A 57150-nucleotide genomic window follows, 5' to 3' on the forward strand; every position below is an offset into this window, starting at 1 on the left:
AATGCGTCCGGCGGCTCTTCTTCGTCATCTTCGCTCCTGATTCGCAGCAAGAATCCTCGCCGCTGTCAGGCAGAAAACCCACTCAAGCTACTGTCCGAATTTGCGGGGCCAGCTCTGTCATCGTTGCGCCTGAAAGATTGGAAATAAATGATCTCTATGTCGCAATGACTAGGGCATCGAAAACGATAACCATCGTGTCGCCTGTTCCCATCCTAAGGGCGAAAGCGAAGAGGAAGGCATCGGGAGTTACGAGTGGGGCTTCGGTTTGAGCGAGTGGGTAAAGTCCGGCCTTTCGTCCCAAGTGCGTGCGCAGATTGAGGGGTATCTCTGTTGGCCGCTGCGGAGCTTTAGCGTAGGGTTCCCTAAAAGGGAGGCTGAATAGATGCTTACGTCGCCGACGGTTGGATTCGTTAGGACTTGGCAGGAGGAGTCTAAGCGCTGGACATACACCCTCACAACTTTACTGGGGGATTGGTTGAATCAGGCAGAGAGGCAATTCGGCACGCGTGATCGGAGCTGGACGATCCTTGGAATTGAGGTGGGAGGCCCTCGCCCTGGTGTTTGGTTTCCGCAGTACTCGCAGGAAAGCAGATGCGTGGTGATTCATCTGAGCGACACTTGTCAGTCGAATGAAGAGCAAGCGCGTTTCGAACTGTCTCAGGAAATAGTGCACCTCCTTACCCCGAACGGGGGTGGCGCCGCCCTTAACATTGAGGAGGGAATTGCCACCCTGTTTGCAAACCTGGTTGGGCCAAGGCACGTGAACGCCCCTTCTTATGTGAAGGTGTTGGGCTATGTGGAGGAACTTCTGAAGATTGACCCTGAGGCGATCATTAAGCTGCGAGCGAATAGCGATAGGTTTCAGGATTTCACTCCGGAGTTTATCCAGAAGCGGGTTACAGGCGTGTCTGATCAGCTAGCCTCCGACCTTTGCACGCCCTATCGGGACTAGACTGGTGAGTATGCTGTTCGAGCAAACCTTGGCCCAGATGGAGGCGTGATCGTGGTCTGGGTCTTTGGCTTCGGGTCTCTCACCTTTGATGGATGGCAGTCCGAGTTCGGCTGCGTGGGGTCTCAGCGCGCAACGCTTCGTGGCTATCGTCGAACCTTCAATAAGAAGTCAGTGGTTAACTGGGGGACCAAAGAGAACCCTGGCATCACGCTGAATCTGGAGCCGTTTGATGGGGCCAGCTGTGAGGGAGCCGCTTTTGAGTTTCCGGACAATGACAAAATACCGGTCCTCTTACGTGCTCTGCGAAAAAGAGAAGCGTGTGATCCGACAGATCTGCAGGTGCTGTTGGCCGACGGGCGCTCGGTAGACGCCAAGGTATACATCTATGAGGGAGTAAACCCGCTCGGTTCGACGATAAGCACTGCCAAGAAGGCAGAGATGATCCTCAAGGCCCGAGGCACTAGTGGCAGTGCACTGGATTATGTGAGGAGGAATTTTGAAGGCCTGCACGATGTGGGTTTAGAAGATCCGGCCGTTACCGAGCTATGGCAAGCAGTGCAGGCTCTCCGGGGCTAGGATTTGCCTTTGAGGGTATGGGAGAGGGTATAGCTCCGGCAGATGAGCTCGGTAGCGAGGCGATAGCAGACCATCCGTCCCGGCTGGGGCCTCGTCAAGAATGCTGCCTCAAAGTGTGACATCTATCACATTCAGGCAGGTCTAAGTCGCTGATTTAGCACAAATGCTAGCACAGAAATATTTCTACGTTGATTTAGTGACGATATCTCAATTGCTTGCGTCGATTACCATCCGTCTCGAATCGTGGTGGCTTGGTCCTTAGAGAACCATGTCTCCCCTCGTCGCGAAAGAAGGCTATCCTATACGCAGATTGTCTGCGGACACTTTGCCGGAGCTGCCGGTCTTGCGCTCGAAGCTGATCCGGGCCCCCTCAGCAAGGGAGGTGTATCCGGCCTTCTCGACTGACCTGATGTGCACGAATACGTCGGCTTCGCCATCATCGGGCTTGATAAATCCATAACCCTTTGTCGCGCTGAACCACTTCACAATACCGGTTGCCACTACAATGTCTCCATCTCAAACAACAGCGATCTAAGTATGGTTTGCGAAGGGCATCAAGCCGGTGCGCGGGGTATGCAATGTTGCTCCGGCACGATATGGAGCAACATCGTCGCCGGGCGTGAGCTTAGGGAGGGGCTAGCTGGAACGCCCATCGCGCGCCCTCAGCGGCTTCCGGCGGAGGTGCCGGCGACTGGCACTGTGGTCTTGTCGGCCCGGCGCAAGCGCGGGAAGCCTACTTGCAAGGGGTTTCTCAACCATGCCTTCGAGCGTTCGCTCCTGAGAGTCAGGTACGCTCTTCTGTTCCAGAAGAGCAAGAAAGGCCCGCCCTTTGTCCGTTATGATCCATTGTCCGGGTTCCCGCGTAACCAGCCCTTGTCCGAAAATATTGAGATCCGGCGTCTGCGCCGCCAATCGCTTCGTACGATCCGTCCACTCCGGACCGCTGGTGTAGAACACCGCCAGGTAATCCTTGAGGACGGCAAGGCTCGCCCGGCCCTCCGGTTGGCCGGCGAGAATCCTAAGTATCGAGACCTGAAAACTCACTTTCTCCAACCAAACGCGGTAGCACCAAAGCCGCAAATCTTAGCGGCACCTGCCGGACCCCGCGCTCCACTTTAAAACAAGAACCTCAAAACAAATGCTGATGCGGATCCGGCAGATTGGGACGCAAATGTAGACCGTCCTTGTCGAGCTGGGGAGGCCCTTTGATTCTATTCCTCGCTCGTTCCTGCAAGGCTGTCGGGCTGTCAAGCGTCGAACCGGCCTGATCATGGACAGCCCAAAGCTTGGCAAAACGGAGTTTGCGCCTCTCAAAGAGACAGGTTTCGAGGACGAGTGTTCGATCTAGTGTCGCCGCGTCCATACGAACGCGAATGGATGCCCCAAAGGTGTTCGCCAAAATCGTAATTCGGATGTCGAGCCTGGTACAATCTGAGGTGACGTTGCCTGCTCTTATCCCCCGTTTAGCAAAGGATTGCGGCGCATATGGGCGAGTTCATGCTGGATCTCGACGCCGCTTCAGCTTCACGGCCCTGCATCCGCTAGCCTGTCGGCCTAAGCAGCCGGACCCGAGCCATGATCGGTCGGTAAGCTGCTCGGTCGAAAGTCCGATCTAAAAACGCGAAAGGCGATTGCCGACAGCGATAGCGGGACTTCCGGCGAGCTTGCGCTCAGTATCGTACCTCGCCCGCAGCTCTTGACTGATGCCCATTATTGCGTGAACGAGAGGCGTCAAAATTTGGGAATGGCAGCTGAGAATGATGGATGTGGTTGCTGAGGCGAACGCCTCGGAGTTACCGCGCATTTTGCACAAATCCTCCCGGCGCTCGTCTTGGATTCTCGTCCTCTTGGTCTTCTTTGGTTTGTGTGCCGCGGCAGCCTGTGTTTGGACTAACATGGAGACAATTTTGGCGAGGTCGCAAGTGCTTGGGCCCGCGCCGATGCATGGCTTGTCACCTGAGGTTAGGGAAGCTCTGCTGGAGGTTCGATCCGAGCAACAACGGGCGAGCGATGTAATCGCAGAACTCAATCGCAATATCGGTGCGCAGCAAGCCGATTTGAAGCGGATGACGGACCAAATCGAAGCGTTGACCGCGAAGATCGAATCCTTGCAGAGTTCACTCGCTGCTGCGTCTGCGCCGCCAGTCTCTTCTCCGCCTGCAGCCCAATCAGCTTCGAAGCTGGCGAAAAGAGCGGTCCAGCCCTCTAAGCCAGAAGGGCCAATTTCCGTTGGCGGCGCGCCGCTGATCCCTGAGCCAGGATCTGGCCAGCATTGACGGAAGCGCTTGGGGGATCTCCGCCTCAACCAATTCCGCCTGAAGCTTGTCGGCTGTGCGTCTGATCCCGGTCTGCCCGCGTCCACGCACTGCCAGCAACCCATACTGGGGGTCCAAAGGTTGGTTTTGGTGCCAGTATACAGGAGGGTGGAGTATCTCGACCGCAAGCCGTCAGGCATGACTCTCAATTTCAGCTTCAATCATTGGAGCAAAGGCTCCGAGATCGGCGCGAGTTCTGCATTCGCGTTGTCGCTGTCCACGAATTCGGACATGCCCTCGGTTTTACGCATGAACAGAACCGCGACGATGCGCCGGAGGCGTGCCGTAACGAAAAAGCTTCCGGCTCGGTCGGCGATTATAAGGTCACCCAATACGATCTCGATTCAATAATGAACTATTGTAATCCAGCATGGAACGGAAAGGACAACTCAGCCCACTCGATATCGCCGCCGTCAGGAAATTCTATCCCTCCCGACACTCGGTCTCTTACTATCCATGGGCGCGCCCGCGCTGGCCGATCGCGCGGCGGTGCAGATTGCTGCGCGCTACAATGTCAGGACGGTTCACGTCCAGTACGTTGGCGTGATGTACAACGACAAGCAGGAAGTCGGCGGCGGCTCCGGGCTGCTCATCGGCGACAGCCTCGTGCTGACCAACAGCCATGTGATCGGACGCGAGGAGAACTACAAGAGCTTCGACGTCAATGCCCGCCTCGGGTCGCGCAATGCGAATCCCATCAAGGTCACTGCGGTTCATCGCGACGATGCCAGGGACCTGGCTCTTCTGGAGCTGTCGCAGTCCGCCGGCAATAGCCGTGGCGCCTCTCGTTGCCCGATGCCTGTGATCAACGACAACCAGCAGGCCCCGATCTATTTGCTAGGTTATCCTCTCGATCTGGATCTGAGCATTTCGAGCGGTCTGATCAGCAGCCAGACGAGCCCGAACGGCCGACGGCAGACCGACACAATCATGAATGTCGGCAACAGCGGCGGACCTGCATTCAACGAGTTCGGCGTGGCGGCATCGTCAAGTGGAACGAGGCGCAGGTTTCCGGTGTCAACTTCATCATTCCAGCGACCGTGATCACCGCAAGCCCGCTCTACAGCATGATCGCAGCCCTACCACAACCCTCTGTCTGCTGGACGAAATGGGTTGACACGACGATCTTCTTTGAGAACTGGAGCAAGCTGAACTCCACGCATGTGCAGACCCAAGCCAACGCTGGGGTGAAGATCCCCGAAATTCTTGCCGGAGCGATCCACACGATACTGCCCGAAGACCGCCGCCTTATCGTGAACGTGCCGGTATCACAGCTTGACGAACCGAAGCAGATCGAGCGCTCCTATACGGTGGATAAAACCAAGGACGACCACCCCGTCGTCTTTGCAGAGCATACTGCAGACTATGCCGAGACGTTCCCTGCAGAGCCCGGCTATCGCATTGCAGGGTGCACGTGGCACGTCGAGACCGGAAACGGCGCCAGCAATATCGCTTGTGCGGTCAACGATACCGGCGCGCAGGCTCGCTTCACCTACAAGCTCACGAGCGGACCTGCCGTCGACAGATACCGCGGATGGCTCGGCGCCACTGTCAACGTTTCCCAGATCCTTGCGACGCAGGTGCCGATCGATGGTCATGCTTTCCTTACCGGCCTGCGCTTCCAACGGGCTGCATCGGCTCGGCCCCGCTTTCCGGCAGGTTCAGGCGATACTCGTTGTCCTCTTCTGCGCGCTTGCGGCCGGTTGCGCCCACCAGGGTCCTGCTTCGCAGCCGGCGAAGCCGCATATCCACAAAGCACCACAGAAACATGTGAGCGCGTTCAGGGGATATGGCTATCGCTACGACCCCGGCTATTACCATGATTTTCGGCGCTATCATGGTTATCGGACGTGGCGGCCCACCGCCGGCGAGGCGAGCGAGGAGGCACCTCCCGACAAGAGCACTACCGGGTCCGACGTTGTGGTCAACAAGTCAGTCTTATTGATCGAGGAACCGCAATTCACGCTTAACACTGCACGCCATTTGCGGACCGCCATAAGACGCGAGGCGGCCACTGTGGTGCTTGTAGAGGTGGATGACCTCATCTTCGATAAATTGAGCCGCCTCTCTCAGATACGGTCGTAACGGGCAATAACCAGCTAGACGTTCCTCCGACCGAGCCGAGGGAAGCAGGCGCGTCTGCGCCAGAACTCTTCCGAGACGATGGGTGGTCACTGGGCGCTGAGACCTTGGGCTGCGGCTTTGAGGATGCGCGGGAAAGTGCGCCAGCCGCGTTCATGAGGAGGAACCGATCGGTGTAAGAGTAAACTGTTGCGGATGGCGAGACGGTAGATCCCTCACGCATGCTGGTGCAGGCAGATCCATATTGCATCCCAACTTCCTTAGCGTTGTAAGGCACGATAAAGCGCGGTGCTAACCAGCTATAATGTCGCGGCCATTACCCCAAGAAAGGACAGATCGTATGGGATTGCTCAAAAACGTACGAGCGGAGCATTCCTGGAAAGGCCCCCGGCCATGTGGCCGATCGAGACTCAGCATCTGCCGACGAGAACACTCCCCGGCCGCTCTAATGATTATTGTACCGCTACGAGCAGCTGCTGAACCTCTTGCGGCCTGTGAAGAACAGTTGTTGCTTTTCAAGTTGAGAGGCGCCGCATCGGGTTCATATTTTGACTGCGACGGGAACCTAGCTGCCGAATATTGCAGAGAGCGATTGAGCGCACAACCGCAGAGTTTCCATTGTGCGTGTCGTAGTCAATGTTGTCGCTTATCTAGACAGCTTGGTGGTCGCCCGTTATGCGCGTTACGCTACTCCGACCATCGATGCTGACTGGCACCTCACCGGCGACGGTTGCGCGATGAACGAGGCGATGTTGGTCGCCGTAGTCATTCACTGCATAATGTTGTGTAGCGCGATTGTCCCAGATCGCTACATCACCATCCCTCCAACTCCAACGCACAGTGTTTTCGAGCGCAGTGATATGAGACTGAAACAAATCGAACAGCTTCTGGCCATCGTATTTCGGCAGGCCAACGAAGTTTTGCACCAGAGCGCCGAGCACGAGCGTGCGTTCGCCAGTCTCCGGGTGCACGCGCACAACGGGATGCTCAGTCCGATAGATTGTTTTAGTGAAGACTTCGTCCAAGTGCTTCTTGTCGAGCTCGCTGACGCGGGCAAGTATTGCGTAGTCAAAGGCATTACTGTGAACGGCCCATAGCCTGTCTGCAAGCCCTTGGAGCGGCGGCGCTAGGTCGAGGTAGGCCGAGGCGGTGTTTGACCAGACCGTATCGCCACCGAAAGGTGGCATCACAATGCCTCGCAGCACGGCGATCTTAGGGTAGGCATCGACGAAGGTTCCATCAGTGTGCCAGAGATCCGCCCGGCTACCTGCACGGGTGGAATCAAGCTCGATGATCGACGCTGTTCCCTTGATCGCACCGAGCGTTGGATGAGGTGTCAACTCTCCGAAACGAATGGCAAAGCTCTCCTGCTCCGCATCATCGAGGTGGAGCTGGCCGCGAAAGAAGATGACCTTGTGCTCCAAAAGCAGCCCATTGATCGAGGCAATCGTCTGCTCCGGTAAATCGCCTGACAGTTTGACATTTCGGATTTCTGCGCCGATGCGCACTGCGCGTTTAATGACATCGGCGCGAGGAATGACATTGTCCGACAAGATCATTGCAGTCATGGTCCCATCTTGCGTAGCCCCTAGGCCACACTATCCGCTCGACCAGGCAGACCAGCGCGAGCGGCGACCGCTAGCTGGATCCGTCATCATCTATGGGTAGCGAGTGGCTCCCGTTGAACTCACGCGACTTCGAAAAGGTTACCGCAGCATCCGCTTCATCGAATATTGAACAAATCCCTAGTTCGATCAATTGCTAGCAGTGGTAGTTGACCGCGGCGAAAGCGTTGTATTTCGCTGAGCGTTTGCTCTTGCGTCCGCTGCCCGATGAATAGGAATCTGTTCGAATGCACGGTCACTGACACCGAAGCGATAAGAGGTCCCCTAAGAGCTGCCCGTTCCTCGCCGCAAAACGTCGATAGAACGGCAGCGTCCGGAGAACGCCGGCCGAGGTTCGGGCCATTGACGGGGGCGGTCTTCGCAGCCGCGGCGTTCGATGCCTTCGCCGGTATGAGGGAACATCTGCGCGCCACAGCACGCCTCCTTCGCTTCGACCGGGTTGTTTGTACGCTTGAAGACGAGGCCTGTGTAGCAGACGCCATCCCGGATGTCGGCAAGAGACCACGGCTTCTCGCCCGCTTTGTAATAGACACCAGTCGTGAGATTCCACGCGACGGTGCGTCATCCTGCATCTTGCGGGAAAGCTCGCCCTTGCTGTTGAGGTATTCGCGCGGGGCAATGGCGGTCTGCGCACGAGCTGGGTGATCGCCTCGCAGCCAAGTAGCCTGGCCCTGAGCTGGTTGTGGAAATGGTTTTCGAGCAAGTGCTTCTCCGCGGCCACATTGGCGTCGTCGAAGAAGACGCCTTGGCGCTGTACCGCTATTTGGAGAAGAAGCCTATATCGCCCTGCGGTGCCAGGATCTGATGTTCGGTAATCCATCCGAGTATCTGGCGAAGACGGCGGAAGTGCTTTCGATCCAGCTCAAGCCCGATCTTGTCGCGACCGACGTTGAAATGAAGGCTTCGCGTGAGTTTCTGATCCACAACGGCGGCCTGATCAATCAGCTCTACCTCGACGAGGCCGGCCGCAAGCTCGGGGCAAAATCAATGAAGAACTCGATATCTACGAAGATTTTTCGCAGACGTAGTCAGGAACGCCAAAATGTTATCCGGCGCTATCCAAGAGAGACCGAGCAGAAATATCGATGAAGACCCAACTCACAGAGTGTCGCCGGATCGGTAGTGTTCTTTCCGTACGCGGACAATGTGACCTAGCTTACTCGCGATATTGATTGTGAGCGTCCAAACCCCTCGGACAGTAGGGCGTAAGCCGTCCTTCAGTCCGCTGCTGCCGCATCGACGGCGACCAGTCATGTGCCGAGGGAACCGATCTAACTGTCGAGTTTCCCAAGATAGCGCGCCGCGCCGAGGCGCATCATCGTCATCAGCGTTGGCTGATCGCATGGCGATCGTGAGGCATCGTTGGAAGGGGAGAGCGGCTCCCAGCGCGCCAACGGGCCGCGCCGGATCGACAATTCGCTTCCCGCATGCGAGCGAAGGCGGTCTCCCGCGTCATGGTGGCGATCTCCGCGGGGGTCAGGCCGAACATCTCCTCGGGCGGCGTCGCCCAGGTCTGCGCACGGATCGGCGAGGGCATGCCCATCCGGGCAAGGAAGCCGTCGAACTTGCGAAGGTCCATGTCTGTCTGCCTTTGAAGTTCGCGCGCCGACATGCGCGAGGCGCCGTCATTCGCAAAGGTTAACATGTGCACGCCGATGACATCGCCATCCCGCGTGAAGCCGCTCGCCCAGATGAAGAAACTGGCGCAGAGGCAGGTAAAGCCGTCGGGGTCCGCGAGGCCGTCGCCTTCCGGGCGCACCTTGTCCTGCGTGGCTTGCTTAAAGATGCAATGGGGCTGGCTCGCGTTGCTTGTCGCGGAAGGGGGCACGCACTTCGCTCCGCAAGATCCGGATCTGCTCGCCGATATCATCACCGGCGTCGCCGATGCCGCCCGACGAAGAGCTCGTCACGACCTGGAGGAGATATCCCGATCGAACATAGGGCGTTACCGGCGCGCGGAAGCGCTGCCCATCATGCTGCCCTACTTCATCGCAGAAATTTGACGTAGAAAAGCTCGCGCTGGGGATCCGCAATCGCGTGCATCGTTAGATATCTTCGCCATGATGGGCGGGAGTATGTCCTGTTCTTCGTTCCCACGAGATCGGGCAAGGGTGTCGGCCTCGTTATCCCTTCGCTCCCGACCTGGCCGGGCTCGGCGATCGTTCGTCAAGGACGAGAACTGACAGCTCACCGCTGGCTTCCGTAGCCAGCGCGGTCGCGTCCTTCTCTTCGATCCGACCAATGCAAAATCGTCGGCCTATAACCCGTTGCTCGAGGTCCGCCGCGGCGAGTGGGAGGTGCGCGACGTCCAGAACATCGCCGACATCCTGGTCGACCAGGAGGGTAGCCTGGAGGAGCCGAACTACTGGGAGAAGACCAGCCACGCCCTCCTGGTTGGTGCCATCCTCCACGTCCTCTATCCCGAGGAAACAAAACCCACGCCGGCGTCGCAGCCTTCCTGTCCGATCCGAAGCGGCCGATCGAGACGACGTTCGCCGCGATGATGCGAACGGCGCATCTCAGCGAAGGCGGCGTCCATCCCGTCGTCGCTTCCGCTGCCCGCCAGCTGCTGAACAAATGCGGTAACGAACGCTGGGCGTCCTGAGTATCGCGATGTCGTTCCTGGGCCTCCACCGAGACCCCGTCGTGACGGAGGTGACACGGCGCCGCGACTGGCGGATTATCGACATCGTCGGCGGGGATCGGCCAACCACGCTTTACCTTGTCGTGCCGCCCTCGGACATCAACCGCACCAAGCCACTCATCCGTCTGATTCTCAATCAGCTCGGCCGCCGCTTGACGGAAGATCTGCAGGCCAAGGCCGGCCGACGCCGCTTTCTCCTGATGCTTGACGAATTCCCGGCGCTCGGCGGCTCGATTTCTTCCAGTCCGCGCTGGCGTTCATGGCCGGCTACGGCATCAAGAGTTTCCTGATCGCTCAGTCGCTGGACCAGATCGAGAAGGCATATGGGCCCAACACTCGATCCTCGACAACTGTCACGTCCGAATCGGGATACCGCGCTTGACATGCCGGTAGCGCATAATTTCGAAACGGCGGAACAACCCGACATCATGCTCGGAGGTAATGGTCTCAAAAATGCGAAGCATCTCTTGCGGGGCGGCCGCCGGCGTCTCGCCTTTTTGGAGCAACGCAGGTGCATACTGAAGGTTCATCAAGACGACGTCGGCGTAGACGAGCACTCACGGTGTTGGTTTTCAGCCATGGATCCGCGCGCTCCGAATTCCGCATGTGTATGTCCGATTGCCGCCGCAATGTCGTAAATCCGACAAGAGCTGCCGGGGCGATTCCGCACGAAATGCCGTAGGTGGGCATGTTCTTCTCGTCCAACAAGGCGCAGTCGAGATTTTGTGGGTGGCACGGCGGTTGCTATTGAGCAGACGGACCACTGCCGCGGCTACAGGCCAAGCCGCTGCCCCATCCCAAGTCACACAAACGTGCTTCAGTAATCAATCGACGTACCCAGACCCGGACAGAATTTACGCGAGCGCCAACGACAAGAACTTACACGAGTTCAAGGAGGCTTCTGTGGAAATGCTGGATGTCATCGGAATTGGGATCGGCCCATTTAACCTCAGTCTTGCAGCGCTTATTGAACCTACTCCGCTCCGCGCACTTTTCCTGGAGAAGCGAGACGCACTTGTCTGGCATCCGGGCCTTGCGCTGCCGAACAGCCGCCTACAGGTGTCGCCGCTTAAGGATTGCGTGACCCTGGTCGATCCTACTAGTCCATATTCATTCCTCAACTATTTGGCGCTGCATGGTCGGCTCTACAGCTTTGTCAACAAGCGCAATGCTTCAACATCGCGGCAGGAGTTTATTGAGTACTACCGGTGGGTCGCAGGGCGACTCAAGACGCTGCGCTTTTCCGAGGTCGTCAATGATGTTATTCCCTTTAGGGACGGCTACCGCATCAGCACGAATACAACCACATACTTAGCGCGCGCTGTTGTTGTTGGTGTTGGCGTAGAGCCCAAAATCCCCGCCTGTGCCAGATCTTTGCTATGTGGCACTCTCTACCATGCAGCTGACTATCTCGAGCGGCCGCTACCGCAAGCAGCCGAGCATGTGCTCGTTGTGGGAGGCGGTCAGAGTGGCGCTGAGATTACCGAGGACATTCTTACTCGTTCTGTATCCACCCAGATCACGTGGTCAACGTCGCGTTCGAACTTTTTTGCCATCGACGACAACAGCTTCGTGAATGAAGCTTATACGCCCGCGTATAGCCGTCGCTTTCACGCTCTACCGCTTCAGCAACGCCGCGATATAGTCGAGGGCGAGATGCTTACGAGCGATGGCATTTCCGTCGACTTGTGCAACCGCTTATATGAAATGCTGTACGAACGCAGCGTGGATGGCACGCTGTCCGACCGTTTTCGTGTGTTGCCCAGCGTAGTCGTGAAAGGCATCACCTCCCACAAAATGGGTTGGCGAGTAGATCTAGATGAGATCGCAACGCAGCGAAATAGCTGCATTCTAGTCGATCGTATAGTGCTTGCTACTGGTTTCCAGCCGCGTACGCCGCCCTTCTTGGAGGCCCTGCTCGAGGGAGCATGTATGGAAGATGGCCTGCCAGTACTTGGCCCGGACTATGCAGTCCGCTTCGGTCGGCCCGTGCCAGGACCAATATATCTACAAAATCAAAGCCGCGTGCAGCACGGATTGCAGAGCGCCAATCTATCTTTGGTCGCGTACCGTAACAGCCAAATTATCAATAGCCTCCTCGGCCGACCGTTCTATTTGAATACATCCGGTAGGCAGATGATTCAGGTTTACGCAACTTCGGACGCGTCTGAACGAGACGCCGGTGTGGTGGCGATGCGATCGACCCGACAGGTATCGGGTGGCACATGAACGGCGGCTCGACCTCACCGCTGCGGGGCCGGATTGCGGATGGAACGGCCAACCCCGCCGATCAGCTTTCAGGCACGCTCGACTACCGCGCCTTTGTACCATTTTTGATTGCCTCCATTGTCATTGCAGCAGCTTACGGCACTAGCTTTCTATTGCCGGACTACATGCATGCGCTCGAAACGGATGGTCAAGCCGCTGGTCTTATCATTTCCAGCGGCATGGCTACCACTCTCGTTTCCTGTTGCTTGGCAGGGTGGCTGGCAAAGCGGATAGGCCTATTGCCCACGTTGACTGTCGCATCCTTGTTTATGGCGTTAGCCATGCTTGCCTTTGCCGGCGCTGCCCTCGATACGCGAGCTGCGTACGGTGGAGGCTTGCTGGTGGGCGCTGCCTGGTCAGTGTTCTTCATTTTGGCACCGCTGCAGATCATCCGCCATCTACGGCCCTCAGCACGTATTCAGTATTTGACGGTCTTATCCGGATCACAAATGGCTGGGCTCGGCCTGGCAGCTCCACTTGGTCACTTGCTCGCAAAATACACTGGTTCGCTGGCCACGATTTATGCGGTGCTTGCGATTGCGTGCGTGATCGCCGCCGCCTGCGTAGACCTTACAAGACACGCGACGTCGAGGCTATCGGCACTGGCTATGCCAGATATCGCAATTACTCTGGCCGCGACTACGACACTCCTTCAGAAGTGCACAGCACTCCCCATCGCCATGATTGCGATTTCAGGCTGCGTGTTCGCGGGGCTGTCCACATATCAGAGCGCGTATTCCGCCTCACGTCACCTGAATTCCGATCTGTTCTTTCTCTTTTTCACTGCTACGAGCGTGATACTACGCTTCTCTGTCGCTCACCTCATGGGCAGCCTGCCGTTACGCCGACTGGCACTCACGCTCATCCTACTGACCGCTGCGTCTCTGGTGCTGTTCCTTTTCAACGATGGCAGCACATCACTCTATATTGCGGCCTCTGTCCTCTTTGCCGCCGGCTATGGGTTAAGTTATTCAACCTTGAATACGATAGCCGTCAATCTCGCCGGTGAGCACGGCGTCTCCGTGCCCACTACATCGCAGATATTTACCCTCGCATACTTTCTCGGGCTCTTCGGCTTTCCTATGGTCGGAGGGCAGTTGGTCCGTGGATTCGGCCCTGACGTGATGTTGCTTAGCCTATTGAGCGCGACCGCTCTTAATGCGGTGCTAGCAACCCGCCTCGGCCAAAGCACATCTGATCCGTCTCATTTTAGGAAGGAGCTCACACATGCTGACCGAGGCGCAACAATCGAAATGGAATAAGGATGGATACCTTCGATTGGAGAAGTTCTTCGATCCAGCCAAGCGCGACAAGATTTCTCGTTACGTTGAGGAAGTTGCACGTTGGGATGTAAGCTCCGACAAGTGGATGTTGTGGTTCGAGAAGACGAGTGACAGCAGAAAAATTATTTCCAAGGCCGAGAACTTCTTAGACTACCATGCCCCTCTACGGGACGCGCTCCTGGCCGATGGCCGCATTCGTATAGCGGTCGAGACACTCTTGAATGAGAAGACACGGATGTTGAAGGAACTTCTGATCTTCAAGTATCCGGACAGCGGCGGGTACCGCCCTCATCAGGACATCTATCATGTCCCGCACAAGATACCCGAACGCATGGTGCACGCAATTGCATCCATCGCCGTGGACGACTCCGGCCCGGGCAACGGTGGGCTCTTCTTCACGCCAGCTCGCCATAAGGAAGGAATGTTTCCGATGGATGCGGGTGGCGTGATTCACCCGGAGATCGCCGAGGCCTTCGCATGGGAGCCGGTGCGATTGCAAGCTGGGGATGTTTTCATTTTTGACGATTATGCGCCCCATTACTCCTTGCCAAACAAGAGCGATCGGTCGCGTCGTGCGATTCACTTGGTGTTCCAGCGCGCATCCACTGAGGGGCCAACACGCACCGAATACAACCGCATGAAGCGTGCGTACAACCCACCAGAAGAAGCTGTGGCAGATCTTGAGAACCTAAAGCGTCCCAATGGCATATTCTATCGCAACTGATAGCCACGTCTGAGGAAGACCAACATGTACACGACGCGGCCCGATCATTCTCTGATGCGAACCGAATACGGCGCTCTGGTCTGGCGCCTCTTGGAGCATCTCCCGGAGGGTCTCAGCCCAGCATTTGGCGCATCAGTCGCGGAGCTCGCTCCAGGCGATGCGGTCGACCCGCACGATCATCAGGAGCACGAACTGTGGCTGCTGATCTCTGGTCGTGGAGAATTCGAAGTCGACGGTCAGGTCCGTAATGTTAGCGAAACGAGCTTGTGTTACATGGCGCCACATCAGAGGCATACTATCCGCAATATCAGCCAAGATAGCGCTCTCAAGTTTATCTCGATCTGGTGGGATTGACGTGCGCACTTATTTTATCTGTCCCGCGCCGCCTTGCCCTAACGGCAAGCTACATCTGGGTCACATCGGCGGCGTGTATTTGCCCGCTGATATTTTCGTCCGCTTTCAACGCATGGCCGGCCATCGGGCCTACTACATCACGGGCTCAGACGAGCACGGCACATATACGCTCGAAACGGCACGAAAGCTCGGCCGATCCTTTAGCGAGGTCGCAGAAGGATACGTTCACAAGATCTTAGAGTGTTTGCGCGCGGTGCAAATTACGCCCGATGTGTTCGTGCGCACGTCCAGCGCGATTCACAAGGGAAATGCTCTAGCGATATTCCGCGAGCTGCAGGCGGCCGGCTACGTCGACGTACGGCAGGGCGTCCAACTGTATTGCGAACATTGCGATGAGTTCGCTGCGGACTCGCTCGCAACTGGCCGTTGCCCGGCTTGCTCATCGCCTTGCGACAGCAACCTGTGTGAGAACTGCGGGCTGGCTCTTCAGCACGACACAATCCGTGACGCCCGGCACGTCACCTGCGGCTGCAATCTTGTGCTAAGACCCATCACGCAGGCCGTGTTCGACATGCCACGTCTCGCTCACTCACTGCACGAAGCCATTGGAGAAAGCGTATGGCCCGAGCCGATACGGGCCAAGGCGCGCGCTTGGCTACTCCGGGAGGTGCGCGGCTTGCCGATGACCCGCCATTTCAGGCACGGCGTGGAAGTAAAACAGCCTGACTCTCTGATCGGCCAAACGCTGCTTACATGGTTTGAGGGCCTCTGGTGCTTCGACACCGGAATTCGCGAGCAATGCGCCCGCGCCGGTCTGGACGCAAACGCGGCGTTGCACGACCAGAACACCGAGATTCTTTTCTTCATGGGGCAGGATAATCGTTTCTATTACACGCTAGGTGTGGCCGGCGCTCTGCTCGCGCGCGGCTACCCAATTCCCAAAAATCACTCAGTCCAGGATTTCTACAAGCTGAAAGGCGAAAAGTTTTCCACCAGTCGTGATCATGCTCTTTGGGGCGATGAAGTGGCGGGTGACGTGGGACCAAACGTACTCCGTTATGCGCTGGCGCGAGTGGCCAAGCCCTTTGGAACCGACGCAAACGATTTTAGTCTCGACGGACTCGTCTCGGCAGCGTCACGCATTCGGGTCTGGGAAGATGCGTTACGGCGGTGTGCAGAAAGCGCACGTACAGTAGAGAGCACCGAACTCTCCCCGAATTTCCGCCGCTTCGCTGAAGATTACGCCGATGCGGTCACCGCACTGCGTTTCTGGGATGCGCTTGATATCATCGACAGGTGCTTCGAGCTAGCTGGCTTTGCACATGCAGACGATTGGACATGGAATGCTGCGCAGATCTCGCTGTTCCTGAGCCTCCTCTATCCCGTAGTACCTGAGCTAGCGATGGGCTACGGCCAGCATTACTTTGGCGGTGCGTGGCGGCCGTCCCTCGAGACTTCGGCCGTAGCAGCCCAGCCAAAGACGTCGGTCGACTTTCCCTGTTTCAGCACGCCGATACCTGCGAACTTTGCCGCGGAGTACAATAAGCGCTTTGGCAAAGAACAGATTTCGCAATCATGACGATCCGAATGACGAAGCCATGAATTCCCGCATCTCAAAACGCAGCGCTATCGCTCAAGGTTTCGCGCCGTTCAACTCCTCAAGTGCGAAGCATGGTATCAATTTCGGCTACGCCCTGGCTGACCCGGTCATGTTTGCAGAACTGCCGTGGCCAGTCGCGTTTGACGGAGGTACAGGTGTGGCTCTCGCCGATCTGCCGCAGTATACGGATGCGGCGGGTTTGCCCGAACTCCGTACAAAGCTCGCACTGAGGTACGGTGTGCGGCATGACCAAGTTATGCTTACGGGTGGAGCTTCACAGGCCTTACAACTGCTTGCCGATGGCTGGATTGACCCCGGTGACGTGGTCCTGATGGAGGACCCCTCCTACTTGGGTGCACTGCGTACGTTTTCGATCGCGGGTGCAACCGTGGTCCAGCTAGGTCTAGCCGCAGAGGGAGTCGATCTAAACGAAGTCGAGGCAATACTGCAGACCAATGCCCGGGTGAAGCTTTTCTACACGATGCCAGCATTTCATAATCCAACCGGTCGCCAGATGTCGCGCGACTATGTGGCCAAATTGGCGGCACTGCTAGCCCGCAGTGGCGCTCTCTTGGTGCAGGACCTTGTCTATGCTGAGTTACCCTACAACGGTCCAGCGCATTGGGTGGCGCCAGGCAATAACGTGATCAATGTCCATAGCATCTCAAAAGTTGCCGGACCGGGGCTACGGTTAGGTTGGGTGCTTGCGGAGTCGGACATCATCAACAGGCTTGCGCACCTCAAACGCGACGGCGGCGTAAGTCCGGTCCTAAGTAACATCGTTTTGGGGTTGTTGCAATCGAGCGCTCTTGACTCGCACATAACACGCTTGCGCGAGCACTACCGAGCGAAGCGAGACAGCGTACATAGCTTATTGCAGCGTAGCCGGATTTGCGACCTGGGATATAGCGTGCCAAGCGGGGGCTTCTCGTTCTGGGTGCGGCTTACCCCGGGTACGGATCCGGAGAGGTTTATTGAAGCTGCAAGCCGCTTGCACGGCGTGCACCTTGTAAATGGTCGCAACTATGGCCCAGGAAGTGGCCGTCACATGCGCCTGTGTTTCAGCTATCTTCCAATATCTCTCATTGAGCAGGGGCTGGAGCGCTTAAGTCACTTGCATGCTAACCTCTAGACGCGCGTGGTGTGTTTCAGCAGAGTTTTCCGATCTGGGACGGCGTCGCACGTCCAGCTCCTAGCGACGACACTTCTGAAGGGGGCGAGCTCGCGAGGACACAACAAGTCGCTGTCCTGCTTTGTTGCCGGCCGGCAAGGTCGCCTTGGTGCGCCCCTAACCGACCTGCCCGTCACTCGCCCGAAGCTGCGAAGAAATGTATGCGGGCATGGCCAAATACATCGCGAAGATGTGCGGATAGTCATAAGCCCGCCAGATATGCAGGCGGCCCTTTGGGCTGGGATCGCTGCTTTCCCTGTTCTGCTTCCAATCGGGTGTGCCGTAGAGGCCATAGGCGTAGCCTCCTATGTGGTACGTTTCAGCCCGCCCCAGACGAACGTATCTATATACCGATCCAGCGCCGCCTATGCTCGCGACACGCTGTGCAATTGCGCAGGCGATTTGCATCAACGAGAATGGCGACGACGCCGAGCAAGCACTTGCCTGTCTGATGCAAGCTGAAGACAAATTCGGCTTCGACATTCGCTTTCGCGCGCGCGTGCCAAGATCCACTGGCGCAGACGCGATCATGTAGCGGCGCTCCCGCTGCTGACTGCCGCTGCGGAAGCCGGCGGACAAGACGCAACCGAAGCCATATCGCCCGCGAGGCAGGCATAAACGCTGCGACGCTCGGCGACTGGGCGTCGGCGAAGCAGTGGTTCGAACGTGCTCAGGTCGAGGCGGCAAAGCTTGACAAGTTACCATCGCCGCGAGCCATGCCGATCGGGTTGCTCGCCGATACCGCGCATGCCGCCTATTGCGCAAGGCCGGCCCGACATCTCAATCGTCAAGATGCGCGACGCCCTCTCCGCCTTGATAGGCGTCGAAGCGGAGGGAAGCCGGCGGAAGCCTATTGCCGCCGTGTCGTGCCCCATGGCTTGCTTTGGCTCTATCGAGAAATCGCTGGGACCAAAGCGGGGGGCAGGAAGAAGTAGTCTAGCGACCGCCGGGTGACCAGATATCTGTCGAGCGCCAGCCGAGCTGTTGCGTGAAGTGGCAACAGCCGGCTCTTCTGGAACTTGGTCTGTCGGACGACGAGCCCATCGGCAGTTACATCGTCGATCTGCAGCGCCAATGCTTCTGCGATCCGCATGCCAGTAGCGGTGAGCAGGCCGAAGAGCGTTGCATACATGGTCGGTCTGATCGAGCCCGCTGGCCGGAGTGCCGCCGCAGCACGAAGCAATCGTGCGATCTCGTCCGCACTATAGATATACGGCGGTCGCCTCTTGACGACAGCGTGGCCGAGTGCATCCGCCGCCGGAACCTGATGGCGCGGATTCTCGGCGTGCATCGCCAGCGCGAACCGCCGCACGGTAAGCAACCGGTTGCGGCGCTGCTCCGGTGACGGCGCACGTGCGGCCCATGCCAGGACCCGGGCACTTCTGATGTGCCGGTCGCCGCACTCCTCGGCGAAGCTGACGTAGCCCCTCAGCAGGATTTGCTGGACACGGAACTTGAACCCCAGCGACTGCTGCTGGTCCACATATTTGGCAAGATATCGACTCAGCATCACGCATCTCCCGGCCAGGGCTGCGCGATCTGCAGCAGCATCGTCACGTCGACTTTGGCGTAGTGTGCGGTCATGTCCGGTGAGCGGTGGCGCAGTACGGCGCCAACCGTGTCGAGCGTCGCGCCGCCCCGGAGCATGGCCGTCGCGGCCGAATGCCGAAGCAGGTTGGCCCCATTCGACGGAACGGGGATACCGGCCTTTCGTATTGCACTACGCACAACATCAGAGACTGCGCTCGAACCTGTCAGCGGCCGGATTGGTGCATTCGACATGAAGAAGATTCGAACATCGGCGACGTGCGGCCGGGCCTGATCCAGATAAGCGAGCAAGGCATCCCCGGCGTCTTGCGGCAATGGTAATCTCGTCTCCCGCCGCCCCTTGCCACGAACCGACAGTGTCGCCTGTTGCCAATCAACATCGGTGAGACGAAGAGAGAGAATGTCGCCGGCCCGCAAGCCCAGTCGTGCCAACAGCAGCAGGATCGCCCGATCACGCACGCCAGTCGCCGTGGTCTGATCGCACGTTGCAATCAACGTCTCGACATCCGACGAGCGGATGTATCGCGGCAGCGACGACAGTCGCCACTGCGGAATGATTGGCACAGCCTGATCGAGTCCAGCTCGGCACAACCCCCGTGCGCTGAGGAACCGCAAATATCCTCTCAGCGCCATCGTCATCGTCTTCACATAGGCCAGCGAGACCCGCTTCGTCTCTGCAATGATCACGTCGCGAATGAGCTGAGCATTCCAACTTCGCGGCCTGATGCCAAGCGCCGGGAGCAGCCGCATGACCATGCGACCGTGCCGATCTATTGTCAGCTCTGTGACGCAGTCCTGGAACTCGACCACCCGGCGGTGGGGCGTCGGTAATGCGGGCTTCGGCTTGCGCTGGACGATTCCGCGCTCGCCGAGAAACTCGATGAACCGGCGTACCCGCCTCACGTACTTCGCGGACACGCTCCTCTCGCGACGGATGCCGGGGCATCGACAGCGATGCCGAGCGAACCGATCGGCGACGCCATCATCGATATCAGCGACTGCGATCTTGGCCAGCGTCAGCCATTGCGCGAGGTGACGGGCTGCAGCGTCATAGCCGCTCACCGTCAAGCTCTTATGCCCCAACACCGTCAGGTGTCGTGTGAACTCCGTCACCAGCGGGTCGAGATCGCCTGCGTCCATGCAGCGCAGCCCGTGGCAGTGATCCTCACTCGACTTGGCCATTCCTTGTCTCCCTTTCGTTGCCATCAAGGCAGGAAGAAAGGCCTCAGATTATGCTGAGTGAGAAAGAGGGCAGCAGGAACTAAACTGTTGATAACGAAGCGGGTCTCGGATTGAACGGCCGCACACTCCGCATAATCGTGGGCTCCGCATAATTACGAAAGTCGACCGGCCGCGTCGCGACAATGATCTTCACGCCCGCCGAAGCCGCGATCATGTCGTCGCCCTCACGGCCCGCAGCACATCGCGCAGCCAGGCCGGATCGACCCCCGCCGCTGCGCGAACTACCGCATCGCCAATCTCGATGCTGATCGTTATCCCGTTCCGCGTTGCCGCTTCCACGCACATCCCAGCGGGGCGAAGCTCCGACACCACCGGAACGAAGAGCGGTGCATCCTCCGCCGGCAAGCTCAGCAGACCGGCACGCGCGGCCTTGCGCCAAGCAAACAGGTGTTGCGGTGAGAGGTCGTGCCGGCGCGCCACCTCGGACACAACTGTGCCCGGCGCATATGACTCCGCCACGATCCGCCCCTTGACCACGGCGCTCCACCGCCGCCGACGCCCCGCTCCGACCTGGATATCCACCCGGCCCCGTGGCTCTGCAGCGTCAACTATATGGTCAACCATATATGCGAACCTTACTGTATATGACGGCTCGCATGTTGCCGATCAGCTCACGCCAAACAAGGTGTGGGAGACACACCGCTTACGCAGCAACACCGAACCGCTCGAGACAATCCGCGAGCATCCTGTCATTGCTCTCGATTTCGGGTTCGTGGGCGCTCGATGCCGCGCGAGCATCGCAGCGATAGCCTGTCGGTGGCGTTCCGGAATCTGAGGATCTGACACAGCACTACGCCGAGGCGTATCCGACGTTGTCAGAAGTCCGACAAAGGAACGCTTTCTTAGCTGTACAACTGCTGTCCGTCAGCTCGCCATCAGCTTGTCCGGGTATCCTCGCCGCAGGGCCTGAGCAGCCCGAATTGATGCGAAGAGACTAGCGTAGCACAGAGAGGTGAATCGTCATGTATGATCGAATCGGTGGCTCATCTACACGCACTAGCCAAACTGACGAACCGAGCCAGTCGGTGGATAGCGGCAGCTTTACAGAAACACTTGCAGATCTCGCGCCCCAGTGGAGCTCACGATCGGGGGAGTTGCCTGACAAGATGGGGGCCTGCTGCAGCAAGCCAGATACCTTGGATGCAAACGTTCAAACCTCTAGCGCCTCCGAACCCAGTACATCCTCTCCAGAGAGTCCGGCCACCTCCTTGTTCGAATACAGAACGGCCGACCTGCGTGATGCGAATGTGGACGGCATCTGCGTCGGGCTGACTGCGGAGTGGTTCCGCAATCTTAGCAACAGCCCATCAACCCGAATGAGTGCGCTCACACCCGGATCGCAAACGCACGCCTCAGCGGCTGAACGGCAGCAGCAATATCAACGTCTTAAGGATCAGTTGCGAAGCAGGGGAGCAGGATCTTCTCAGGCCGACCTTCAGGCACAAAATACCATTTTGGAGGAAGCAGGCTTGGAACCGGCTGGAGAAGAGAAGAGATTCGCATTCGGCAAGTCTTCGAACGTCAAGTCCATGGTGAACGAAATCAACGAAGACGGATCGAACCATTTACTCAGCTTGTATTTCGCTGAAGGCGGCGCCCACACAGTGGCGACGTCGGCCTCGAATGGAACGACCACGCTTTTCGACCCTAACTATGGAGAATTTACTGTTCGATCAGATCCTGACCAGATGGCTTCATTGTTACAAAGCCTCGCCAATCGTTACAGGAATCCCAACGGGCAGCATTTGTCGACAATCACGACGCAAAGGATGCAGTGAGTTGGGCCTTCAGGCCGCGGTGATTGACGCCTTCTGTGAAGGCGCGGATGCGTCGGCCGGCGCTTGCGTTCGGTCGCGGCGGGGGCAAATCTGCAGCGGATAGCCGGCTGCGTGCCGGCTTGCGAGTGTGCCGACATCGAAAGCGGGGGTGTCGGCACCCCGCTATCCATGACGGCCGGCACAAATTGCAATTCTGTTTCACAATGGCCGCCTGCGGTTTGCTCAACTGACGTCGCCAAGAAACAATTGCTGCGGCGACAATCCATGCCGTCCGCTATCGAATCACGCGCTTGATCCAGACCGACTGTGCGCAGAATATGAATTTCCACGACATCAGCTTTCGTTTGAAGCACGCTAAGCCGACGCATTGATATTGGTCCAGCTGTGACTCTTACAAGCAGCTTCATCCTGAAAAGCCAAAGTCTTGATTGACAAGGCACCTTATCTTCGAACGGTGAAAGCGTCGGAGTTTTCCACATTGCCAGGGTGCCCCTGCAGGACCTGAGGGGCGCGACTCCAGCGATTGCGCCGCTGCGGGCGGCGCCACAGAATGCACCCCGGCGCTGGTCGCTAATCTAATGCGCCCTACGCTAAAGGCCAGAACCGAGAGGCATCTCCGTAGCTACTTTTGGAAGCGTTTGTTCAGGAAGTGCGTCGCTCCCATGCGAGCCTTCACGTGCCGAACGGATGCTCGACTGTCTCGCGAGCTGGCGCATCGCCTCTGGGTTTGCATCAAGGCGCTGCTGCACGGCCTCGAGCAGATGCTCATGCTTGCGTGCTTCCAGAGTGCCTATCTTGTCCTTCAACTTCGCTGCCGGCACCCCCTCAAGCATAGCTTGAATCGCCTTATCTAGCTCGCGCTCAGTCCACTCCCGGCATCGTGACGCTGCGACCGCGCCCCGTCCCCGAGCTTCCGCATCTTCGGTAGCCAGAGCCACGAAGGCGGCGAGGTCTTGCCCTCCGGACAGGCTGACGCGATCGCGTTCGATGACGCCGGCGTCATCGGAGTGGTTTCCGGCGAACCACACCTGCTGCAGCCAATCCGCTTGAAATTTCGCGCAAGGGCTGCCCCGCACATTCAGCGCGAGAGCAGGCCTTTGTCGGGCACTTACTGCGCCCGTTGTCGGCATTGAGACTGAATGCCAGAAACCTGACACTACGCGCAGCTATGTAGTGCCTGCTGAGCCTGCGAATTCACTTCGGCACGCGATTTGCTCTGTTCACGGTGTGGGACCGGTCCGGAGGCTATAATGGCGGACACATCGGGGGCACGGTCGAACCTCCTTCACCAATCCGTACGGTCGATCTATGGCGATGCCGACAGGTTCGATGTCACCCGGCGGCACAACCCGCACCTGTCGTTCGGCCAGGGGCCGCATTTCTGCCTGGGCGCAGCGCTGGCGCGTCTGGAATTGGGCTGCGCCTTCCCCGCGCTGTTCGTGCGGCTGGAGCATCTGGCGCTGACCATCGCCGCGGAGGACGTCGTCTACATGCCGTCTTACGTCATTCGCTGCCCGCAGCGCCTGCCGGTCACCTTCCGCCCTTCCATCGCTTAGAGAGTGAAGTGCCACCATGTCCGAACAACAACCCTTGCCGACGCTGCCGATGTGGCGCGTCGATCACATCGAGCCCTCGCCCGAGATGTTGGCGCTACGCGCCAACGGTCCGATCCACCGCGTGCGCTTCCCCTCCGGGCACGAAGGCTGGTGGGTGACAGGCTATGACGAGGCCAAGGCGGTGCTGTCCGACGCGGCGTTCCGGCCCGCGGGAATGCCGCCGGCGGCATTCACCCCGGATTCGGTGATTCTCGGTTCGCCGGGGTGGCTGGTCTCGCACGAGGGGCGCGAGCATGCCCGGCTACGCGCGATCGTGGCGCCGGCCTTCAGTGACCGCAGGGTGAAGCTGCTCGTGCAGCAGGTCGAAGCGATCGCCGCGCACTTGTTCGAGACGCTGGCGGCCCAGCCCCAGCCCGCCGACCTGCGGCGCCACCTCTCCTTTCCGCTTCCGGCCATGGTCATCAGCGCGCTGATGGGCGTGCTCTACGAGGATCACGCCTTTTTCGCCGGGCTGTCCGATGAGGTGATGACGCACCAGCATGAAAGCGGCCCGCGCAGCGCGTCCCGCCTGGCCTGGGAAGAACTGCGCGCCTACATTCGCGGCAAGATGCGCGACAAGCGCCAGGATCCGGACGACAACCTGCTGACGGATCTGCTCGCTGCGGTCGACCAGGGCAAGGCGAGCGAGGAAGAGGCGGTTGGCCTGGCGGCGGGCATGCTGGTGGCGGGGCACGAGAGCACCGTCGCGCAGATCGAATTCGGCCTGCTAGCCATGTTCCGCCATCCGCAACAGCGCGAACGCCTGGTCGGCGATCCGTCCCTGGTCGACAAGGCGGTAGAGGAAATCCTGCGCATGTACCCGCCGGGCGCGGGCTGGGATGGCATCATGCGCTATCCGAGGACCGACGTGACCATCGCGGGCGAGCATATTCCCGCGGAGAGCAAGGTGCTGGTCGGCCTCCCGGCAACGTCGTTCGATCCGCACCATTTCGACGATCCGGAAATCTTCGATATCGAACGCCAGGAAAAGCCGCACCTGGCTTTTTCCTACGGGCCGCACGCGTGCATCGGCGTGGCGCTGGCCAGGCTGGAGCTCAAGGTGGTGTTCGGTTCGATCTTCCAGCGCCTTCCCGCGCTGCGCCTGGCCGTGGCGCCGGAACAACTGAAGTTGCGCAAGGAGATCATCACGGGCGGGTTCGAGCAGTTCCCGGTGCTCTGGTGATGTCGCGGACGCCACGGGCGATCTCGATCTTCTCCGGAATCTGCCGCGCGCCTGTCGCGCGCCGGTCAGATCAGCCCGCCAACAGGTAACCAGGATGGACGTGCAAGAAACCACGGCAGCATGCCGGGACGCCTTCGCCGAACTGGCGTCGCCAGCGTGCATCCACGACCCGTATCCGTTCATGCGATGGTTGCGCGAGCACGATCCGGTGCATCGCGCGGCGTCGGGCCTCTTTTTGTTGAGCCGCCACGCCGACATCTACTGGGCGTTCAAGGCCACGGGCGATGCGTTTCGGGGTCCGGCGCCCGGCGAACTGGCGCGCTATTTCTCGCGTGCGGCGACCAGCCCGTCGCTCAATCTGTTGGCGTCCACGCTAGCGATGAAGGACCCACCGACGCATACGCGTCTGCGCCGGCTGATCTCGCGCGATTTCACCATGGGCCAGATCGACAACCTGCGGCCGAGCATCGCGCGCATCGTCGCAGCGCGCCTGGACGGCATAACGCCCGCGCTGGAGCGCGGGGAGGCGGTGGACCTGCATCGGGAATTCGCGCTGGCCTTGCCCATGCTGGTTTTCGCCGAACTGTTCGGCATGCCCCAAGACGACATGTTCGAGCTCGCTGCCGGCATCGGCACCATTCTGGAAGGCCTGGGCCCGCACGCCAGCGATTCCCAGCTCGCCGCGGCGGACGCGGCCAGCGCCAGGGTGCAGGCCTACTTCGGCGACCTCATACAGCGCAAGCGCACCGATCCCCGCCGCGACATCGTGTCGATGCTGGTCGGCGCACATGACGACGATGCCGACACACTGTCGGATGCGGAGTTGATCAGCATGCTGTGGGGCATGCTGCTGGGCGGCTTCGTCACCACTGCTGCGAGCATCGACCATGCCGTCCTGGCGATGCTGGCGTATCCCGAACAGCGGCACTGGCTGCAGGCAGACGCCGCGCGGGTGAGGGCATTCGTCGAAGAAGTCCTGCGCTGCGACGCGCCCGCCATGTTCAGCTCCATCCCGCGTATCGCCCAGCGCGACATCGAACTGGGCGGCGTGGTGATTCCGAAGAACGCGGACGTGCGCGTGCTGATCGCGTCCGGCAATCGCGACCCGGAGGCCTTCGCCGATCCCGATCGCTTCGATCCCGCGCGGTTCTACGGCACCAGTCCAGGCATGTCGACCGACGGGAAGATCATGCTGAGCTTCGGCCACGGCATTCACTTCTGCCTCGGTGCGCAACTGGCCCGGGTGCAGTTGGCCGAGAGCCTGCCGCGGATCCAGGCCCGCTTCCCCACGCTGGCATTTGCCGGGCAGCCGACCCGGGAGCCCTCGGCATTCCTTCGGACGTTCCGCACGCTGCCGGTGCGGCTGCATGCGCAGGGGAGCTGAGATGCGCGTCATGGTCGACCAGGATCTGTGCGGAACCAGCGGGCAGTGCGTGCTGACGCTGCCGGGCACCTTTCGCCAGCGCGAACCGGACGGCGTGGCCGAAGTGTGCGTGGCGACGGTCCCGCATGCGCTGCACGCCGCCGTGCGGCTCGCGGCCAGCCAGTGCCCGGTCGCCGCCATTCGGGTCATCGAAAGCGACGCTGGCGATGGCGAGCGCGCCAGCGCCGACCCTGCGCCTTCTCCAGCGGAGGCCGAGCGGCATGCCGCGAAAGACCAGCACAATCTAGGATGACACGATGGGACGGTTTGAAGGCAAAGTGGCCGTGGTGACCGGCGCCGGCGCCGGCATCGGCAAGGCATGCGCCCTCGCCATCGCGCGCGAGGGCGGCAGAGTGGTGGTGGCCGACATTGATGGCTCGGCGGCTATCGCCTGCACCGCGCAGATCGCGGCCGAAGCGGGCCACGCGCTCGCCCTGGCGATCGACATCGCCGATGCGCAGGCGGTGGCAGCGCTGTTCGAGACGGCGGAGCGGCACTTCGGCGGGGTCGACCTGCTGGTGAACAACGCGAGCGCGATGCATCTGACCCCGCGCGACCGCGCGATCCTCGAGCTGGAGCTAGCGGTCTGGGATCAGACCATGGCGACCAATCTGCGTGGCACGCTGCTCTGCTGCCGGCAGGCCATCCCCCGGATGATCGCCCGCGGCGGTGGCGCGATCGTCAACATGTCGTCGTGCCAGGGGCTCAGTGGTGACACCGCACTGACATCCTACGCCGCGTCGAAGGCGGCGATGAACATGCTGTCGTCCTCACTTGCCACCCAGTACGGTCATGCGCAGATCCGCTGCAATGCGGTTGCGCCGGGTCTCATCATGACCGAGCGACTCCTCGCCAAGCTGGACGCGTGCATGCAAACCCATCTGCGCCGTCACCAGCTCCTGCCGCGCGTCGGCCGCCCCGAGGACGTGGCCGCGCTGGTGGCGTTCCTGCTCTCCGACGATGCTGCGTTCATCACTGGCCAGGTCGTGTGCATCGACGGCGGCATGCTGGCGCATGTGCCGACATACGCCGACGGTGGCAACAGCCGCGCCGCGCGGCCTGCCGGCGAGACCGCAGAAGCGGACGCGGCGCCGCGCTGCTGATGGACATGCTGCTCAACCCGCTGAACCGTCGGCATCGGCTGCGGCACGACATCCCGGTCGTGCCCGGCGCTTTTCCCTTGGTCGGGCATCTTCCCGCCGTCGTCTGCGACCTGCCGCGCCTGCTGCGGCGTGCGGAACGGACGCTGGGCAGCCACTTCTGGCTAGATTTCGGCCCTGCCGGACACCTGATGACCAGTCTGGATCCGGATGCTCTCGCACTGCTCCGGCACAAGGACGTGTCCTCGGGGCTGATCGAAGACATCGCGCCCGAATTGTTTGGCGGAACGTTGGTCGCCCAGGACGGCATCGCGCACCGGCAGGCGCGCGATGCGATCCAGGCGGCGCTTCTGCCCAAGGGGCTGACCCTGGCCGGCATCGGCGAGCTGTTCGCGCCCGTCATCCGGGCGCGCGTGCAGAGGTGGCGGGAACGGGGCGACGTCACCATCCTGCGCGAAACCGGCGATCTAATGCTCAAGCTCATCTTCAGTCTCATGGGAATCCCCGCGCAGGACCTGCCGGGATGGCATCGCAAGTACCGGCAACTGCTGCAGTTGATCGTCGCGCCCCCGGTCGACCTGCCTGGACTGCCCTTGCGGCGGGGCCGCGCGGCCCGCGACTGGATCGATGCGCGGTTGCGCGAGTTCGTCCGCGCCGCGCGCGAACATGCCTCGCGCACCGGGTTGATCAACGACATGGTGAGCGCCTTCGATCGCAGCGACGATGCGCTTTCCGATGACGTCCTGGTCGCCAATATTCGCTTGCTGCTGCTTGGTGGTCACGACACCACCGCCTCGACGATGGCCTGGATGGTGATCGAGCTAGCGCGGCAGCCTGGGCTGTGGGACGCCCTGGTCGAGGAGGCGCAACGCGTAGGCGCGGTGCCGACTCGGCACGCGGACCTGGCGCAGTGTCCGGTCGCTGAGGCGCTGTTCCGCGAGACGCTGCGCGTGCATCCGGCGACGCCGCTCCTAGTGCGTCGCGCACTGCGTGAATTGCGAATCGGCCAACAGCGCATTCCTACGGGCACCGATCTGTGCATCCCGCTGCTGCATTTCTCGACCTCGGCGCTGCTGCACGAGGCGCCTGATCAGTTTCGGCTGGCGCGGTGGCTTCAACGCACCGAGCCGATCCGGCCGGTGGACATGCTGCAGTTCGGTACCGGCCCACACTTCTGCATGGGCTACCACCTGGTATGGCTGGAACTGGTGCAGTTCTGTATCGCCTTGGCGCTGACCATGCACGAGGCCGGGGTGCGGCCGCGGTTGCTGAGCGGCGTCGAAAAAGGCCGGCGATATTACCCGACCGCACATCCGTCCATGACTATCCGCATCGGATTCTCATGAGCTGGCATCGCATGCCCCGTGTGGTGAGGCAGCGGCGCCGGCGACGCGCGGCATTGCTGCACTCGGCGCGCGCGCTCGGTGCGAGGCCGGCAACACCGCGGCGGCTCGCCGCTCGCCGTGGCCGTCTCCTGGCAGGTACAAGGACATGAACAACATGCAGACTGGTTCCACGCCACACGACGACCGAGCTGGCGTTTCCGCGAACGGCATATTGGGCGCGCAGGCGCGCGGCGCATCCGGCAGGCTGCTGCCCGAGATCTGGATGCAGGACGGCGCAAAGCGGGTCGAAGAGGCGCTGGCGCGTCTTCTCTGCGCCGAAGACGACGGTGAGACCGAGCTGATGGCGGCGATGCGCTACGCCACCTTGCATGGCGGCAAGCGCACCCGCGCCTTGCTCTGTTTGGCTGCCGGCGCACTGGCCGACACGCCGGCGCACATGCTCGATGACGTCGGTGCCGCCATCGAGATGATGCACGCCTGTACGTTGGTCCACGACGATCTGCCCGCGATGGACGACGACGTGCTTCGCCGCGGCCTTCCGACCGTGCACGTCAAGTTCGGCGAAGCCACCGCGATCCTGGTCGGCGATGCGCTGCAGGCGCACGCCTTCCTGACCCTGGCGAGCCTGAATGCGCCGGGCGACAGCCCTATCGCGCTCGTGCGCGAACTGGCGCAGGCGGTGTCCGCCGAGGGGGCCGCAGGCGGGCAGGCCATAGATCTGTCGCTGGTTGGAAAGCACGTCGAGCTGGACAGGATCGTGGCGATGCACCGGATGAAGAGCGGAGCGCTAGTGCGCGCGTCCGTTCGCATGGGCGCGCTATGCGCTGTCGGCGTGAATGCCGCGCACGCTGCACTTTACTGTGCGCTGGATCACTACAGCGCCTGTTTCGGCCTGGCGTTACAGGTGATCGACGACATTCTCGACGTGACAGCGGATACCGCGGCGCTGGGCAAGACCCCCGGCAAGGACGCGGCGGCGCAGAAGCCGACCTGCGCGTCGATCATGGGACTGCAGGAAGCACGCCAGTTCGCGCTGGATCTGTTGCGCGATGCCGGCGAGGCCATCGCGCCGCTGGGGCCGCGTGCGGAACGGTTGGCGCAACTCATACAGCGGGCCAACGCGTATCTGTTCAAACACGCGCCACGCGCATGAGCGCGCCCGTCCGCATCGAGTCGCCCCTGTGCCGCTGCGATCGGCCGGCGGCAGAGTGCATCCTGCACTGTGTCCGAGTCCGCGGCGCCGATCGCAGCGGTTGCCCGCCGCGGCGCACGTTTCTGCAAACGGAACATCCCGCGTGAACGCGCTGTCCGAACATATCCTTTCCGAATTGCGCCGCCTGCTGAGCGAAATGAGCGATGGCGGCAGCGTCGGTCCGTCCGTCTACGACACGGCGCAGGCGCTGCGCTTCCACGGCAACGTCACCGGTCGGCAGGACGCATACGCGTGGCTCATCGCGCAGCAACAGGCCGACGGCGGATGGGGAAGCGCGGACTTCCCGCTGTTCCGCCATGCGCCCACGTGGGCGGCGTTACTGGCATTGCAGCGTGCCGATCCTCTTCCCGGAGCTGCGGACGCAGTCCAGACTGCAACGAGGTTCCTCCAGCGCCAGCCCGATCCCTACGCACATGCGGTGCCAGAAGACGCGCCGATCGGCGCGGAGCTGATCCTGCCGCAGTTTTGCGGTGAGGCCGCATCCTTGCTGGGTGGCGTAGCGTTTCCGCGCCATCCTGCGCTGTTGCCATTGCGGCAAGCGTGCCTGGTCAAGCTGGGGGCGGTGGCGATGTTGCCGAGCGGCCATCCGTTGCTACACTCCTGGGAAGCCTGGGGGACGTCGCCGACCACCGCATGCCCGGATGACGACGGCAGCATCGGCATCAGTCCGGCGGCCACCGCCGCGTGGCGTGCCCAGGCCGTGACACGGGGGAGCACGCCGCAGGTCGGGCGCGCCGATGCGTATCTGCAGATGGCATCGCGGGCGACGCGCAGCGGCATCGAAGGTGTCTTTCCCAACGTCTGGCCGATCAATGTGTTCGAGCCATGCTGGTCGCTGTACACCCTGCATCTGGCCGGGCTTTTCGCGCATCCCGCGCTCGCGGAGGCGGTTCGCGTGATCGTCGCGCAGCTCGACGCCCGTCTGGGCGTGCACGGTCTGGGCCCGGCCTTGCACTTCGCGGCTGATGCGGACGACACCGCCGTTGCGTTGTGCGTCCTGCACCTTGCAGGCCGTGACCCGGCGGTCGATGCGTTGCGCCATTTCGAAATCGGCGAGCTGTTCGTCACCTTCCCCGGCGAACGCAATGCCTCGGTGTCGACCAACATTCATGCCCTGCATGCGTTGCGACTGTTGGGAAAGCCCGCCGCGGGCGCCAGCGCGTACGTCGAGGCCAATCGCAACCCGCACGGTCTATGGGACAACGAAAAATGGCACGTTTCGTGGCTGTATCCCACCGCGCATGCGGTCGCTGCGCTGGCGCAAGGCAAGCCCCAGTGGCGAGATGAGCGCGCGCTGGCGGCGCTGCTGCAGGCGCAGCGCGACGACGGTGGCTGGGGCGCGGGTCGCGGGTCCACGTTCGAGGAAACCGCCTATGCGCTGTTTGCGTTGCACGTGATGGATGGGAGCGAAGAGGCGACAGGGCGCCGGCGCATCGCGCAGGTGGTGGCGCGTGCGCTGGAGTGGATGCTCGCCCGCCATGCGGCGCATGGATTGCCGCAGACGCCGCTGTGGATCGGCAAGGAACTGTATTGCCCCACTCGGGTCGTGCGCGTGGCCGAACTCGCCGGGTTGTGGCTGGCGCTTCGTTGGGGGCGGCGCGTCCTGGCCGAGGGGGCAGGAGCGGCGCCATGATCCAGACTGAACGCGCGGTGCAGCAGGTGCTGGAGTGGGGACGTTCCCTGACCGGATTCGCCGACGAGCATGCCGTGGAAGCGGTCAGGGGCGGCCAGTACATCCTGCAGCGCATCCACCCGAGCCTGCGCGGCACCAGCGCCCGCACCGGTCGCGATCCGCAGGACGAAACGCTGATAGTGACGTTCTATCGCGAACTGGCGCTGCTGTTCTGGCTCGACGATTGCAACGACCTTGGCCTGATCTCGCCGGAACAGCTCGCCGCGGTGGAGCAAGCGCTGGGGCAGGGCGTGCCGTGCGCGCTCCCCGGATTCGAGGGTTGCGCTGTGCTGCGCGCTTCGCTGGCCACGCTCGCCTACGATCGTCGCGATTATGCTCAGCTTCTCGACGATACCCGGTGCTACTCCGCGGCGCTGCGCGCCGGACACGCGCAGGCGGTAGCGGCGGAACGCTGGTCCTACGCTGAGTACCTGCACAACGGCATCGATTCGATCGCCTACGCGAACGTGTTCTGTTGCCTGTCCTTGCTGTGGGGGCTGGATATGGCGACCTTGCGCGCGCGTCCGGCGTTTCGCCAGGTCCTGCGGCTCATCTCCGCGATAGGGCGTCTGCAGAACGATCTGCATGGATGCGACAAGGACAGGTCGGCCGGCGAGGCCGACAACGCGGTGTTCTTGCTGCTGCAGCGCTATCCAGCTATGCCTGTGGTGGAGTTCCTCAACGACGAGCTGGCCGGCCATACGCGCATGCTGCACCGGGTGATGGCGGAAGAACGCTTTCCCGCGCCGTGGGGACCATTGATCGAGGCCATGGCGGCCATCCGCGTGCAGTACTACCGGACCTCGACCAGCCGCTACCGCAGCGACGCTGTGAGGGGAGGCCAGCGCGCGCCGGCCTGAACGCGCAGGAGGCGGCGGCGTGCGCGCGCTGCCGTCGGCCCGATCCGACGCAACGCCGCCGCCCGATGGAGCGAGCATGAGCGACACCGCCCTGAGACTGCACGTCCACGACCAGTTCGCCAACGGCCGGCGCTTCCGCATTCTCAACATCGTCGACGACGTCACTAAGGAATACCTGGGCGCCATTCCGGAGACGTCAATCCGGGGCGGCGGGTGGCCCGCGAACTGAAGGAAATCGTTGAGCGACGCGGCAAGCCAGGAATGATCGCGTCCGACCATGGCACCGAGTTCACCTGCAACGCCATGCTGGCCTGGAGCAAGGACACGGTCATCGACTGGCACTTCATCGCGCCGGGAAAGCCGATGCAGAACGGCTTCATCGAGAGATTCATGTATAGACGGCCGCGCGGATGCAAGGGATTTCAGCAGCAATTTGGATATCGGTCGGGTGCGTTCATGTATACGGCCTATCATTGCGACCGATAGCATGGCCGCTCGCCCTGATGGAGATCGCGGATCGAGGCCTCATCAACGGGTCGCGCTTGTTGCGCTTAAAACTCTTCTGTCAATCGGCCCTTTAATTGCGGATTATTGTCAACTCTCTTTTTTTGAAGCCATTCGGCAAGACGGTAGCGCTCGACCTCCCCGTCGGCCCGATTCGGCGCGCGCCAATTGTGCACACAATCGGCGAGAAATGGGGGAGCGTGCTACGACCTGTTCACAGCCCTTTCTGTCGCGGGCCATGTCGCGCCGAGCAGCCGGGAGTTGTTGGCAATCGCTGGAATTATCGGGTAATTTTGCGCAACAGGCGCAACACGATGTCGACGAACAAATGCGGACTAAGTTATTGAAATAATTGGTGATCCCAGCAGAACAAGCACATCAGCCGGTATCAATGGCTTAGATTGGCAAACCGCCCGTTCGGGCAAGATTGATCCGCAAGCGCTTTTTCGCGCACTGGCAATCAAAAGCCGCCGGATGGTGGGCCAAAAATGCGAAGGGCCGCCTCGGCTAAGGCAGCCCCAGATCGCAATCAAAAGTCCAGTAGCCTGGAATTTAGCACCCAGTCTCCCGAGCCGCAATCCGGAACCGCCATGCAAGCTGCCTTCGCCGCTGCCCTGGCGCGGAAGATGGTGCGGCCGTGAGTGCAATTCTCGACAAGGACCGGACCCGGCGAAAGCTCCATCTGTTAACGCGCGCAAATGGCGATCTACGCCTTACCGATCAAGACTTCCGGGTGCTTTGGTATATCGCCGATGCGATCGATCACGAGACCGATCTAGCCCGCCGCAAGCAGGCCACCATCGCTAAAGATCTTGGGAAGAAGGGCGTCCGCGGCGTGCAGTTGAGCCTCGGACGGTTAGCCGAGTTCGGCTACCTCAAGTTCGAGGTCAAGGAAGGCGGGACCTACGTCAATGCCTATCGCCTTCTTCTCGAAGAGGCGAATGTGGGTTCGCCTTCTTCTGACCAGAAGGCGAACAATGGTGAGCCTTTGGATGACCAGAAGGCGAACGTCGGTGCGCTTTCTGCCGGTGCAGTCCCCAAAAAGGCGAACGAGCGTGACGAAAAAGGCGAACCGTCATTCGTACATGATCCCTTATCTGTCCCTGAAGTAGCTGCAGCCGCGCGCAATGACTACGAATTCTATGCGGCGGGGGCGATGCATTGCACTAACTAACCCCCATGCGGCTCGTAGTACGCCCGCATCGCCTTCAGATGCTCTGCCTGCTGGCGGGAGTAGTGCCGGATCGAACGAAGCTCGCCCACCAGTAGGCCTACTATCAACCAGAAGGCAGTAGCCACTAGTGCCCCGAGCGCGACTTCAGAGACGCCTTTATGCTTCATCGTCGTGCTCAAGATAGCCCTCGATAAGGCGATCCAGGTCAATCTTTCTAATCGACGCCGCGATCAATCGGTCCACCTTCATATCTATTGGGGCTTTCCACAGAACTCAATCAGATAATTGATTAGAGCTCCCCCAACTCCTGCGGTCTGAAGGTTAGGACGGGTCGAAGCAAATGCGCGAACATTGTCTGCGAGCTGGACGTTTGTCATTTTGCTCTTCGAAATGCAATTGATAATGCGTGCCTGCCTTGGCATCTTGCTCGTCAGAGGCAACGCTAATCAGCGCGTCGTAGAAACCGGCCATGTAGGCAGCGCGGATCTGCGCAGGTAACGACTCCCATCGGAAGTAAGTGAAGTAAACGGCATTCGCAGGCGCGGTGATCACAAGCGGAGCCGCTACCAATATGATTCTAATCAAATCTGCCTCGTGATGCCGTGGATTAACAACTGATCGCCGTTGCGTCGCCCCGACTCGGGCGAAGATCATCCGCCCAGCAGACGTGCGCCTCAGTTTTCGCGGGGGTGGATCGGATAGTTGGGTCAAGCTCCGGTGCAGCACTCGTTCACAAACTCTGAGGCTAGCCCACCGTTACGGCATCCGCAGCAAGCAGGTCATCGATCAGCTCGGCAAAGCCCTCTCGTACAAGAAAGCGCCGGCTAAATGCCAGGCGCTGATGGTAGGGAATTAGATATCGATCGAAGCGGTCAGATTGAAGTTGGCGTGCCTCGCGCGCCAGCTCGTCCGTTTCAGGTAGGCCTTGTTCCTTGATTGCGACCAGGAGGTCCTTAAGGTCGGCCGCAGATGTTTTTTCGACAAAGACGGCAAAGTTTTCGATCGAAGCCTTTGCGCCCTCTCGACGTAAAGCCAGCACCATTGTCTGAGCGAGGCGTGCACCTGACCAAGGAAATACAATGACGTCCTGACCGTATTGCAGAAAGCGGTGCCTATCGAGATGGTATCCGCCTCGTCGACCCGCTCGTTGGAGAAGAATCGATAGGCGGCCTTCGTGTTGGCCCAATCCTGACAAACCAACGGGATGCTTTGACCCATGTCGCTCCCGATTTGTGCGAGCAATTTGCAGAACCGGCGACCAAGCCGCTCATCCTTAAACTCGCATCCCGCAACTTCCCGATCAACCCACGTCTCGATACCGGTCGTCAATCGCTGAGCACGCGCCACCGCGCGTTCCTTCACCAAGCCCATCGAGCACCCCGCACTTCCGAATCAGGTGCTCAACAACGAATCACAACAGATTCTACTGATTCAAGATTTCGGCCGCGGCCCCCCGCTCAAATCCGACGTCAAATGTGGGTAATTGAAAGATCTCTTTGCCGCTTACAATGCGCGCGCGGCCAAGCCGAGAATCTGATCAAGCTGCATATGACGCAGCTCGCCTCCGACCGCACCAGCTGCCGTTCGGCGCTCGCCAACCAGGTCCGTCTCGCGCTCCATACGGCCGCTTATTGGCTGATGCTGACCGTGCGCGAGGCGATTCCCAAAGTCCGGGAATTGGCCGCTGCCGAGTTCGCGACGCTGCGTCTTCGTCTCTTGAAAATCGCTGCCCGTGTGGTCGAGACCACGAGCCGCATTCGCCTTGCGTTTGCCGCGGCATGTCCCGAGCCGACCTGATCCGCCGTTTGCCAGGCGCGCTGCTGCCGCTCGGTCCTTGACCGGCGGGGCGTCCGCCCCCCGTTCACCCACCCCATCCCTCAAGCGCGTTGCAAAGTACGGGTCGTCAGGCGGTGAAAAGCCGAAGGCAATCCTGTGCGCCTCGCCAGACAAGATGTGCGGCCGCATCAATCGGGCCCAAAAGCCGCCCTCTGACGAATAGGCCGGGCTAGCAGTTGACGGTGCTCAGACCGTGTAGCGGCACACGGTATATGCATGTATATGCATGTATATGCATGTATATGTAAAGAAATGCGACAGATGCGTTAATAGAATTGCAGAATCCTACATGTCGAACGCGATGCTCAAATCCAGCTGCGCCACCCCGAATTTACCGCCCCCCAACGCCTTTCCCGAAGACCCCGGGTCGCTGGCTGCCAAAGAGGTCGCGCGACTGAGCATTCTTGACGGCATGCGGGGAATTGCTGCCATCTGTGTCGCCGTTTTACATTTTTATGAACCCTTTCAGTTCGGTCCTCAGAACCGGATTCCTCACGGTTATCTCGCTGTAGATTTTTTCTTTTGCTTGTCAGGGTATGTAATGGCATTTGCCTACGACCCTTCTCGCGTAGAATTGTCACCCACAGAACTTATTAAAAGGCGTCTGATACGACTGCATCCGCTCGTCGTAATTGGCTCCTTGTTGGGCTTCGTTGTGGTTGTAATCGGACGATTCTATGCGCCTATGGCTGCTGCGTTATTCAATTTTAGTGTCACGGAGTTTTTTATTCTCCTCACCTGCAGCGTACTTCTGTTGCCGCACTTATTTGTCCACGATCCCAGCTTTCCTATTTTTCCTTTTGTCGCTCCCGCCTGGTCATTGCTTTGCGAGTATGTGGCGAGCCTAACGTTTGCTCTTTGTCTGCGCCAACTATCGCTTCGATGGTTGCTAGCGATGCTCGCCTTCGCCGCGGTTGCAACGGCATACACGTGCTACGATTTCGGAAGCCTAAACGGCGGTTTCGACCGCAGAACCTTCTGGATTGGCTTTGTACGGGTAGGTTTTTCATTTATCGCGGGCGTTGTTGCTTGCCGTATTGGCAGGCAACCGCTGTTGCCAGGGGCAGCATATTACCTTCCGCTTATCATGCTTGCGACCTTTTTTTGGCCCTTCCTTTGGAAGCCCTACGATTTCCTGATCGTCACAATCGTATATCCGCTCCTTGTTTGGCTGGGCGCTAATGCAATCGGGAGTCCGTCGATCAACCGTTTTAGCGAGTTTATCGGAGATCTTTCATATCCGCTTTATATGACCCACTACGTTCCACTCATGCTATTGTTCGGCGGAACTTCGGCAGGTTGGGTTGCGCAGATCCATGCAGCGCTAGCGGTACCAAGCATGACTCTAGTTGCAATCGCTTTTAGCTTTCTTGTTAAGCGATATATCGACGAACCGATCCGTGCCACTTTGCGTCACAGATCATTTGAGCACCTCAAAGGCTAATGCAGGCACTGCCGCAGGTATGCACGGATGTGCTTATCCTGTTCTGCTCTCAGAAGCGCTTTCGCCCCCTCTGGCCTTCCAGCTTCAGGGTAATTAGCTAGGTATGAGATGTGGGTAATTGAAAGAGCTAACTCAGGCAGACCACATGTTTCCCATTCACAATATCTTCCCGAAAGAGATGGCGATAATCGGCCGCACCCTGCTGAATTACGGCGAGCTTGAACTCGACCTGATGAATTGCATCCAGGTCGTCCGCCAATACGACATGAACTCCATCTTGAAGGCGTTTCAGGATTCGGGGAGAGAAGAGCCGCATTCAGATCGCGGACGCTCTGGGCCGCGTACCCGAGCAGACACACATGCGACCTAGACGGGACGTCAGCGTCTCAGTCGCATTCCCGCGAGCGCTCCGGCAAAAAGTACATTCAACTGGTGCCCGTGCAAATGCAGCCTACGCAGCGATCTTGTCTTCCTTGTCTGCGCCGCGCATGACGATCCTCAGGGCGTCGTTGGGCAGCGGGCGCTGCAGCGCCTTTGCCTCATCCCAGGGAGTGTGCATCCAGATGTCGCGCTCCTCCTCGGTGGTCAGGATCACGGGCATTGCTTTCGGATGGATCGGCTCGACGACCGCATTGGGTGACGTCGTCAGGAAGCCGTAGACAAGGTGGGGCCGGGGATCGGCTTCGACTTGGTGCCGCGGTCGCCTCTGAACTCGGTCCAGATGCCGCCGAAGCAGAACAGCGGCCGGCTCTCCTCGAGCGCGAACCAAACCACATCTTTCTTCTTCGTCTCGGGATTTGGCGGTACTGTCCAGAATCTTTCGCACTTTTGATCAGGCGACGGCTCCGGTTTCAGAGAGTTGTGGCTGATAGAGCGGTCGCATGTTCATGTAGCATTTGGTCGACCACGCCGTTCCGGCAATGTGCCGCAGCCGGGCCGCCGCCAAATTGAGACAGGATTGACCGTCGGGGAAGGCGCCGACGACACGGGTTCGTCGCCGGATCTCCTTCATGATGCGCTCGAGCGGATTGTTCGTTCGAATCTTCCGCCAATGGATGTCAGGAAAGGCATAGTAGGCGAGCGTCTCGTGAACCGCCTGCTCGACGAGATCAGCAGCTTTGGCCATACGGCTTGCCCGCAGATCCGCGATGACGGTCCTGGCTTTCTCGTCGGCCGCGGCGCGGCTCTCCTGGGCATGAATGGCCTTGAGCATGTGGCTCACCTCGTGGACCCGGGTCGACGGCACGTGGCTGAAGACATTGCGATAAAAATGCACCATGCAGCGTTGATAGCGGGCCTCCGGCAGATAATCCGCAACGCTTTCGACAAGACCTCGGCACGCATCGGAAACCACCAACTGCACGCCCCTGAGACCGCGATCGACGAGATGCCGCAGAAACGAGGACCAGCCGGATTTGTCCTCCTTGGCGCCCTCACAGATGCCGAGGATCTCCCGGAACCCCTCGGCATTGACCGCCGAGGCCACCAGCAGCGAGACGTTGCGAACCTCACCAGCCCAGCTGCGCTTCATCACGATGCCGTCGAGGTAGAGATACGGATGCTCGCCTTCGATCCTGCGATTCCGCCACGCCTCGATCTTGGTATAGATCTTCTTGTTCAGGTTCGACACTGTGCTCGGGCTGACCCGGGGGCCCCACAGCGCCTCCGTAATGTCTTCGACCCGCCGAACCGAAATCCCGGCCAGATACATCTCGATCAGCGCCTCCTCGACCGAGCTCTCCCGCCTCCGGTAGCGCTCGATAATCGCCGTCTCGAAGGTTTGCCGCCGTAGCTTCGGAACCTTCAGATTGACGTCGCCCGCCTTGGTCTGCAGCGTTCGCTCGTAGCTGCCCGCCCGCGTGTCCTGCCGGGCCGGGCTGCGCTCATAACGCCCAGCACCGCACAGCTGGTCCGCTTCGGCCTCCAGCATGGCGTTCAGTGTCTCTTCCACCGTCCCGCGGACCATCTCGCCCAGGTGATCTCGAATCCGGGCCTCATCAATTTGGATCACCTGACCCATGGCATTCCCATCGTTCATTCAAAGCTCCTTCATTCTAGAGGAAGCCGTCAATCCTGAAAGTGCGAAAGACTCTGTACGTTACCGAATGCAAAGCAGTTTTGAGATGGCGTGCAATCTTTTGACAAACATTTACGGGGCAATGCAATGAGTTCGAAAAACATCAGAATTTCATCGACATCGGTGACCAGACAGGAATGGCGTGCTGTCGACGCAGTCGTTAACACCAAGGGCAGAGATGCAACATCGTTTCATGCCGAACCGAGTGCCGCAGTAGTTACCGAACGCAGATTAGCAAGTCTGGGGCCTTCACAAAAATTACCGTCTCAATCGAGCCGGCCAATGTGTCGACGCGACAAGCGATCCGCCGGCTGAATGATGAACTGGAGGGGCGAGTCTCACCTTCGGATACGTTCGCATCCAAAACTGCATCCTGATCCGCGCTCATGCTTGGCCCATGCACTTTGCATATGAGACAACGGCGTTCTCGAGCACGGAGTTGATGCAAGGGGACGTTCTGCGAAGGACGCTAGAGCTGGATGCTCTACTGGAGGCAGTTCATCCTCATTTTTTCCACCATCCGAAGAACTTATTCTTCATCGTGCTAACGCAAAGTTGCGACCTAGTACCTCGCGGGCCAGCGGGCGGATGCAAGGCACCGTACATTGCCATTGCACCGGTGCGCAGTCTCGAATTGGTCGTAGAACGACAGGTCGGTCAATTCCAGGCTCCTGCTGTGAAATCCGATCTCCCTATCGTTGGACTTCGGGCGAGAAATAAGATCTCGGAGTTTATGGGCCGGCTTTTGAATTACAACGAGCCTGGCTATTTCTTTCTGGATTCCGAGGGCACAGATCTCAGGTAGACTGCATAGCGTTTCTCAAACTTTCCATCGCTGTGAAGGCCGATCTCCACCTAGCAACCTGCGTTGCGGCGAAGATCTTGCAATTGACAGACACGTTTCAGGCAAAACTTGGTTGGCTAGTTGGCCAAATGTATTCGCCCGTCGGAACGCAGGATATGGATGCTGACAAAGCGACAAAAAATTGCGGACTCTCAGAAGAGCGTTGCTCTGTGGTTCGATGACTCAAAAATCAAAGCGGTTGAATCAAGGTTCGCCGAACTCCGTCAGTTGGATCCCAATAAGAGTATGTCAGAGGCTGAAATTGCGGCGATGATCCGCGCCGTCCCATCCGTCCGAAAAGAGGTGATGACCCGAGCGACGGAAATCATCAAAGATACGCTTGGCGAGAACCAACAGGGAGCGGCTCGACGCTTAAGTTCAAGATTAGCGAGCGACGCTGCGCTAAAGAAGCTTTTGCGGTAGATGTCACATGTCGCGGTGACGTGACAGTCGAGCGAGCAACCAGTAGCTGGATTTCGCCGCGCAGGGCATGATCACGATCACGGATTGGTCACCTCACGCTTCGTTCGGCTCCTAGGACGCAAAGCGTCTGTGGACCCATCACGACTACTGACTTCGTAAAGTCACATAGGCGACCGACCTAGAATACTGAACCTTGTGCGCTGGTGCTGATGGCGATGACATCGCCACGGCGGCAGATCTTCGCGACGGCGGCGATGTCGCCGTCCGAAGCTCCACCCTGAAAGAGTATTTGCGCAGAAGATCGACAATAGGCCGACGGCTCAGGAGCGGCTTTGGGCGCGGCCGGAGCAGGCGCCTGACCATAAGCCGAATCCACGAGGGCCATGCAAAGCGCCGCAGGCCAATGTCTCAGCATGATCTCCGTACCTACTTCTTCGTGCCGTAGGGGCTTTGGTTCGTCGGAGCCAGTGAGATTCCTTCCTCAGATGCTTTGTTGTAGATCGCGTTTTCGGTTCGGCCCAACTTCAGGCCGATCACTCGCGTCGGTGTGTTGCCCTTCACAAGTTGTTTGAGTTGGCTCACTTCGCCTGACGTCGACTGCTTGCCGCTATTCCGGGTCGACTTCGCCATTGCGCGCTTCCTCTTATTGGTGGGTGCCGTAACGGTTCCCGGTGTTTGAATTCACATAGGTCCCGCCGCGGTGCAACGATCCCGAGCCGCCTGAAAAGCTGCCGCCGTGGCTTGAGGTGTGGTGTCCGCCGCCATAGCTGACACGGCCCCCGTGACCTCCTCCGCGAGCATCGGCCGGTCCAATTATTCCGATTGCCAAAAAAAGCCCGGCAACGAGCGTTGCTGCCCTCATATTGTTCCCCCTCAAAAACGTCTCTTGTAAATTCGCTCCTCTATCCAACTGCAACCGATGCGGGAGCGCAAGCCGTAGTGCACCGATGACACTTTCTCCACTGGTGTGTGGATGTGAGACTTTGGACCTAGGGAAAAATACGGGTAAGGGGCGACCTTAAAGGTGCAGACCGATGATAAACCGGATGGCAAAGAAGGCGCCCCCGGCGACCACGGCAGTGGCGCTAATCGCGAACACTACTCTCCAACCCTCGTCCATTGTGCCTCGCGATAAAACGACCCCCGCGGGGGCAACGCGGAGGCCGCTGTTGGGGCGCTCCAAGGCAGGGGGTCCTGAAGCGATACGGCAACGTGCACGCGGTCGGAGGGGTTCCTATGAAGGGCAGATCCTCAAAACGCGGTGGATTTCCGCATCAGCTTCAGGAATATCTCGATGAGGTCTCACTGCGAGGAGCGAACATCTCCGCCGCCGAGTTGGGCCACCACCCAATCCGCAAAAGCTCGTACCGACGATCTTTGTCGGCTTGCGCGCGGGTAGATCAAGCGGTGACCGACGTAGCGGATATCGTTGGCGCGTCCGGCCAATGGAGCGACCAAGCGCCCGCACGCCAGTTCGCGTTCGGCCAGAAGCGTTGATTCCAAGGCCACGCCCAATCCCTCTGCAGCCGTCGCGATCGCAAGAAAGCTTCGGTCGAATCTCATGCCGTGAAGCGCAGGTGCTTCTAACCCATTCGCGGTGAACCATTGATGCCACTGCACCCGCTTCACGTCGGAGCGGATGAGCGTCTGATCGAGGAGATCGGCAGGCTTCCTGATCGATTTTGCGAGCGAGGGCGAGCAGAGCGGCGTGACCGTCTCCTCCGGCAGAGGGACAATTTCGACGCCCTCCGCGCGTGGCGGACCGTAGACGATGTCGATATCGAAATCATCGTTGCTGAAGCGCGCATAGTCCGTGCTTGCAGCCAGCCGAACCTCGAGCTTCGGGTAAGCAGCGAGAAACTGTGCAAGCCGTGGTGCCAGCCATTGCGCAGCAAAGCTGGGCGCGGAATGGACGCGCACCAATTGTGGTCCGCGCGCGGCAACTTCCTCTAGGCCACGGCGGAGCTGATCGAATGCCGCTCCCGTGTGACGCATCAGGTTCTCGCCGGCCGGCGTAAGTCGCACGGATCGTGCGCTGCGCTCGAACAAAGCGGTCCGAAGGGTGCCCTCCAGCTTGCGGATGGCATGACTAACGGCACTCGGTGTCAGGTGAAGCTCATTCGCCGCATCGCGAAACGATCCGGTGCGGGCAGCCGCTTCAAAGGCACGAATTGCCGATATGGGGATATTCGACAGCATCCCATAAGTGAACCAGATTCATCGATCCGTGACAACTGCGCGTTTGTCCGTTGGCGGTCGGCGGGTCATTCCTAAGCGCCAAGGAAGAACAATTTGCGGGAGGAACTGATGCTGCTCAGCGGTAAGACGGCCATCATTTCGGGCGCGGCCTCGCCGCGCGGGATCGGGCTTGCCACCGCCCGGCGGTTCGCCGCCGAGGGCGCTCGGGTCGCCATTCTGGATATTGACGCCGGCGCTGCGACGGATGCTGCGGCATCGCTCGGAAATTCCCATATCGGACTAGGGTGCGACGTCGCCGACAAATCGTCCTGCGAACAGGCGGTCGCCCGCGTGATCGAATCCTTTGGCGGCACCGATGTTTTGATCAACAATGCCGGCATCACCCAGCCGGTGAAGTTCCTGGAGATCTCGGCAGCCGATTGGGATCGCATTCAGGACGTCAATCTCAAGGGCATCCTGTTTCTCTCCCAGGCGGTGATCCCGCATATGCGCGGACGGAAAGCCGGATCGATTGCATGCATGTCGTCGGTCTCGGCCCAGCGCGGTGGTGGAATTTTTGGCGGCCCGCACTATTCGGCCGCGAAGGCCGGCGTACTTGGTCTCGCCAAGGCGATGGCCCGAGAGTTCGGCCCGGACGGCATTCGCGTCAATTGCGTCACGCCCGGCCTGATCGGCACCGATATCACCGCGGGCAAGCTGACCGACGAGATGAGGGCGAAGATCCTGGAAGGCATTCCGCTCAATCGTCTCGGTACGGCCGAAGACGTCGCCGGTATCTACACCTTCCTGGCCTCGGATCTCTCCGCCTACGTAACCGGCGCCGTGATCGACGTGAACGGCGGCATGCTCATCCACTGAGCCAGCGAGACAAGGGTCAGATCGATGGAAACCTCGACCAACGCGCTTACGAACACGCCCAAGCTGACGGACCGCGCCCACAATATTCGCCGCAATGCCCTGCGCATGGGCGAAGTTCAGGGCCAAGGCTATATCGCACAGGCGCTCGACATCTCTGACGTTCTCGCCGTCGCCTATTTCCATGCGATGCGCTACAGACCCGAAGATCCGTCCTGGGAGGAGCGAGACCGCTTTCTGCTCTCCAACGGGCATTATGCCATCGCGCTCTACGCGGCCTTGATCGAGGCGGGGATCGTCCCCGAGGAAGAACTCGAAACCTATGGCAGCGACGAGAGCCGCCTGCCGATGTCGGGCATGGCCTCCTACACACCGGGAATGGAAATGTCGGGCGGCTCGCTCGGGCTCGGACTCAGCATCGCCGTCGGCATGGGCCTGGGACTCAAACGCAAGAAATCCGGAGCGCGGGTATACACCTTATTTTCCGATGGCGAGCTTGACGAAGGCTCGGTCTGGGAGGCGATCCAGTCGGCAGGCCACTACAAGCTCGACAATCTGATCGGCATCGTCGACGTCAACAATCAGCAGGCGGACGGTCCTTCCACGCAGGTCATGGCGTTCGAGCCGCTGGTCGAGAAGCTTCAGGCCTTCGGCTGGTTCGTGCAGCGCGTCAACGGCAACGATCTCAATGCCGTGGTCGCCGCCTTCGACGCGGCCAAGTCCCATCCCGAACTCAAGCCGCGGATCATCGTCGCCGACACGCTGATGGGGAAGGGTGTTCCCTTCCTCGAGCAGCGCGAGAAGAGCCATTTCATCCGCGTCGAGCCGCACGAATGGCAGCTCGCGCTTGCCGCGCTGGAAGCCGGGAGGCAGGCATGAAGACCGTCAGATCAGCACCGCAGCCGGGCAAGCCGCGCCTGACCACCTCAGCGATGATCGCATCGATCGCAGCCGAGGGGCAGAAGACCAGACCGGGGCCGTTCGGACACGCGCTCGTCGAACTCGCGCGCCACCGCCCTGAGGTGGTCGGCATGACGGCCGATCTCGGCAAATACACCGACATGTACATCTTCGCAAAGGAGTTCCCGGACCGCTATTACCAGATGGGCATGGCCGAGCAGCTTCTGTTCGGCGCCGCCTCCGGCCTCGCTGCCGAAGGCTTCATGCCTTTCGCGACCACTTACGCGGTGTTCGCGTCTCGGCGGGCTTACGATTTCATTCACCAGACGATTGCGGAGGAAGACCGCAACGTGAAGATCGTTTGTGCTTTGCCCGGCCTGACCTCGGGCTACGGCCCGAGTCACCAGGCCGCAGAGGATCTCGCGCTATTTCGTGCCATGCCAAATATGACGGTCATCGATCCCTGCGATGCCCACGAGATCGAGCAGTTGGTGCCTGCCATCGCGGCGCATCAGGGGCCAGTCTACACCCGCCTGCTGCGCGGCCAGGTGCCGGTCGTTCTGGACGAGTACGACTACAAATTCGAGCTCGGCAAGGCCAAGCTGATCCGCGACGGGAAGGACGCCCTGGTCATCTCATCCGGCATCATGACCATGCGCGCGCTCGAAGCCGTACAGACCTTGAAAGACGACAGCATCGATATTGCGGTGCTGCATGTTCCAACCATCAAGCCGCTCGATACCGAGACGATCTTGCGTGAAGCCGGCAAGTCGGGCCGCCTGGTCGTCGTTGCCGAAAACCACACAACGATTGGCGGTCTCGGCGAGGCGGCTGCCGCGCTTCTGATGCGTTCCGGCGTCCATCCGCCCTTCCGCCAGATCGCATTGCCGGACGAGTTTCTTGACGCCGGCGCACTTCCGACCCTGCACGACCGCTACGGGATTTCCACCGCAGAGGTCGCACGGCAGATCAAGCGGTGGCTTTAGTGTACCGGCGCTAAGCGCCAACTTAGCCAAGCCCAGGTGAGGAGCTACGCCCGTCGCATGTTGCGGCGGCGAGTGATTGCTCCTGCCCAAATGCCGGTGGTCGAGAGCCGGCAAGCGAAGAACCCGGAAAGCTGCACGTCAGCCTGCGCTGATGCAACGGGCAGCAACGTCAATGAAGGACCAGGAGGAAAACATGACTGCATCGAAGCCCGGAAGCATCAGTCGCCGTTCGCTGTTGATGGCCGCCACCACCGTTCCTCTCTGCGGGATTCTCACCCGCCCGGCGTCTGCCGCCGAGTTCGTCTACAAGTTCGCGACCGGACAGGACCCAACGCATCCGGTGAATATCCGGGCGCAAGAGGCGATCGACCGTATCCGCGAAGCGACGAGCGGTCGGCTGGAGATCAGGCTATTTCCGGCCAACCAGCTCGGCTCCGACACCGAGCTTTTGACCCAAGTTCGCAGCGGCGGCGTCGAGTTCTTCAACCAATCGTCCTCGATTCTTGCCACCCTCGTACCTAGCGCAGGCATTGTGAACACCGGCTTCGCATTCGCCGACTACGACAGCGTATGGAAGGCGATGGACGGCGACCTCGGCACTTACATCCGGGCGCAAATCGCCAAGACGCCAATCATGGCGGTTTCGAAGGCCTGGGACAACGGCTTTCGTCAGGTGACCTCGTCGGGCCGCGAGGTCCGGACGCCGGATGATCTGAAGAATTTCCAGATCCGCGTTCCGCCCGCGCCGCTGCTCACCTCGCTCTTCAAGGCGCTCGGCGCCGGGCCGACGCCGATCAACTTCAACGAGGTCTATTCCGCGTTGCAGACCAAGGTCGTCGACGGCCAGGAGAATCCGTTGCCGATCATCGCGACCGCGCGTCTTTACGAAGTGCAGAGCACGTGTAGCCTCACCGGGCACGTCTGGGATGGCTACTGGATTCTGGGCAACAAGCGCGCCTTCGAGCGCCTGCCCAAGGATGTGCAGGAGATCGTGACGCGCGAGCTCGATCGCTCCGCGGTCGATCAGCGGGCAGACATCGCAAAGCTCAGCCAGTCCCTGCGCGCCGATCTGTCGACCAAAGGTCTCAAGTTCATCGACGTCGATCGTGCCGCTTTCCGCCAGGCGCTGTCTAAGACCAGCTTTTACGCCGACTGGAAGGGCAAGTTTGGCGAGGAGGCATGGTCTCACCTTGAAAAAGCCGCGGGCCAGCTATCATGACCAGCGTGAGCCATACGCCGCATGTGGATACCGGGCTCGCGGCCGGCAGATCTCAAGCGAATTCGCGCCGATGGGTGGTGACAGCGAACATGGTGCTTGGCCACGCTGTCGCAGTCCCGGCGGCCTTGCTCGTGCTGGCGGAGATCGTGGTGCTGTCCGCGGGCATCGTGGGCAGATACGTATTCCGCTCGCCGATCGTCTGGTCCGACGAGCTTGCCGGCATTCTCTTCCTCTGGCTCGCCATGCTCGGGTCTGTGATTGCGTTCCAGCGCGGCGAGCACATGCGGATGACCGCCATCGTCGGCGTGCTCAGTGCGGAGCTCCGCGCGTTCCTGGATGTCATAGCGGCCGCGGCGTCGCTGGCATTTCTCGTGCTCGTCGTTTGGCCGGCCTATGAATTCGCCGCCGACGAGGCCTTCGTCACCACTCCGGCGCTCGAGATCGTCAACACCTGGCGTGCGGCAGCGCTGCCGATCGGCATCGGGCTGATGCTGATCGCAGCCGTCCTCCGGCTCATCCGCATCGCGAGCCTGCGCAGCTTGCTGGCCTCCCTGGCGATCGTCGCAGGCATCATCGGAACGTTCATTCTGCTGGCGCCGGTCTTGAAGGCACTTGGCAATCTGAATCTTCTGATCTTCTTCGTTTTCGTGGTCGGCGCGATGGTCTTTGCGGCCGTGCCGATCGCGTTTGCATTTGGCCTCGCCACGGTCGGCTATCTCGCCCTGACAACCAGCACGCCCGACGTCGTGATGATCGGACGAATGGACGAGGGCATGAGCCACTTGATCCTGCTTGCCGTGCCTCTCTTCGTCTTTCTCGGCCTTCTGATCGAGATGACGGGCATGGCGCGCGCCATGGTCAGCTTCCTGGCAAGCCTTTTGGGCCACGTGCGTGGCGGACTGCACTACGTGCTGGTCGGGGCGATGTATCTGGTCTCAGGCATCTCCGGCTCCAAGGCGGCGGACATGGCTGCGGTGGCTCCAGTGCTGTTTCCCGAGATGCGGCAGCGTGGGGCCAAGCCCGGCGATCTCGTTGCGCTCCTGGCCGCGACGGGGGCGCAGACCGAGACGATTCCCCCGTCACTCGTTCTGATCACGATCGGCTCGGTGACCGGTGTGTCGATCTCGGCGCTGTTCACCGGCGGGTTGCTTCCGGGCGTGGTGCTCGCGATCATGCTCGCGGCCGTGGTGTGGTGGCGATACCGCCGCGAGGACCTGTCTCACGTCAAACGGGCGACGGGGCGGCAGATTGGCCGCGCCTTTGTGATCGCGATACCGGCCATCGCGCTGCCATTCGTGATCCGGACCGCCGTCGTCGAAGGCGTTGCGACGGCAACGGAGGTCTCGACCATCGGGATCCTGTACTCGGCCTGTGCGGGACTCTTCATCTATCGGCAGTTCGACTGGCGCCGCATCTATCCGATGCTGGTCGAGACGGCTTCGCTGTCGGGGGCGATCCTGCTCATCATCGGCGCGGCGACGGGCATGGCCTGGGCGCTGACCCAGTCGGGATTTTCTGCCTCTCTTGCAAAGTTCATGACCAGCCTTCCCGGCGGAGTACCTGTCTTCCTTGCCGTGACGATCGTGACCTTCGTGATCCTGGGCAGCGTTCTGGAAGGGATCCCGGCCATCGTCTTGTTCGGCCCGCTCCTGTTCCCGATCGCGCGGCAGGTCGGGGTGCACGATGTCCACTACGCGATGGTGGTCGTTCTCGCGATGGGCATCGGCCTGTTCGCGCCACCGTTCGGCGTCGGCTACTACGCGGCTTGCGCCATCAGCCGCATCAACCCGGACGAGGGCATGAAGCCGATCGTGGGCTACATGATCGCGCTTTTGATCGGCACGCTGATCGTCGCGGCCGTGCCCTGGCTATCGATCGGCTTCCTTTGACGCATCTGCGGGACGCCTTGCGGGACAAAACCGCGAGGCACCTCGTCAGGCGAACTTCGGCAGATGCAGCGGCAGGCCCTCGCAGGGCATATCGATCTCTTCGACTTGCCCCTTGCCGACTTCAGTCACGCGTAGCTTCTTGCCCTCGAGCGTGAAGGCACAATTCGTCGGCTGCGGCCCATCCAGGATCAGCCGGTCGACGACTTCACCCCGTCGGTCCAGCACCCTGACGTTCTTCTGGTTGTAGACCGTGCAATAGAGGCGGCCATCCGTGCCGAAGGCCATCCCGTCCGGACCTTTGAAATCGGGATTGGCATTCGGTTGCAGGACGTTGCCGAAGACCTCGCGTCTAGGCGAGGCTTCGCCGAGCACGTCATATCGGTAGATCTCGCCGGTGAAGGACGCGTTGGCATAGAGGTGATTGTCGGAGCCGAAAGCAATGCCGTTGGTGAAGCGGATCTTCCGATCGAGCACGCGTAGCACCTTCATGGCCGCCGGATCGATCTCATACACACGGCCGTCCCAATCAAGGTCCATATAGCCGTCGACGAAGGCCTGGCCGTTGATGAAATCTTCGGCCGCCATGCCGGAGTCGGTCAGGTAGAGCAGTCCGTTCGGGCCGAAGCAAAGATCGTTCGGAAATAGAAAGCGGTCCGTACCTTCGCCCTGCATGCGCCGGATCTCGTTTCCGCCGTCGTCGATGCAGATCAGCGCCCGGAGGCCTGCTTCCGCGATCCAGATCCGGCCGTGGCCATCAGTCGTCAACCCGTTCGGACGCCCGCCAGTCGTCCGGATCACCCTGCGATTGCCGCGAGAGTCAAGCCGTGTGATGCAAAGGGTCGACGCGGACATTTCGGTCACATACATCGATCCATCGGGCAGGCACACCGGCCCCTCCGGAGCTCCAATTCCGGTGGCAAACAGTCTCGACGCCATTTTTTCCTCCCGTTCTCCAGATTGCCGGCGCTCGTTACGAGATGACCAGGCCGCTGGCCGGATCGATCAGCACCACGCGATTGAGGTCGATGGCGAGGTTGATCCGCTCGCCATGGCTGCTGACGTCATGAGCCTGCAACTCCGCGACCGCATCGACGCCGCCGATCTTGATGGTGGTGAATGTACGGGTCCCCGTCGGCTGAATGAGGTCGACGACGGCCGAATAGGAGACCACCCCGTCGCGCGGAGGTCCGCCGCCAGCCCGGCTGAAGTGCTGGGGTCGAATGCCCACCAGAACTTCTTGGCCATCCGCACCTGTCCGCAATTTGGCTCTTGCATTCGGAAGCGTCAGCGCACCGCCGGACTGAAACACAACTGCGGCGCAGCCGCCGCTTGTCTTGAGGGTCGCCGGGACGAGGTTGATCGACGGAGACCCGAGGAAGCCGGCCACAAAGCCCGTACGAGGCTGCTCGAACAGTTCAAGCGGAGCCCCCTGCGGAAACACCTTCATCCTGAAGCCGTCGGAACGTGATCCATCCGCTTCGCTAATCATGGCGGAATGGCTGAAGGAAGCCGGCCTGCCGGATGGCGTCTTCAACGTGGTGCAGGGTGATAAGGAAGCCGTCGACGCGCTACTGCATCATCCGAACGTCTCGGCGGTCAGCTTCGTAGGGTCCACGCCCATTGCGCAGTACATCTATTCGACCGCCGCGAATACCGGAAAACGCTGTCAGGCTCTCGGCGGCGCCAAGAACCACATGATCGTGATGCCCGATGCCGACATGGATCAGGCGGTTGATGCACTGATGGGTGCCGCTTACGGCTCCGCCGGCGAACGCTGCATGGCGATTTCTGTTGCCGTACCGGTCGGCGAGGGGACCGCGGACAAGCTGATCTCAGCCTTGGAGCCGAAGGTTCGAGGCCTGAAGGTCGGGCCGGGTACCGATCCCGAGGCCGAGATGGGTCCTATCGTCACGAAGCAGCATCTGGACAAGGTCCCAAGCTACATCGATGCGGGCGTTGCGGACGGCGCGAAGTTGCTCGTCGACGGACGCAAATTCAAAATGCAGGGCTACGAAGACGGCTTCTTCCTGGGCGGGACTTTGTTCGATCACGTCAAGCCGAGCATGAAGATCTACAAGGAGGAGATCTTCGGGCCAGTGCTCTCGGTCGTGCGAGCACCGGATTATGCGACGGCCGCGCGGCTGATCAATGAGCACGAGTTCGGCAACGGGACATCGATCTTCACACGTGACGGCGATGCTGCTCGTGAATTTGCTCACCAGATCAAGGTCGGCATGGTCGGCATCAACGTTCCGATTCCGGTGCCGATGGCCTTCCACTCCTTCGGTGGATGGAAAGCGTCGATCTTCGGCGATCATCACATGCATGGACCGGAAGGCGTCCGCTTCAACACGCGAATGAAGACAGTGACAAGCCGCTGGCCAACCGGAATACGGGCCGGTGCCGAATTCGTCATGCCGACCATGTCATGACGGCTGCCGGATACTGCTTTTGTCTGTTCTCCCAGACTGCGAGGGCCATCGGCCCTCGTTCTTTTCATAGGTCATTCTAACGGCCTCTGTCTTAGAGAAATGCTCGAGCATGCCGCAGACAGTTGTGTTCGGCCGTAGCTCGAATGGCGGGTTTTGGCGCCCAAGAAACTTAAAAATGCTTTATCTTTCATTTGGGATTGACTGACACTCTCTCCGTCATTGGCGCGATTTTGTACGCCTCCGCATTTCGACTGAGGTCGACCGCGGGCGCCGAAAAAGTTGGGGTGCGGCCACGCATACTCGGGCCACAGCGACATACGCCTTGCGGCGGCCGATCTTGTCCGAAAGACTGACGAACACGACATACAGAGGCACGGTGATGATAGTGGCGCCGATAAGCATGTAGTTCGCCGTCAGATTCTCGACGCGGAGCACTTTGGCCAACAAGAAGAGCGAATAGAATTGACCTGTGTACCGGATCACGGCCTGCGCTGGCGCGAATTCAATTCAGTATTGGTCAAGCCGGTCTAACATTTCGCGCACACGAAAAGCGAGTTTTGCCTGAGAGATCGGCTTCTCTAATAGCTCGACGCCCTCATCAAGGCGCCCTTGGTGGACCACGGCATTTCGCGAGTAACCTGTCATGTACAGGATCTTGATGCCTGGGCGGATCTGCTGTGCGCGCCGGCCCATCTCCCGTCCATTGATTCCCGGCATGACGACATCCGTCAGCACAAGATCAACCTTCGGCTCTTCCTGCAGAAGGATGGTCAAGGCAGCCTGGGCGCTGGATGCCACAACCACGCGATAATTTAAATCTCGCAGAAGCTCAGAAACATATGCACGCAGGTCCGTATCATCTTCGACGACGAGTATCGTCTCCAGTTTCTCACCTTCCGGGCGAAACTCGTCTGCATTACCCTCGGCGGGTCGAGCATCTCCATGGTAGCGGGGGAAATACATTCTGATGCTGGTACCTTGGCCGACTTCGCTGTAGATCTTCACGTGCCCACCCGACTGCTTTACGAAACCATAGACTTGGCTAAGTCCGAGGCCTGTCCCTTGCCCGAGCTCTTTCGTGGTAAAAAAAGGCTCGAAAGCATGATTGAGGACGTCCGCGGTCATCCCGGTCCCAGTGTCTGTTACGCAAACGATGACATAATGGCCCGGGGAGAGCTCAGGATTCACTCGGCAATAGTCCTCGTCAGCTAATACGTTCATAGCCTCGACCGTGAGTTTGCCGCCATCCGGCATCGCGTCGCGTGCGTTGATACCGAGATTGATAATGGCAGACTCGAGGTGGTTGGTATCAGCCTCGATCGACCAGAGACCCGCACTTCCGACGGTTTGAACTTCGATGCGTTCACCGAGGGTACGTTGCAGAAACTCCTGCAATCCATTCAGAAAAATATTCAGATTGATAGGCTGCGGATCCAGCGCTTGCCGACGGGAGAATGCGAGCAGGCGGCTAGTCAGTGCTGCGGCACGCTGCGCGCCCCGCTTGGCATTGGCGAGTGCCCGCTGAAGATTCGTGCTGTTAGTCAGGCCGCGGCTGTTCCGCTCCGCGGTCTCAAGGTTGCCAAGCACGATCATCAGGAGATTATTGAAGTCGTGCGCGATCCCGCCGCTGAGCTGGCCTACCGCTTCGAGCTTCTGAGAGGCGGCTAACTGCTGCTGAGTGCGCTGGAGTTCGTCCTGGGCCTGCTTTCGCTCGGTTACGTCACGCGTTACTTTTGCAAACCCAACCAATTCGCCGGCCTCGTCGGTGATGCGATCGATGACAACTGACGCCCAAAAGCGACTGCTGTCCTTTCGCACTCGCCAACCTTCAGCCTCGAAGCGTCCCAATTTGGCCGCTTCGGCGAGCGCCCGTTTCGGTACGCCAGTTTGAATATCTTCAGGCGTGTAGAAGCGACTGAAGTGCTGACCGATAATTTCATCCGGATCGTAGCCTTTGATGCGCTGTGCACCCGGATTCCAGGTGGTTATATTGCCGGCAGGATCCAGCTGAAAAATCGCATAATCGACAACAGCCTCGATCAATCGACGGTATCGTCGCTCGCTCTCCAGCAGATCGTTGTGGGCCTGCTGACGTTCTGTGATGTCGCGCGTGACCTTTGCAAAGCCGATCACCTGACCTTGCTCGTCGCGGATCGCATCCACGACGACTAACGCCCAAAAGCGGGTCCCGTCTTTGCGGACGCGCCACCCTTCGGAACTGAACCGGCCGGTCTCTGCCGCAATTTTCAACGCTGTTTGGGGAAGCTCTTTCGCGCGATCCTCGGGCGGATAAAACAATGAGAAGGACTTGCCGATGATCTCGTCCGCTGAGTAGCCCTTCAATCGCTCGGCACCGGAGTTCCAACTGCGCACGGTGCCATCTACATCGATCATGTAGATGGCGTAGTCCACGATGGAGTCGATGAGCAGTTGAAGCGGCCGCGCGTCGGCGACCCCGTCGAGCTTTGTTTGCAGTGTTTTCAACGCGTGGAGCGCTCCCAAACAGGTTCAACGTATTTGGATGCGGGATTGTTCCGTACACCGTGGCATTGTGCCCCTGTCGCCGTGGCCGGCCGAGCAATGCTTAAGACCACAGGATCGCAAGTGGTGAGTATCGCCGTCGAGGCTCCGGCTTGGCCGGGGAACCCTGCCCGGGAGCAGAAGTTTCCATAAATCAAAGGCGGCTCCGCCTGCGGCGAAACGGGGGTTGATATGGATGAGGAAAAGCGGTTGCTCGACGGCTGTGAGCTCCCGAGGATTTCCACCGGAAATTTTGGTCTAGATGACATTCTCGGAGGCGGCTTTGATCCCGAGAGAATGTATCTGTTTGAAGGCCAACCCGGTTCAGGCAAGACAACCCTCGCTCTGGAATTTTTGCTGGAAGGAGTTCGCGTCGGCGAACCGACCCTCTACATCACGCTATCGGAGACTGAGCAAGAATTGCGTCTGGTCGCAAAGCGTCATGGGTGGTCGCTCAACGGCATTACAATCTTTGAATTGATCCCGCCTGAGACCACGCTGGATCCGAGCCAGGAACTCACGGTGCTGCATCCGGCCGAGATGGAGCTTAGCGAAACCACGCAGATGATCTTTGACCGGGTCGAGGCACTGGCGCCGGCGCGAATTGTACTCGATAGCCTGTCGGAGCTTCGCCTGCTGGCACAAAGCCCCCTTAGATACCGCCGTCAGATCCTCGCGTTGAAACACTTCTTTTCAGGTCGCAAGTCCACTGTGGTTTTGCTTGATGACCTTTCATCACAGCAGAACGATCTGCAATTGCATTCGATCGCCCATGGCGTTGTGCTTCTTGAACAGTTGGCAATCGATTACGGCGCGCAGCGGCGACGCCTTCGTGTCGTGAAGATGCGTGGTATCGAATTCAAGGGGGGATTTCACGACTTCACCATCCGGCATGGTGGTCTCATGGTTTACCCCCGACTTGTCGCAGCAGAACATCATAAGGAATTCGACAGCGACGTCGTCTTGAGCGGCAATCCGGAACTGGACACTCTTCTGGGCGGTGGCCTTGAGCGCGGAACGAATGTGCTCCTCATCGGTGCAGCGGGCGTTGGAAAATCATCGCTGGCGCTTACCTATGCGATCGCAGCCGCAGCCCGAAACGAACGCTCCGTGATTTTTGCCTTCGACGAAGGACGCGGCACTGTGAGTGCGCGAGCGAAGACGTTGGGACTTCCACTTCAAGACGGGCTCGATAAAGGCTTGATCGATTTTCAGCAAATCGACCCTGCTGAAATGGCGCCAGGCGAGTTTGCCGACGCGGTGCGGAGCAGCGTAGAACGTGCTGACGCGCGGGTAGTGATAATCGACAGCCTCAATGGCTATCTCAATGCGATGCCGGATGAGCGCTTTTTGATTCTTCAGATGCACGAGCTGCTGAGCTATCTCAGTCATCGCGGCGCCCTGACCATCCTCGTGCTGGCTCAGCATGGCCTCGTCGGACCGATGGATACGCCGCTGGACATTAGTTATCTCGCCGATGGCGTGCTGATGCTGCGTTATTTCGAGTTTGATGGCAGCGTGCGGCGCGCACTGTCCGTCGTGAAAAAGCGAAGCGGCAATCACGAACATACGATCCGAGAATTCAAACTGAGCCACCAAGGCATCACCGTCGGACCCCCGCTAAAGGGTTTCAGTGGCATTTTCGGCGGTACGCCGGTGTACAAGGGGGAGGAGGCACCTTTGATGCCTCGGGACACCGATGGTCCGGCCTGAAACGCCAAAAGGCGTGGTTTTGGTCCTGATGCCCATTGGACGGGACGCGGCAACTGTTGCCAAGTTGATCGAAAGGGCAGGCTTACGTCCCGTGGTCTGCAACACGCTTCAGGAAGTGATAGAGAATCTCGAGTGGGTCATCGAAGTCGTGGTTGTGGCGGAGGAGGCGCTCTACGGCAATAATGCCCGCGTTCTGGAGGACTGGGTGGGCCGTCAGCCACCGTGGTCCGATCAACCCTTTGTCGTACTGACCAACCGCAATGAAGGTGGCAAGTTTGCCGCGTTCAGGCGGGAGTTGGTCATTCGCCTGCGTAACGTGGGCTTTCTCGAGCGCCCCTTTAGGCCATCACGCTTCAGGCCACGGTACTTTCCGCAGAGCGCGCTCGAAGACGACAGTATCAAACTCGTGCGTACCTTGAGGCGCAGCGCGGCGCCTCTGCCGAACTGGAGCGTTTGGTTGCGGAGAGAACGGCTGACCTTGAGCGGGCGAACAGTCAACTCCGGGAAGAAATTGCGGGTCGCGAGCGGGCCCAGGCAGCGTTGCTGCAGGCACAGAAAATCGAGGCGTTGGGCCAACTTGTCGGCGGGGTCGCGCACGATTTCAATAACCTGCTTATGGCTGTCATCGGCAACCTCGACCTGCTTTCGAAAAAACTAGGTGAAGATGCTCGACTTCACAGGCTCCTGGATGGCGCCATGGAGGGCGCCCGCCGTGGCGCCACTCTAACACAAAGGCTACTCGCTTTTGCGCGCAAGCAGGAACTGAAGGCGCAAGCTACAGACGTCCGAAGTCTTGTGGAAGACATGATAGGCCTCATAGATCGTTCGGTGGGTCCGATGGTTCGGATCGAGCTTCACGCCGAAGACAATATGCCGGTCGTCGACGTCGACCCGAACCAGCTCGAAATGGCTCTGCTCAATCTCGCCGTGAATGCCCGGGACGCTATGATTACTGGCGGCGTCCTCACGATCGGGCTGTCCGAGCAAATTGTCGACATCGACGATCAGCTTGGTGTCCAACCAGGCCGATACGTGGTGCTCTCGGTGCGAGATACTGGAGAAGGAATGGACGCACAAACGCTGGCCCGGGCCGTAGAACCTTTCTTCTCAACGAAGGGAGTCGGCAAGGGCACGGGTTTGGGTTTGTCCATGGTGTTCGGCCTGGCGCAACAATCCGGAGGTGCCCTGCGGCTCGAAAGCACCCCCTCAAGCGGGACAACCGCCAGACTTTGGCTTCCCGTTGCCAGTGAAACGTCGCCGCCTTCCGGACGCGCGCCGAACATCGTTACCCAAGCCTCGGCGCCAGCGAAGATTCTTTTTGTAGACGACGATCTTCTGATCGCCGGCAGTACTGTCGATCTGCTGGAAGACCTGGGACATCAGGTGATTGAAGCGCATTCCGCCATTGAGGCGTTGCGGCTTCTTGAAAGTGGCTTAGCTGCTGATCTTTTAATAACCGACCACGCGATGCCAGGAATGACAGGAATCGAATTGGCCCGAGAAGTGCGCCGCCAATATCCTCGACTTCCGATCTTGCTTGCGACGGGGTTCGCTGAACTGGAAGGAAGCGAAGTGGTAGAC

The 57150-nt window shown here is 60.0% G+C and carries 50 protein-coding genes and 8 pseudogenes (1 of these 58 only partly in view); 40 read left to right on the top strand and 18 right to left on the bottom strand.

Annotated elements, in window-relative coordinates; all coding sequences use genetic code 11:
• Window positions 1-595: 595 nt before the first annotated feature.
• Window positions 596-952 (top strand): hypothetical protein, encoded by a 357-nt coding sequence (locus tag IF809_RS25080; protein ID WP_223153695.1) that lies wholly within the window; start codon window positions 596-598, stop codon window positions 950-952.
• Between the two features lie 45 nt (window positions 953-997).
• Entirely contained in the window at window positions 998-1528 is a 531-nt protein-coding gene (locus IF809_RS25085) for a gamma-glutamylcyclotransferase (protein ID WP_011084913.1), read from the top strand.
• A 294-nt stretch (window positions 1529-1822) separates the two neighbouring features.
• On the opposite strand, the gene IF809_RS25090 is transcribed toward IF809_RS25085, so the two are convergent.
• Window positions 1823-2029, bottom strand: coding sequence for a cold-shock protein (locus IF809_RS25090; protein WP_011084914.1), 207 nt, complete (start codon window positions 2027-2029; stop codon window positions 1823-1825).
• 1256 nt (window positions 2030-3285) lie between these two features.
• Between IF809_RS25090 and IF809_RS25095 the strand changes: the two genes are divergently transcribed.
• The 4 genes and pseudogenes from IF809_RS25095 to IF809_RS25110 all read left to right on the top strand — a co-directional run bounded on the left by IF809_RS25095 (window position 3286) and on the right by IF809_RS25110 (window position 5666).
• Complete coding sequence (locus tag IF809_RS25095; protein WP_011084916.1) at window positions 3286-3804, top strand: hypothetical protein; 519 nt, start codon at window positions 3286-3288, stop codon at window positions 3802-3804.
• Window positions 3805-4007: 203 nt separating this feature from the next.
• Window positions 4008-4154 (top strand): annotated as a pseudogene (locus IF809_RS25100) (M12 family metallopeptidase); the annotation flags it as partial.
• A 145-nt stretch (window positions 4155-4299) separates the two neighbouring features.
• Window positions 4300-4887, top strand: coding sequence for a S1 family peptidase (locus tag IF809_RS25105; protein ID WP_011084917.1), 588 nt, complete (start codon window positions 4300-4302; stop codon window positions 4885-4887).
• On the top strand, window positions 4884-5666 hold the full coding sequence (locus tag IF809_RS25110; protein WP_011084918.1) for a hypothetical protein: 783 nt from the start codon (window positions 4884-4886) through the stop codon (window positions 5664-5666). The genes IF809_RS25105 and IF809_RS25110 overlap by 4 nt, the downstream gene beginning before the upstream one ends.
• 909 nt (window positions 5667-6575) lie before the next feature.
• Here the strand turns inward: IF809_RS25110 and IF809_RS25115 are convergent.
• Window positions 6576-7493: a TauD/TfdA dioxygenase family protein gene (locus IF809_RS25115; protein ID WP_011084919.1), complete on the bottom strand. Its 918-nt coding sequence runs from the start codon at window positions 7491-7493 to the stop codon at window positions 6576-6578.
• An 861-nt stretch (window positions 7494-8354) separates the two neighbouring features.
• Here IF809_RS25115 and IF809_RS25120 point away from each other — a divergent pair.
• Window positions 8355-8639: a hypothetical protein gene (locus IF809_RS25120; RefSeq protein ID WP_011084921.1), complete on the top strand. Its 285-nt coding sequence runs from the start codon at window positions 8355-8357 to the stop codon at window positions 8637-8639.
• Between the two features lie 235 nt (window positions 8640-8874).
• On the opposite strand, the gene IF809_RS25125 is transcribed toward IF809_RS25120, so the two are convergent.
• Complete coding sequence (locus IF809_RS25125) at window positions 8875-9309, bottom strand: hypothetical protein (RefSeq protein WP_223153694.1); 435 nt, start codon at window positions 9307-9309, stop codon at window positions 8875-8877.
• Between the two features lie 25 nt (window positions 9310-9334).
• Between IF809_RS25125 and IF809_RS25130 the strand changes: the two genes are divergently transcribed.
• Together IF809_RS25130 and IF809_RS25135 are read left to right on the top strand one after the other, a co-directional pair.
• Entirely contained in the window at window positions 9335-9553 is a 219-nt protein-coding gene (locus IF809_RS25130) for a hypothetical protein (RefSeq protein WP_162130951.1), read from the top strand.
• Between the two features lie 47 nt (window positions 9554-9600).
• Window positions 9601-10560, top strand: a pseudogene (locus IF809_RS25135) (type IV secretory system conjugative DNA transfer family protein); the annotation flags it as partial.
• Here the strand turns inward: IF809_RS25135 and IF809_RS25140 are convergent.
• Entirely contained in the window at window positions 10548-10751 is a 204-nt protein-coding gene (locus tag IF809_RS25140; protein WP_014497739.1) for a hypothetical protein, read from the bottom strand. The pseudogene IF809_RS25135 and the gene IF809_RS25140 sit on opposite strands and share 13 nt — an antisense overlap.
• A gap of 352 nt (window positions 10752-11103) precedes the next feature.
• Here IF809_RS25140 and IF809_RS25145 point away from each other — a divergent pair, with 352 nt between their 5' ends.
• The 7 genes from IF809_RS25145 (at window position 11104) to IF809_RS25175 (ending at window position 18129) form a co-directional block, all read left to right on the top strand.
• Window positions 11104-12423, top strand: a complete 1320-nt coding sequence (locus tag IF809_RS25145; RefSeq protein WP_202801489.1) for a lysine N(6)-hydroxylase/L-ornithine N(5)-oxygenase family protein — start codon at window positions 11104-11106, stop codon at window positions 12421-12423.
• Window positions 12420-13724 carry an MFS transporter gene (locus IF809_RS25150; RefSeq protein WP_011084926.1) on the top strand — a complete coding sequence of 435 codons (1305 nt, stop codon included), beginning with the start codon at window positions 12420-12422 and terminating at the stop codon, window positions 13722-13724. The genes IF809_RS25145 and IF809_RS25150 overlap by 4 nt, the downstream gene beginning before the upstream one ends.
• Window positions 13690-14469, top strand: a complete 780-nt coding sequence (locus tag IF809_RS25155; RefSeq protein ID WP_038937241.1) for a phytanoyl-CoA dioxygenase family protein — start codon at window positions 13690-13692, stop codon at window positions 14467-14469. The genes IF809_RS25150 and IF809_RS25155 overlap by 35 nt, the downstream gene beginning before the upstream one ends.
• A gap of 24 nt (window positions 14470-14493) precedes the next feature.
• Window positions 14494-14823, top strand: a complete 330-nt coding sequence (locus IF809_RS25160; protein WP_011084928.1) for a cupin domain-containing protein — start codon at window positions 14494-14496, stop codon at window positions 14821-14823.
• Between the two features lies 1 nt (window position 14824).
• A complete protein-coding gene (locus IF809_RS25165) occupies window positions 14825-16402 on the top strand; it encodes a class I tRNA ligase family protein (RefSeq protein WP_014497736.1) in 1578 nt (525 codons plus the stop codon).
• 19 nt (window positions 16403-16421) lie between these two features.
• Window positions 16422-17555: an aminotransferase-like domain-containing protein gene (locus IF809_RS25170; protein ID WP_011084930.1), complete on the top strand. Its 1134-nt coding sequence runs from the start codon at window positions 16422-16424 to the stop codon at window positions 17553-17555.
• Window positions 17556-17961: 406 nt separating this feature from the next.
• Entirely contained in the window at window positions 17962-18129 is a 168-nt protein-coding gene (locus IF809_RS25175) for a hypothetical protein (protein ID WP_155256178.1), read from the top strand.
• Window positions 18130-18483: 354 nt separating this feature from the next.
• Here IF809_RS25175 and IF809_RS25180 read toward each other — a convergent pair whose 3' ends face one another.
• From IF809_RS25180 to tnpA, 3 genes are all read right to left on the bottom strand, one after another.
• The gene (locus IF809_RS25180; protein ID WP_014497735.1) at window positions 18484-19104 is read right to left on the bottom strand and encodes a tyrosine-type recombinase/integrase; all 621 of its coding nucleotides are present in this window, start codon (window positions 19102-19104) and stop codon (window positions 18484-18486) included.
• Complete coding sequence (locus IF809_RS25185; RefSeq protein ID WP_014497734.1) at window positions 19104-20324, bottom strand: tyrosine-type recombinase/integrase; 1221 nt, start codon at window positions 20322-20324, stop codon at window positions 19104-19106. The genes IF809_RS25180 and IF809_RS25185 overlap by 1 nt, the downstream gene beginning before the upstream one ends.
• Window positions 20325-20534: 210 nt before the next feature.
• The gene (gene tnpA, locus IF809_RS25190) at window positions 20535-20906 is read right to left on the bottom strand and encodes an IS66-like element accessory protein TnpA (RefSeq protein WP_157158178.1); all 372 of its coding nucleotides are present in this window, start codon (window positions 20904-20906) and stop codon (window positions 20535-20537) included.
• A gap of 440 nt (window positions 20907-21346) precedes the next feature.
• On the opposite strand from tnpA, the gene IF809_RS25195 reads away from it, so the two are divergent.
• A complete protein-coding gene (locus IF809_RS25195; RefSeq protein WP_011084934.1) occupies window positions 21347-22162 on the top strand; it encodes a YopT-type cysteine protease domain-containing protein in 816 nt (271 codons plus the stop codon).
• A 590-nt stretch (window positions 22163-22752) separates the two neighbouring features.
• Here the strand turns inward: IF809_RS25195 and IF809_RS25200 are convergent.
• Complete coding sequence (locus tag IF809_RS25200; protein WP_014497731.1) at window positions 22753-23190, bottom strand: hypothetical protein; 438 nt, start codon at window positions 23188-23190, stop codon at window positions 22753-22755.
• A gap of 222 nt (window positions 23191-23412) precedes the next feature.
• On the opposite strand from IF809_RS25200, the gene IF809_RS25205 reads away from it, so the two are divergent.
• The 11 genes and pseudogenes from IF809_RS25205 to IF809_RS25255 all read left to right on the top strand — a co-directional run bounded on the left by IF809_RS25205 (window position 23413) and on the right by IF809_RS25255 (window position 34232).
• Window positions 23413-23718: a cytochrome P450 gene (locus IF809_RS25205; protein WP_011084937.1), complete on the top strand. Its 306-nt coding sequence runs from the start codon at window positions 23413-23415 to the stop codon at window positions 23716-23718.
• A 16-nt stretch (window positions 23719-23734) separates the two neighbouring features.
• A complete protein-coding gene (locus tag IF809_RS25210; protein ID WP_011084938.1) occupies window positions 23735-24940 on the top strand; it encodes a cytochrome P450 in 1206 nt (401 codons plus the stop codon).
• A 94-nt stretch (window positions 24941-25034) separates the two neighbouring features.
• A complete protein-coding gene (locus tag IF809_RS25215; RefSeq protein ID WP_441258795.1) occupies window positions 25035-26324 on the top strand; it encodes a cytochrome P450 in 1290 nt (429 codons plus the stop codon).
• A gap of 1 nt (window position 26325) precedes the next feature.
• Window positions 26326-26616: a ferredoxin gene (locus tag IF809_RS25220; RefSeq protein ID WP_014497729.1), complete on the top strand. Its 291-nt coding sequence runs from the start codon at window positions 26326-26328 to the stop codon at window positions 26614-26616.
• 4 nt (window positions 26617-26620) lie between these two features.
• Window positions 26621-27466, top strand: a complete 846-nt coding sequence (locus IF809_RS25225; protein WP_011084940.1) for an SDR family oxidoreductase — start codon at window positions 26621-26623, stop codon at window positions 27464-27466.
• Window positions 27466-28809: a cytochrome P450 gene (locus IF809_RS25230; protein WP_011084941.1), complete on the top strand. Its 1344-nt coding sequence runs from the start codon at window positions 27466-27468 to the stop codon at window positions 28807-28809. The genes IF809_RS25225 and IF809_RS25230 overlap by 1 nt, the downstream gene beginning before the upstream one ends.
• Before the next feature lie 154 nt (window positions 28810-28963).
• The gene (locus IF809_RS25235; RefSeq protein WP_028144010.1) at window positions 28964-29962 is read left to right on the top strand and encodes a polyprenyl synthetase family protein; all 999 of its coding nucleotides are present in this window, start codon (window positions 28964-28966) and stop codon (window positions 29960-29962) included.
• Between the two features lie 142 nt (window positions 29963-30104).
• On the top strand, window positions 30105-31655 hold the full coding sequence (locus tag IF809_RS25240) for a hypothetical protein (RefSeq protein WP_026312707.1): 1551 nt from the start codon (window positions 30105-30107) through the stop codon (window positions 31653-31655).
• Window positions 31652-32554 carry a terpene synthase family protein gene (locus IF809_RS25245; RefSeq protein ID WP_028144011.1) on the top strand — a complete coding sequence of 301 codons (903 nt, stop codon included), beginning with the start codon at window positions 31652-31654 and terminating at the stop codon, window positions 32552-32554. The genes IF809_RS25240 and IF809_RS25245 overlap by 4 nt, the downstream gene beginning before the upstream one ends.
• A gap of 103 nt (window positions 32555-32657) precedes the next feature.
• Window positions 32658-32944, top strand: a pseudogene (locus tag IF809_RS25250) (DDE-type integrase/transposase/recombinase); the annotation flags it as partial.
• A gap of 751 nt (window positions 32945-33695) precedes the next feature.
• Window positions 33696-34232, top strand: coding sequence for a helix-turn-helix domain-containing protein (locus tag IF809_RS25255; RefSeq protein ID WP_014497725.1), 537 nt, complete (start codon window positions 33696-33698; stop codon window positions 34230-34232).
• 745 nt (window positions 34233-34977) lie between these two features.
• Here IF809_RS25255 and IF809_RS25260 read toward each other — a convergent pair.
• Together IF809_RS25260 and IF809_RS25265 are read right to left on the bottom strand one after the other, a co-directional pair.
• Window positions 34978-35274 carry a hypothetical protein gene (locus tag IF809_RS25260; RefSeq protein WP_014497723.1) on the bottom strand — a complete coding sequence of 99 codons (297 nt, stop codon included), beginning with the start codon at window positions 35272-35274 and terminating at the stop codon, window positions 34978-34980.
• A 107-nt stretch (window positions 35275-35381) separates the two neighbouring features.
• Window positions 35382-35603, bottom strand: a pseudogene (locus IF809_RS25265) (IS4/Tn5 family transposase DNA-binding protein); the annotation flags it as partial.
• A 132-nt stretch (window positions 35604-35735) separates the two neighbouring features.
• Between IF809_RS25265 and IF809_RS25270 the strand changes: the two are divergent.
• From IF809_RS25270 to IF809_RS25280, 3 genes and pseudogenes are all read left to right on the top strand, one after another.
• Window positions 35736-36070: pseudogene (locus IF809_RS25270) on the top strand (transposase); the annotation flags it as partial.
• 287 nt (window positions 36071-36357) lie between these two features.
• Window positions 36358-37512 (top strand): acyltransferase family protein, encoded by a 1155-nt coding sequence (locus IF809_RS25275; RefSeq protein WP_223153693.1) that lies wholly within the window; start codon window positions 36358-36360, stop codon window positions 37510-37512.
• 145 nt (window positions 37513-37657) lie between these two features.
• Window positions 37658-37882, top strand: a complete 225-nt coding sequence (locus IF809_RS25280) for a hypothetical protein (protein WP_018647460.1) — start codon at window positions 37658-37660, stop codon at window positions 37880-37882.
• 81 nt (window positions 37883-37963) lie between these two features.
• Here IF809_RS25280 and IF809_RS25285 read toward each other — a convergent pair.
• Together IF809_RS25285 and IF809_RS25290 are read right to left on the bottom strand one after the other, a co-directional pair.
• Window positions 37964-38313, bottom strand: a pseudogene (locus IF809_RS25285) (SOS response-associated peptidase family protein); the annotation flags it as partial.
• Between the two features lie 31 nt (window positions 38314-38344).
• Window positions 38345-39532, bottom strand: a complete 1188-nt coding sequence (locus tag IF809_RS25290) for an IS256 family transposase (RefSeq protein WP_171463837.1) — start codon at window positions 39530-39532, stop codon at window positions 38345-38347.
• Window positions 39533-40553: 1021 nt separating this feature from the next.
• Here IF809_RS25290 and IF809_RS25295 point away from each other — a divergent pair.
• A complete protein-coding gene (locus IF809_RS25295; RefSeq protein ID WP_014497718.1) occupies window positions 40554-40856 on the top strand; it encodes a hypothetical protein in 303 nt (100 codons plus the stop codon).
• A gap of 178 nt (window positions 40857-41034) precedes the next feature.
• On the opposite strand, the gene IF809_RS25300 is transcribed toward IF809_RS25295, so the two are convergent.
• From IF809_RS25300 to IF809_RS25310, 3 genes are all read right to left on the bottom strand, one after another.
• Entirely contained in the window at window positions 41035-41241 is a 207-nt protein-coding gene (locus IF809_RS25300) for a hypothetical protein (protein ID WP_131233156.1), read from the bottom strand.
• A gap of 41 nt (window positions 41242-41282) precedes the next feature.
• A complete protein-coding gene (locus IF809_RS25305) occupies window positions 41283-41486 on the bottom strand; it encodes a hypothetical protein (RefSeq protein WP_014497717.1) in 204 nt (67 codons plus the stop codon).
• Between the two features lie 672 nt (window positions 41487-42158).
• Window positions 42159-43055, bottom strand: a complete 897-nt coding sequence (locus IF809_RS25310) for a LysR substrate-binding domain-containing protein (RefSeq protein ID WP_011084956.1) — start codon at window positions 43053-43055, stop codon at window positions 42159-42161.
• A 108-nt stretch (window positions 43056-43163) separates the two neighbouring features.
• Here IF809_RS25310 and IF809_RS25315 point away from each other — a divergent pair, with 108 nt between their 5' ends.
• From IF809_RS25315 to IF809_RS25335, 5 genes are all read left to right on the top strand, one after another.
• The gene (locus tag IF809_RS25315) at window positions 43164-43913 is read left to right on the top strand and encodes an SDR family NAD(P)-dependent oxidoreductase (protein ID WP_011084957.1); all 750 of its coding nucleotides are present in this window, start codon (window positions 43164-43166) and stop codon (window positions 43911-43913) included.
• 24 nt (window positions 43914-43937) lie between these two features.
• Window positions 43938-44789: a transketolase gene (locus tag IF809_RS25320; protein WP_011084958.1), complete on the top strand. Its 852-nt coding sequence runs from the start codon at window positions 43938-43940 to the stop codon at window positions 44787-44789.
• Window positions 44786-45796, top strand: coding sequence for a transketolase family protein (locus IF809_RS25325; protein ID WP_014497715.1), 1011 nt, complete (start codon window positions 44786-44788; stop codon window positions 45794-45796). Before IF809_RS25320 ends, IF809_RS25325 begins: the two co-directional genes overlap by 4 nt.
• 193 nt (window positions 45797-45989) lie before the next feature.
• Entirely contained in the window at window positions 45990-47015 is a 1026-nt protein-coding gene (locus tag IF809_RS25330; RefSeq protein WP_014497714.1) for a TRAP transporter substrate-binding protein, read from the top strand.
• A complete protein-coding gene (locus tag IF809_RS25335; RefSeq protein WP_011084961.1) occupies window positions 47012-48904 on the top strand; it encodes a TRAP transporter large permease in 1893 nt (630 codons plus the stop codon). The genes IF809_RS25330 and IF809_RS25335 overlap by 4 nt, the downstream gene beginning before the upstream one ends.
• Window positions 48905-48949: 45 nt before the next feature.
• Here the strand turns inward: IF809_RS25335 and IF809_RS25340 are convergent, their stop codons facing one another.
• Together IF809_RS25340 and IF809_RS25345 are read right to left on the bottom strand one after the other, a co-directional pair.
• A complete protein-coding gene (locus IF809_RS25340; protein WP_011084962.1) occupies window positions 48950-49840 on the bottom strand; it encodes an SMP-30/gluconolactonase/LRE family protein in 891 nt (296 codons plus the stop codon).
• 34 nt (window positions 49841-49874) lie between these two features.
• Window positions 49875-50351: an ATP-binding cassette domain-containing protein gene (locus tag IF809_RS25345; protein ID WP_202557216.1), complete on the bottom strand. Its 477-nt coding sequence runs from the start codon at window positions 50349-50351 to the stop codon at window positions 49875-49877.
• Between IF809_RS25345 and mmsA the strand changes: the two are divergent.
• Window positions 50335-51336, top strand: a pseudogene (mmsA, locus tag IF809_RS25350) (CoA-acylating methylmalonate-semialdehyde dehydrogenase); the annotation flags it as partial. The gene IF809_RS25345 and the pseudogene mmsA sit on opposite strands and share 17 nt — an antisense overlap.
• A gap of 507 nt (window positions 51337-51843) precedes the next feature.
• On the opposite strand, the gene IF809_RS25355 reads toward mmsA, so the two are convergent.
• Window positions 51844-53838, bottom strand: coding sequence for a hybrid sensor histidine kinase/response regulator (locus IF809_RS25355; protein ID WP_038937192.1), 1995 nt, complete (start codon window positions 53836-53838; stop codon window positions 51844-51846).
• Between the two features lie 210 nt (window positions 53839-54048).
• Here IF809_RS25355 and IF809_RS25360 point away from each other — a divergent pair, with 210 nt between their 5' ends.
• Together IF809_RS25360 and IF809_RS25365 are read left to right on the top strand one after the other, a co-directional pair.
• Complete coding sequence (locus IF809_RS25360) at window positions 54049-55569, top strand: ATPase domain-containing protein (protein ID WP_018646982.1); 1521 nt, start codon at window positions 54049-54051, stop codon at window positions 55567-55569.
• Window positions 55556-57150, top strand: a pseudogene (locus IF809_RS25365) (ATP-binding protein); it runs 87 nt beyond the window's last position. The gene IF809_RS25360 and the pseudogene IF809_RS25365 overlap by 14 nt, the downstream one beginning before the upstream one ends.

It is taken from the genome of Bradyrhizobium sp. UFLA06-24, from assembly GCF_054967145.1.

What these genes read in the sequence shown, in the direction of transcription:
- IF809_RS25095 (WP_011084916.1), top strand. Translation starts at nt 3,286, where the DNA reads ATGATGGATGTGGTTGCTGAGGCGAACGCCTCGGAGTTACCGCGCATT.
- IF809_RS25105 (WP_011084917.1), top strand. Translation starts at nt 4,300, where the DNA reads ATGGGCGCGCCCGCGCTGGCCGATCGCGCGGCGGTGCAGATTGCTGCG.
- IF809_RS25115 (WP_011084919.1), bottom strand. Translation starts at nt 7,493, where the DNA reads ATGACTGCAATGATCTTGTCGGACAATGTCATTCCTCGCGCCGATGTC.
- IF809_RS25120 (WP_011084921.1), top strand. Translation starts at nt 8,355, where the DNA reads ATGTTCGGTAATCCATCCGAGTATCTGGCGAAGACGGCGGAAGTGCTT.
- IF809_RS25130 (WP_162130951.1), top strand. Translation starts at nt 9,335, where the DNA reads ATGCAATGGGGCTGGCTCGCGTTGCTTGTCGCGGAAGGGGGCACGCAC.
- IF809_RS25145 (WP_202801489.1), top strand. Translation starts at nt 11,104, where the DNA reads ATGCTGGATGTCATCGGAATTGGGATCGGCCCATTTAACCTCAGTCTT.
- IF809_RS25150 (WP_011084926.1), top strand. Translation starts at nt 12,420, where the DNA reads ATGAACGGCGGCTCGACCTCACCGCTGCGGGGCCGGATTGCGGATGGA.
- IF809_RS25155 (WP_038937241.1), top strand. Translation starts at nt 13,690, where the DNA reads ATGCTGACCGAGGCGCAACAATCGAAATGGAATAAGGATGGATACCTT.
- IF809_RS25160 (WP_011084928.1), top strand. Translation starts at nt 14,494, where the DNA reads ATGTACACGACGCGGCCCGATCATTCTCTGATGCGAACCGAATACGGC.
- IF809_RS25170 (WP_011084930.1), top strand. Translation starts at nt 16,422, where the DNA reads ATGAATTCCCGCATCTCAAAACGCAGCGCTATCGCTCAAGGTTTCGCG.
- IF809_RS25175 (WP_155256178.1), top strand. Translation starts at nt 17,962, where the DNA reads ATGCTCGCGACACGCTGTGCAATTGCGCAGGCGATTTGCATCAACGAG.
- IF809_RS25180 (WP_014497735.1), bottom strand. Translation starts at nt 19,104, where the DNA reads ATGCTGAGTCGATATCTTGCCAAATATGTGGACCAGCAGCAGTCGCTG.
- IF809_RS25185 (WP_014497734.1), bottom strand. Translation starts at nt 20,324, where the DNA reads ATGGCCAAGTCGAGTGAGGATCACTGCCACGGGCTGCGCTGCATGGAC.
- IF809_RS25195 (WP_011084934.1), top strand. Translation starts at nt 21,347, where the DNA reads ATGTATGATCGAATCGGTGGCTCATCTACACGCACTAGCCAAACTGAC.
- IF809_RS25205 (WP_011084937.1), top strand. Translation starts at nt 23,413, where the DNA reads ATGGCGGACACATCGGGGGCACGGTCGAACCTCCTTCACCAATCCGTA.
- IF809_RS25210 (WP_011084938.1), top strand. Translation starts at nt 23,735, where the DNA reads ATGTCCGAACAACAACCCTTGCCGACGCTGCCGATGTGGCGCGTCGAT.
- IF809_RS25215 (WP_441258795.1), top strand. Translation starts at nt 25,035, where the DNA reads ATGGACGTGCAAGAAACCACGGCAGCATGCCGGGACGCCTTCGCCGAA.
- IF809_RS25220 (WP_014497729.1), top strand. Translation starts at nt 26,326, where the DNA reads ATGCGCGTCATGGTCGACCAGGATCTGTGCGGAACCAGCGGGCAGTGC.
- IF809_RS25225 (WP_011084940.1), top strand. Translation starts at nt 26,621, where the DNA reads ATGGGACGGTTTGAAGGCAAAGTGGCCGTGGTGACCGGCGCCGGCGCC.
- IF809_RS25230 (WP_011084941.1), top strand. Translation starts at nt 27,466, where the DNA reads ATGGACATGCTGCTCAACCCGCTGAACCGTCGGCATCGGCTGCGGCAC.
- IF809_RS25235 (WP_028144010.1), top strand. Translation starts at nt 28,964, where the DNA reads ATGCAGACTGGTTCCACGCCACACGACGACCGAGCTGGCGTTTCCGCG.
- IF809_RS25245 (WP_028144011.1), top strand. Translation starts at nt 31,652, where the DNA reads ATGATCCAGACTGAACGCGCGGTGCAGCAGGTGCTGGAGTGGGGACGT.
- IF809_RS25260 (WP_014497723.1), bottom strand. Translation starts at nt 35,274, where the DNA reads ATGGTGCTGGCTTTACGTCGAGAGGGCGCAAAGGCTTCGATCGAAAAC.
- IF809_RS25275 (WP_223153693.1), top strand. Translation starts at nt 36,358, where the DNA reads ATGTCGAACGCGATGCTCAAATCCAGCTGCGCCACCCCGAATTTACCG.
- IF809_RS25280 (WP_018647460.1), top strand. Translation starts at nt 37,658, where the DNA reads ATGTTTCCCATTCACAATATCTTCCCGAAAGAGATGGCGATAATCGGC.
- IF809_RS25290 (WP_171463837.1), bottom strand. Translation starts at nt 39,532, where the DNA reads ATGGGTCAGGTGATCCAAATTGATGAGGCCCGGATTCGAGATCACCTG.
- IF809_RS25295 (WP_014497718.1), top strand. Translation starts at nt 40,554, where the DNA reads ATGCTGACAAAGCGACAAAAAATTGCGGACTCTCAGAAGAGCGTTGCT.
- IF809_RS25300 (WP_131233156.1), bottom strand. Translation starts at nt 41,241, where the DNA reads ATGGCCCTCGTGGATTCGGCTTATGGTCAGGCGCCTGCTCCGGCCGCG.
- IF809_RS25305 (WP_014497717.1), bottom strand. Translation starts at nt 41,486, where the DNA reads ATGGCGAAGTCGACCCGGAATAGCGGCAAGCAGTCGACGTCAGGCGAA.
- IF809_RS25310 (WP_011084956.1), bottom strand. Translation starts at nt 43,055, where the DNA reads ATGCTGTCGAATATCCCCATATCGGCAATTCGTGCCTTTGAAGCGGCT.
- IF809_RS25315 (WP_011084957.1), top strand. Translation starts at nt 43,164, where the DNA reads ATGCTGCTCAGCGGTAAGACGGCCATCATTTCGGGCGCGGCCTCGCCG.
- IF809_RS25320 (WP_011084958.1), top strand. Translation starts at nt 43,938, where the DNA reads ATGGAAACCTCGACCAACGCGCTTACGAACACGCCCAAGCTGACGGAC.
- IF809_RS25325 (WP_014497715.1), top strand. Translation starts at nt 44,786, where the DNA reads ATGAAGACCGTCAGATCAGCACCGCAGCCGGGCAAGCCGCGCCTGACC.
- IF809_RS25330 (WP_014497714.1), top strand. Translation starts at nt 45,990, where the DNA reads ATGACTGCATCGAAGCCCGGAAGCATCAGTCGCCGTTCGCTGTTGATG.
- IF809_RS25335 (WP_011084961.1), top strand. Translation starts at nt 47,012, where the DNA reads ATGACCAGCGTGAGCCATACGCCGCATGTGGATACCGGGCTCGCGGCC.
- IF809_RS25340 (WP_011084962.1), bottom strand. Translation starts at nt 49,840, where the DNA reads ATGGCGTCGAGACTGTTTGCCACCGGAATTGGAGCTCCGGAGGGGCCG.
- IF809_RS25345 (WP_202557216.1), bottom strand. Translation starts at nt 50,351, where the DNA reads ATGAAGGTGTTTCCGCAGGGGGCTCCGCTTGAACTGTTCGAGCAGCCT.
- IF809_RS25360 (WP_018646982.1), top strand. Translation starts at nt 54,049, where the DNA reads ATGGATGAGGAAAAGCGGTTGCTCGACGGCTGTGAGCTCCCGAGGATT.